We start from the raw sequence: 57,671 nt of genomic DNA on the forward strand, positions 1-57,671 counted from the left end.
TCACTATCCCTTTTTTAATCAATTAAAATTAATTCGTGAATTCGTGGCGGAAAAATTTAAATCATGTCGAAATTCACGAATTTATTTTTAAAATCTTTGAGCATAATTTCGAATGAATTTGTGTAATTCACTATCCTTTTTTTTTAATCAATTAAAATTAATTTGTGAATTCGTGGCGGAAAAATTTAAATCATGTCGAAATTCACGAATTAATTTTTAAAATCTGAACGTTCGATTTGCATTAATTCATGCAATTTACCTCCACCATTTTTTATTTTCATAAAATTGAATTGAAAAATTGTGAATTTACTCAAAAAATTAGGCTGTAGATTATAAAAGGCATTTTCTATGTTGTAAATTTGCAACCATAAAATTCCAAAAACATTTTCAATACAAAAATTGAAAGTTGTATTCTAAATAATAGCCACAAATTCACGAATTAACTTTTTAAAAAATTAATTAGAAAAATTCGTGAATTCGTGGCGGAAAAAATTTAGACTATGTCAAAAATATTGTATCAGCAGGAAAGCTATCAGATAATGGGAATTTTATTTGATGTTCATAGAAATTTAGGTGGAGGCTTTTCTGAAATTGTATATAAAGATGCTTTAGAATATGAATTCAAGAAAGCCAATATTCCATTTGAAAGAGAAAAAGAATATTTGGTAAATTATAAAGACATAATATTAGATCATAAATTTTATGCTGATTTTGTTTTGTTTGATCAAATTATACTTGAAATAAAATCAAGCGATTATTTACATCCAAAATACATTTCACAATGTCTTAATTATCTAAAAGTTTCCAAAAATAAATTAGCGATTTTAGCAAACTTTAATTCTACCTCACTTGAACATAAACGTATTATTTTATAAAAATTAATGAATTCGTGGCGATACAAACAAACTATAAAACTGCTTTACAAAACAAAATCTTCGATATTATTTCGAAAGCTTCTCAGGAATTAAAAATCGACTCTTATGTGATAGGGGGATTTGTTCGCGATTTGCTTTTAAATCGAGGTTCTAAAAAAGATATTGATGTAGTTGCTGTTGGAAGCGGCATCGAATTAGCGCTTAAAGTTTCCGATTTACTTCCGAATAAACCAAAAGTTCAGGTTTTTAAAACTTACGGAACTGCCATGCTTCGTTTTGAAGATACGGATATTGAATTTGTTGGTGCCCGAAAAGAATCATATAATCGTGATAGCCGAAATCCGATTGTGGAAAACGGAACTTTGCAGGACGATCAAAACCGTCGTGATTTTACAATCAATGCTTTTGCTTTATCTTTAAATAAAAACAATTTTGGAGATCTTTTAGACCCTTTTGATGGTTTAACCGATTTAGAAAATAAAACAATCAAAACGCCTTTGGATCCAGATATTACCTATTCTGATGATCCTTTGCGAATGCTTCGTGCGATTCGTTTTGCGACTCAATTGAATTTTGAAATCGAAGAAAATTCTTTGAATGCGATCACAAAAAATGCAGATCGCATTAAAATTATTTCTGGCGAAAGAATCGTTGATGAGTTAAACAAAATTCTTATGACGGATAAACCTTCAACAGGATTTTTACTTTTATACAAAACAGGACTTTTGGATATTATTTTACCTGAATTGACCGCTTTGAATCAGGTTGAAGAAATTGAAGGACATACGCACAAAAACAATTTTTACCATACGCTGGAAGTTGTCGACAATATTTGTCCAAACACAGATGATGTTTGGCTTCGTTGGTCAGCTTTATTGCATGATATTGGAAAAGCGCCCACTAAACGTTTCACCAAAAAACAAGGTTGGACTTTTCACGGACACGAATTCTTGGGCGGAAAAATGGCAAAGAAAATCTTTGAACGTTTGCACATGCCATTGAACCACAAAATGAAGTTTGTGCAGAAAATGGTTATTATGAGTTCGCGTCCGATTGTTTTGGCTCAGGATATTGTGACGGATAGCGCAGTTCGCCGTTTGGTTTTTGATGCTGGCGAAGATGTCGAAAATTTAATGACTTTGTGCGAGGCAGATATCACAACCAAAAATCCATCAAAATTCAAGAAATATCATAAAAATTTCGAACTCGTACGCAAGAAGATCGTTGAAGTAGAAGAACGAGATCACGTTCGTAATTTTCAGCCACCAATTACTGGAGAAGAAATTATGGAAATATTCGATTTGAAACCGTCACGCGAAATTGGAATTTTAAAAGAAGCAGTAAAAGAAGCTATTTTAGAAGGTGATATCCCGAATGAGTATCAGGCGGCTTATGATTTTGTAATTAAAAGAGCGGAGAAATTGGGCTTAAAAAAAGTTGAGAAATAAGTATTATTTAATAAAATGAAAAAAGAGAATAAATCAGTAATCATTTGGTTACTATCAGGCTGTGTTTTATTGTTTTTAATGGTTGTCGTGGGAGGAATTACCCGTTTAACCAATTCAGGTTTATCAATGACCGACTGGCATTTGGTAACCGATACCTTTCCGCCTTTAACAGACGCCAAATGGCAAGCCGCTTTTGACGAGTACAAAAAATTTCCAGAGTATCAGAAAATCAACATTCATAATGATTTTCAATTAGCCGATTATAAATTTATTTATTTCTGGGAATGGTTTCACCGTTTCATCGGTCGTATAATTGGATTGGTTTTCTTTGTACCATTTGTTTACTTTTTAGCCAAAAAGAAATTAGATACAGATACGATTAAAAAATGTATCGTTCTTTTGGCAATGGGAGCTTTTCAAGGATTTTTAGGCTGGTTTATGGTAAGAAGCGGATTAATTGACAATCCAGATGTAAGCCACTTCAGACTTTCATTACACTTAACTTTTGCATTCATTACTTTCGCATACACACTTTGGGTTGCCTTAGATTTAATTTATCCTGAAAGAAATATCAACAAAATTCTACCGCTTAGAAATATTGCGCGTTATGCTTTGGTTGCTCTTCTAATTCAAATCATTTACGGCGGATTTGTAGCAGGTCTAAATGCAGGACTAATTCATAATCACTGGCCTTTAATGAGTGACGGAGAATTTATTCACGAATCGGTTTTTATTGAGCAATCTTCTTTAGTTAAAAATTTAATTGAAGGAAAAAGTGGTGTTCAGTTTGTACACAGAACTTTTGCTTATGTAGTAGTTGCGATTATTCTTTTCCTTTTCTTCAAAAGCAAAAAATATACGCTTACTCACACTCAAGCAAACGGAATCAAAACTTTAGTCGTTTTTGTTTTCATTCAGTTTTTATTGGGCGTTTTCACTTTATTATACAGCGTGCCATTGGCTTTAGGATTAATTCACCAAATTATGGCATTTTTCCTTTTGAGTGCAATGACATATACATTGCATAGATTGAGTAAATAAGCTATCTTTTCATAAAAAAATATTTATGAAAAAAGTCTGTTTTATATTTACAATTCTTTTTACTTGCCTTGTTTCTGGGCAAACCAAAAATAATCCATTAGTCATTTTGGATTCTAAAAGTATTGGATATATGAATCAGGCAGAAAATACCTTAAAAAATATCAATCAGAATGATCTGTTGACATTTATTTATAAGGGAAATGCTGAAGAAGTTGAGCAAAAGTTCGGTTCTAAATCGGGAGTGCTAATCTTTGCTACAAAAAAATATATTCTTAATACGTTTTATCAAAACAATATTGAAAACTCACCATTGAAAAAAGACATTCCAACAACGGATTGTTTATCTAAAATTGGTATAATAGGAAGTATTGCTAGTAATATAAATCAACCTTATGATCAGCTTGTAAATTATATCAGTATTACTCCGAACAATGAAGCAGTAAAAAAAATTGCATCAATAATTTTTATAAAACCTATTGATGCTCAAATAATAAATCCTGATTGGAAATTTGGAGCCATAGAAATTATGTCAACTATTGACAACTAATTATCCCAACCAAGTCTTAAAATCTTGTACTTTTTCTCGGCTTACAATGACCTCATCTTCCTTATAAGTTGGAAGAATCACTTTAAGTCGAGAATTAGTATAAACCTGAATTTCTTTAATTGCTTTTAAAGGAACAATAAATTTTCTGCTTACGCGAAAGAAATCTTTCTTATCAAGTTCTTGTTCTAAAATTTCCAAAGTCGAATCGATCAAATAATCTCGATTGTCGTACGTACGAATGTAAGTTCCTTTATTTTCACTAAAAAAACATTCGATTTCTTCTGTAGTAATGACTTTTAGATGCTGACCAATTTTAACTGTAAACCTCTTTTTATATGTTTTTTCAAAAGGATTAGATAACATCTGTCGAATTTGCTCAAAGTCCAATTGCAAATTTGAAGTTTCTGCTGTTTTCGGAAGACGCGATTTGAATTTTGAAACTGCTGTTTCCAGATCATCTTCATCAATAGGTTTGAGAAGATAATCTATGCTGTTTAATTTAAAAGCTTTTAAAGCGTACTCATCATACGCCGTTGTAAAAATGATAGCGCTTTTGATATCTATTTTTTCAAAAATCTCAAATGATAAACCATCAGACAGTTGAATATCCAAAAAAATCAAATCTGGATGCGGATTATTTTCAAACCAAAGAACCGATTCTTCAACAGAGTGAAGCATGGTTTCTACAGTTACATCTAACTTTTCAAGTTTTCTTTGCAGCAATCTCGCAGCTGGTTTTTCGTCTTCTATAATTAATGTGATCATTTACTATAATGTGAAATTTGAAAAAATTATGAAGTCAAAGTTACTCCCATTTATTTTTATTTGCAGTATCTTTTTCCATGTATTTTTGGATTTTTCTTTTCTCCCAATCTGATCCAAAAAACCAATCAGTTCCAAATACAGATAATCCGTGAGCTAGTAAACCAATTCCCCAGAAAAGCGCAGTAGAGTACGTGTGCCATTGCGTCAAACCGCTAAAATCCATTCCGTCAGTAAAATTATCTCGGTTTAAACTGGATACAATAATGATAATATTTACAATGATGTACACTTTTACGTGCGAATAAAACCCTTTCAGTTTTTTTACTCTTCTATAAGCTGCATTATAATTTTCGTCATCTGTATATTCTCCAAAATGCTGTTTGGTGTAATCTTCGTACATGTTTCTTCTTAAACGTCCCATAACTATATTTTAATTATTTCCACTTGTTTTTATTCTGTTTTTCCTTCTCCATAAACTCTTTGATTTTTCTTTCTTCCCATTCCTTACCCATTCCTGGAAAAACCTCAAAAACTTTTAATCCGTGAAAAACTACTCCAACTCCCCACCACAATAATGGCCAAAAAAACCATAGATATTGAGGTGATGTATAAAGATTTATAAAAATCAAAATTGCATTTACCAATATATAAGCAACTAGATTTCCATAAAATCCTTTTAAATTTTCAACTTTTTTTCTTGCCTGAATATATCTTTCTTCCTCGCTTAAATTCGTTTCCATGATTATTCCCATTTTTGTTTTTTATATTTTTTTTCTAAAATGCTTCTCAATTTTCGTTCTTCCCATTCGTGTCCAAAAATCTTATAGGAAGCAAACAAATCGATTGCAGAACCCACTATAACAGCCGACCAAATAATTACAACTACCCAATTGAGATATTTTATCGGAAAAAATTGCAATGGCATATTGGTATATTCTTTTAAAAGAAAAACAATCAGTGCGATAGTGTAAATGAACAAATGCTTGTAAAAAGATTTCAGCTGAATTACTTTTTTACTGGCTAATTCCTGCAGTATTACTTCTTCTTGATCGTTACTCAAATTTGTTTCCATGCCTATTTTCTAATCGTTGTTTATTTTCTTTTTCTAGAATTTCCTGAATCTTTTTCTGTTCCCATTTCTTATTAAAGAAAGGCGGAAGACTAAAAACTTTCAGTCCGTGCAAGATTATGGCTATTCCCCACCCCATTACAGACCAAATCCACCAAAGGTATTCTGGAGAAGTCATATAATTTACAACAACCACAATTGGATTACATAAAGCGTATACAGTCAAATGCTCGTAAAATCCTCTTATCTCTTTTACTTTTTTCTGAGCATCATAATAGCGAACTGTTTCTGTGAAATTATTTTCCATTATTTCCACGTTTTTTGTTTGTTATCTTTCTCTAAAATCTCGCGAATTTTTCTTTCTTCCCAATCTGAGCTGTATCCAAAAACTTTAAAAGCATGCATTGCAACTCCAAATCCCCAGCCTAAAGCTGAAAACCAAAACCATTGAAATCCTGGTGAAAATTTTAGATTAATAAAAACCAAGAACGGAATCACACAACAATATGAAATTAAATTTCCATAAAAACCTTTCAGTTCCTCTACTCTTTTTTTGGCTCTATAGTAAGCTTTTGCTTCGTCGGTATATTCTGCACTCATTTCCATAACCGCAATTTGTTTGGTTAAAATTGGAATTCTAACAGTGAAATTCTTCTCATCCTGATCAACTTTCACTTTTCTATCTGTTATAATTCCGTATCTGTTTACAATATTTTGCAATCCGACACCTTGCCTGTCCTGCAAAACTTCTTTTTTCTGAAGATCATTCTGAATCGCCAGATAATCTTTATCAATAAAAATTCTAATATGAAGCGGCTTCTGCTCGCTTACTACATTGTGTTTTACAGTATTCTCCAGCAAGAGCTGTAAAGAAAGCGGCACCACTTTGGCTTCTGGATTAATGTTTTCTGTTGGCAATTCGTAAAACAAACTATTTTCAAAACGCATTTTCAGCAAATTCATATAGGTTTTTGCAAATGACAATTCGTCTTCAACCGAAACCAATTCTTTGTCCTTCTGTTCCAAAACATATCTATAAATTTTAGAAAGAGAAGTTGTAAAACGCTGCGCATTGTCTGGATTTTCTTCTATTAAAGAACTCAGAACATTTAAGCTATTAAAAAGAAAATGCGGATCGATCTGATTTTTTAAGCTTTCGAATTTGGCATTTGCCGTTCCCGCAATAATTTTCTGCTGCGTTACTTTATTTTCCTGATAGAGTTTATAAAAATTAAGTCCATGAAAAAACAAAAGCACAATAAAAGTCATTACCGCAGATTCGATATAATTTTCTGCTTTTTCATTCGCAAGAAAACCAATTATTGTTTTATTCTCGATTATTACACTTGTAAACAAACGCAATACTCCAATTACAATCATCGATATTAAAAACGAACTTGCAAAACCAATTAAAATTCTCTTTAGCGAATATGGATTTTCTCGGAAAACCCTATCTAAAAACTCAAAAAGAACAACGTTTACGATATATAAAACCACACTGTAAAGCATACAGTACAAGAAATAAATGTAAAGATTCTTGGTAAAAACTGCTGTTCCTAAAGAGGCGAACCGAATTAGAAAAGAAAATAAAAATACTATTCCTCCAACGAAGCATGCTTTTAACAAATTAGGTTTTAATATCATAATGTTTTATAAACTATTGAATTATTTACAAGTTTTTTGAATTTCTAATGCTCTATCCAATCCCCATTTTGGAGCATAAGGTGTAGCTGGTTTAAAAGTATTAAAAAGTTCAATAGATTTATCAACTTGCGCGCACAAAGGTTTTGTATCTACTCCTGTCCATTTTGCTCCTCCTAATTGGTAATCTGCCTCACCAAAAACAGCTCTCGGATTGTTTGGGTCTAGCGCTTTTGCTTTCGCGTAAGCTTCCATCACTTTACCAGAATATTTCATCCCGTTTGTCATTGGATCGGCTACAACGTATCCTGTGTAAATTAAAGCCTGCATTACGTATAGCTCTGAGTTTGCTTGATCCTTTATCAATTCGATATCTAATGCATCTTGCGCTTTTGTCAATAATAAATCGATTTTAGTTTTGTCTTTTTCTGTAAATACAGCTGTTGCATTGATCAAAGCTACATAGTAATTTGGCAAATAACTGTTTTTTTCAGCCGCCGCAATTCTTTCAAATAAAGCAGAAGCTTCTGTATTTTTTCCTTCTTTCCAAAGTCCGAACGCTTTATTCATTCCTTGTTCAAATTGTGTCTGAGCTGAACTTATTACTACTACAAATAGTGCGATTAAAGTGATGATTTTTTTCATTTTATAAATTATTAATGATTTTGTTTATATAGATTAGTTATTTGTCTTTTTAGAATACAATTTCAATTTTTGAATCTTTACTAACATTAAATTTAGCATCTTGATAGGAAGGAGGTCCCATAAATCCTTTTGCATTGTTTGAAGCTGTATATTCTTCTACTGGCATTCCCATTGCGTTTCTATCCAGCTTTCCGTTGCTGTTTTCATCATGATACGTAGAAATTGCATATTCTCCCGCAGGAAGATTATCAAAAGTTACAACTGCTTTATTGTCTTTAATTTCCGAAGCAAGACTTTTGTAAGTTGTTTTAAGAAATGTTCCGTCTGAATTATATAATCCTACTTTTACAACTCCAGTATCATTTTTTAAACCTGAAACAGCAACAGTTAATTTTACATTTTGTGCAGACATTAAGCTGCAGATAAATAAGATGGTTATTGTGATAATTTTGGTCATGATTTTTTTTTTTTTAAGGTTCTGAGGTTCTAAGTTTTTTTATGTTGATGATTAAAACTCGGTTTGTTAGTTTATAATTCAAAAGTATATCGGTTTTCACTCTTTTAAAATTAAATGATACTGAGTTGTTGATTTTGGTTACTGAATTGTTTTTTTTAAGTTTCTAAGGTTCTGAGATGCTAAGATTCTAAGTTTTTTTCCTCAGAACCTTAGCATCTTAGAGCCTTTTTAAAGATTCTTCAACTGATTCTCATTCTTATTCTGGCTGATTGTCCAGAAGAAACCTACGAAGAAGAATCTGTCTGCTGTTGGAACCACGGCTTGTCTTTGATACACTCCGCTTGGGTCTGGATTTTTAGCATAATCGTATCCGAAAACATTTTGTGTTCCTAAAACATTTGAAACCGAGAAATAAAGGATTTTTTGTGTCGTTAATAAATATGCCCAGTTGAAACTCAAACTATTGTATGATTTTGTTTTTCCGTTCATAAACTGCGTCTGATTTGGATCATTGTACGGACGACCTGTACTGAAACTGTTTGTAAAACCAACTTGCGATTTCCAATCTGTAATAAAATATTTTGTTACAACAGATAAATTATGATTCGCAATAAAACTTGGAGTTGCCATGTAAGGAAAGTTTTTATATTGTCTTTCTGAATCGATATAAGAATACGAAATCCAATATTCTAAGTTTTTGTACAAATTGCTATCTCTCCAGAAAATATCCAATCCTTTTGCATAACCCGATCCGTTGTTGTTGAAAACCGAATTGTATTGAATATCTCTTGTATCATACTGCACCAAATTGCTATAATCTTTGTAATAAGCCTCCGCTCTAAGGGTTTGCCCAGGTCTTGTAAACGTATAATTCAAAATATAATGACTTGCCTTCTCGCTTTCAAACTGATGATATTTAGAAAACTTAATATAATCTACAACTGGTGTTTGAGTAAAATCTCCGTAAGCAAAAGAAAACTGACTACTTTTTGAAGCTTTATATCCTAATGAGGCTCTAGGCGCAATATGGTTTTCGTTTAACAAACTGTTATTAGAATATCTCAAACCTACTTTTAAAGCTAGTTTTTTAGAAAACATAACATCACCTTCTGTATACGCTGCAAAAATGTTCGAATCGTAACCATTTGTAACATCAAGCGCAATATTATCGGCTACATTTTCATTGTATTTTGTAATGAAATAATCTGTTCCGAAAGACAATTTAAAATAGTTTGAAAATTTCTTGCTTAACTTCAATTTCAACTGAGCCGCATTTTCCTGACTATCAACTCCCGTAATATCATATTTAAGTTTGTTTTTGCTGTAACCGTAACTAACTCCAGAAGTAATCTGCCATCCTGTTCCAAAACTTCCTTTGTATGAAGAATTCAAATAAAAGTTATTATTGTTCATATCAGTTCGAATCGGGTTTTCGAAATTGACGTTTTTCTGATTTAAATCGAATTTTTCAGAATCGAATGAAGCATACAATTTAAAAATTCCATTTGTGAAATTATATCTGTAAACCGTTTCGCCTCCAAGTGATTGATACGGATTATTCCAATCTACATTCTGCGGAATCACAGCCTGATAAGGAGCCAAGTTGATATAAGCCATATTTACGCTTAAAGAACTTTTCTTGAATTTCTGTGTATTTCCTAAACTCAAACCAACCGTCATTAATCCTATATCTGTTTTTTCATGATCTTCCTCATCTTGAGTATTTAAAAGTAAAACACTCGATAAAGCTTCACCATATTCTGCAGAATAACCACCCGTAGAAAATGCGATTCCGCTAAACAAGAAAGGAGAAAAACGGCTTCTTGTTGGCAAATTGTTCGTTGTTGCACCGTAAGGCTGTGCTACACGAATTCCGTCAACAAAAGTCTGAGTTTCGCTCGCCTCACCTCCACGTACAAACAAACGTCCGTCTTCCCCAACTGACTGCGTGCCTGGCAAAGTCTGCAATGCCGCCACGATATTTCCAGCAGATCCAGCTGTTGTAACAATATCCAGAGGTTTTAAAACAGAAACTCTTGCCTTATCACCAGATTCTAAAGTTCCAGCTGTAATCACAACCGCATCTAGAGCATTAACATTTTCTCTTAATTTTACCGTTTGGCCTTTATAATTGGCAACATCAATTTCTTGTTTGAAAGTTTCAAAAAGCAAAAAGCTCACTACTAAAAATTTGTTTCCTGTTTCTGTCGTTTCAAAAGAGAAATCTCCAGTTTCAGAACTTGTTGCTCCATCATAAGTTCCGTCAATATATATGTTTGCACCTGCAACTGGTTTTCCTTTTTGATCTACTACTTTTCCTGAAATTGTATTTTGAGCAAAAATTAATGCAGTAAAAAATAAAAAACTAACGGTAAAAAATAATTTGGTTTTCATGTCATCTTTGGTTTTTGATGAAGCAAATGTATTTTAACATTAAACGTTAAAAAATATATAATAACCCAATTGTAGATTTTCGAGGATGAGTTGTAAAATACTAATTTGTATCTTAGCTAGGAAAACCAAAATCATCATTTTATGTCAGAAAGTAAACGAATTTCAAATCTATATCAGTCTATTTATAATGGAAATCCTTGGCTTGAAGTTAATTTAGACAATACTTTAAAAAATGTTACAGCTGAGCAAGCTTACAGAAAAATAAACCCAAACCTGAATACCATCTGGGAAATTGTAAATCATTTGATTCAATGGAGAAGAAATATTCTGGAACGTATGCAAGGCGAAGTGATCATAACTCCAGATCATAATTATTTTGTTCCTGTTTTAGATCCTTCTGAAGCTGCATGGGAACAATCGCTTCAAACCTTAGCAAAATCTCAAGATTCTTGGAATGCTTTTTTTGAAGGTTTTAATGACGAAGATTTAGCTAAAATTTATGTGAATAATGGTCATACATACTACGAACACATTCATGGAATTATTCAGCACGATGTCTATCATTTAGGACAGATTGTTATTTTGAAGAAATTGCTTTAATTTAATTCTAACACATAGAAACATAGGTTTTTGGAACTCAAAAAGAATATTTAAAAATCTAGATTTAACACATAGTTCTATGGGGAAATCTAAAAATGAAATGCCTTTACCACGTTTTAAAAGCTATGTTTCTATGTGTTAAAATAAAAAATCATTGATATTAAAAAGATACTTTTTGTCCTCGCATTTTTGGTTTTTAATGCAATCGGCTTTTCGCAAGAAACCGAAGTGAAATATGATGAAAACCTCGCAAAATCTCTCCATGCCGACGAATACGGAATGAAGAAATATGTTTTTTGTCTTTTAAAATCTGGAAGCAATACAACCGCTTCTAAGGAAGAAACCAAAAAACTTTTTGAAGGTCACATGGAAAACATTGGTAAATTAGCCCAAGAAGGAAAACTGGTTGTTGCAGGACCATTCATGAAAAATGACAGAAATTATCGTGGTATTTACATCTTTAATGTAGAAACTATAGAAGAAGCCAAAGCTCTTGTTGCCTCCGATCCGGCCATAAAAGCCAATTTACTTGAAGCCGAATTAACGCCTTGGTACTGCACCGCAGCTTTGCAGGAAACTGTAAAAATACACGACAAAATTGCCAAGACGAAAATGTAAAATATGAAAACAGAAAAAGAAAAAATGATCTCTGGCGAATATTATAATGCCTTTGATCCAGAATTAGTAAAAGGACGCCGAAATGCCAAAAATCTTTTACACACTTTAAACGTAAAAGAATACCGAGTTACCAAAAAAGCAAAAGAGATTTTAAAAGAATTAATTCCGAATGCTGGAGCTGGTCTTTATATTGAACCTCCTTTTCATTGTGATTACGGTTACAATATTTTTGCTGGCGAAAATGTTTATTTTAATGTGAATTGTGTCGTTTTAGACTGCGCACCGGTAAACATTGGTTCTAATGTATTTATTGCGCCAAATGTTCAAATTTATACCGCTTCACATCCGCTTGACGCTGAATTAAGAAAAACATTAGAAAGTGCTTACCCTGTTACAATTGGAGACGATTGCTGGATTGGCGGAAATTCTGTTATTTGCCCTGGAGTAAACATCGGAAAAGGCTGTGTTATTGGCGCTGGGTCTGTAGTTACAAAAGATATTCCAGACAATTCGCTAGCAGTTGGAAATCCTGCAAAAGTGATCCGAAAATTAAATCAAGAACCTGAATCAAAAAAATAATGCTTACCCTTAATAAAGTTCATCATATTGCCATTTTATGTTCCGATTACGAAAAATCGAAACACTTCTATACACAGATTTTAGGTTTAACTATAATTAGAGAAATCTATCGCGAAGAACGCCAATCGTATAAATTAGATTTAGCTTTGAATGGTTCTTATGTAGTTGAATTATTCTCCTTTCCAAATCCGCCGCAAAGACCTTCAAGACCAGAAGCTGTTGGTTTGCGCCATCTGGCATTTGAGGTTATTAATCTAGAAGAAACTATTGCTTTTTTAACTTCTAAAAACATAGAATCAGAACCCATTAGAATTGATGAAACAACTGAAAAACGTTTTACTTTTATTGCAGATCCTGATTTATTGCCAATTGAGTTTTATGAGAGATAAATGAGAGGGACAAACTAACAGAGTTACAAAGGGACAAAGGTTTATAGTAATATTCTTTTGAATTGAGTCCAGCTTTAGTTGCATGAATAAATTATAGTCCCAAAAGGGCTTTAGCCAAACAAAACGTATTTGGCTAAAGCCCTTCTCTCTTTTATTTTCAACCTCCTATTAAAGTTGGAGGCAATTCAAATTTCATCGTGCGAAATCAAATATTTAATGCCTCCGCATAAAACTTTGTCTCTTTGCTCCTCTGTAACTTTGTCTCTTTTTTACGAAAGAATTTTCCTGTTTATATCGATTTTAACACACTAAAATGAACATTTTCTAGAAAAAACCGAATTTGATGCTTAATTTTGTAATCCGCAGAAAAAAAAATGCGGAATTCTCAAACTTATAATGATGAACAAAACGGCGCAAATCAAAAAAAATCATCAATTCATTAAACTCCGAAAATTAGTTATTGTTTCTATCTTAATTGGCTTTCTTTCTGCCTTTCTCGGAATTTCACTAAAAAAAATAACAGAATACTACGAAGAAATCTTCTTTCACGAAGTTTCGGTTCATCCCATTTTTTATATCATATTTCCAGTTTTCGGATTGTCGGTAATTTATTTCTTGAGACAATATCTTTTTAAGAAAAAAGAAAACAAAGGAATAAAAGAAGTTTTTGAAAGCACCGCATCAAAATCTAAAAATCTTCCTTCTTATAAAATTCCATCACATTTCATAAACGGATTACTAACGGTTATTTTTGGAGGTTCTACAGGAATCGAAGTTTCTACCGTTGTCGCTACAGCAACTATTGGATCTGTTGCTCATGAAAAAGAAAATGTTTTCCGTCAATACAAAACAGAATTAATCTGTGCGGGAGTTGCAGCAGGAGTTACGGCACTTTTTAGCAGTCCAATTGCGGGAGTTTTATTTGCTTTCGAAGTTATTTCTAGAAAAGTAAGTCGTGCATTTATCATTTCAAATTTAATTGCAGTTTCTATTGCATTTGGTTTATTAACGATTTTAAAAGAAGAACCTTTATTTGCCGTTTCAATTGCAACTTGGAATTTAAAAGCGATTCCGTATTTCATTCTTTTAGGAATTTTAGCTGGAATGAATTCGGTTTACCTAACACGTTGTGTCTTATTCTTCAAATCACAATTTGGTAAAATCGACACACATTATTACAAAATCATTTTAGGTTCAGCAGTTTTAAGTATTTCCTTATTCTTTTTCCCTCAATTATATGGAGAAGGTTATCACGCCATTAAAGGAATTTTTGGAAATGCACCTCAAACCCAATTGACTATAACTTTGGCTCTAACATTTATCGGAATTTTAATTCTAAAACCAATTGTTACCTCGATAACATTGGCTTCTGGAGGTGACGGAGGTGTTTTTGCTCCAAGTTTATTCATCGGAGCATTTTTAGGATTATTATTGGCTTCAACTTTAAACAGTTTTTTCCATGTAAATGTAATTCCGGTTAACTTTATGATTATCGGAATGGCTGCAGTTCTTAGTGCAAGTATTCACGCACCTTTCACCGCGATATTCTTGGTTTGCGGATTAACAAACGATTATACTTTGTTTTTCCCAATTCTTGTAGTTTGTTTAATTTCAAAATACACTGCAAAAACAATTTATCCGTATACCGTTTATAGTTATTCTCCAAGTTTAGTTAAATAATTTCAGACTAATAATAATCTGGAGATTAAAAACATACAGCAAAGTATATTTAAAAACATAACGAATAAAATATAATACCACAATAATGCCAACTGAAAAAATAAAAAGAAGCTATCGCAAAACACGTTACATTCTTTACAAAGAAACTTTAATTGATTATAAAGAACACTTTTGGTCATTTTTAGGTTCTTTTGTCGGAATTGGGATTTTAGCTTATGTACAATCAATACATTTTTCTGGGCCTGATGCCGTTTATTTAATTGGTTCTTTTGGAGCATCGAGTGTTTTGGTTTACGGAATTATTCAGAGTCCGTTCTCTCAGCCACGAAATTTAGTTGGCGGGCATGTAATTTCGGCTCTTGTAGGCGTTACGGTCAATAAACTAGTTCCAGACATTATGTGGATTGCAGCGCCTTTAGCGGTTTCAATCGCCATTATTTTAATGCAGATTACTAAAACGCTTCACCCGCCTGGAGGAGCAACAGCTTTAATCGCAGTTATCGGAACAGAAAAAGTAAAAGCCTTAGGTTATATGTATGTGCTTTCTCCCGTTTTTACAGGAGTTATGATATTGCTTTTCACGGCTCTGATTTTTAATAATATGACTTCAAGCAGAACTTACCCAAGCCACAGCACCTATCACAAACATTATCATAAAATTAGAAAGAGACTGGCGAGAAAATAGTTTTTTTGAGTTCTGTTTGTCAGGCTGAGCGAAGTCGAAGCCACATTCCACTTTGAGAGCCTTCGACTTCGCTCAGGATGACAATCGTATTTCGAACTTCATTATTTCCTTCGAAAAATCTTTTCAACAAATCGTAATTCACAATTCGTATTTCGTTTTTTATATTTTACCTTTGACCTCTCAATAAAAACAAAGATTATGGTTTATAAATTTAGAGTTATTCTAGACGCCGAAGAAGATATTTTTAGAGACATTGCTATTCTTGAGGAAGACACTCTTGAGGATTTACACAATGCAATCTTCAACTCTTTTGGCTTTGACGGATCAGAAGTGGCTTCATTTTATACTTGTGATGATACTTGGAATCAAGAAGATGAAATTCCGCTTTTCGATACAGGAGATGTTCCTGGCGAAATAAGAACCATGAACGATTATCCGTTATCAAGTATTTTAGACGAAGACAATACTAAAATTATCTACGTTTATGACTTCATCAGTATGTGGACTTTCTTAGTTGAATTGGCTGCCGTTGAAGATGAACAAGTTGGAGTTACTTACCCAGAAACTTTGTTTTCTCATGGTGAAATGCCAGCAGACGCTATCGAAAAAAACTTTGAAGCTGATGACATGCATGATGATATCTACGGAGAATTTGAAGACGATCTAGACGAAGACGATCTTGACATGTTCGAAGGCGATGACAGCTTCGAAGATTATGGATTTGAGGAGAATTGGAATTAATCTTTTTTAAGGTTCTAAGGTCCTGAGATGCTAAGGTTCTAAGTTTTTGTTTTTGAAAGTTTTTTCTTATTTTTAATTCTTCGAATTAAAAATATTAAGCATGAGCAATTTTAGAACTTTATTGGTTTGGCAGAAATCTATGACCTTGATTACCAAAATTTATTCCTTAACAAACAAATTCCCCAAAGAAGAAGTCTTTGGATTAACTTCACAAATTAGACGTAGTTCGATTTCTATTCCCAGTAATATTGCCGAAGGATTTGGAAGAGAAAGTGATAAAGATCTTTTACGCTTCTTAAACATTTCTGTTGGCTCATTATTTGAAATGCAAACGCAGTTAGAAATAGCAAAAAACATATCTTATTTAAAAGAAGAAGATTTTAATAACTTATATGAGGACAGTCGCGAAGTAGAAAGAATGTTAGTTTCTTTTATAAAAAAAGTAAAAGACAGAACCAAACCTTAGTACCTTAGCATCTCAGAACCTCAGTACCTAAAAAAATATGATCAACTTATTCAATACCCACATCGACACCCTTTCCATACACCGCGTTGGAAACAAAAGTCGTAACGAAGCTATTTTTTTATCAGAGCAACCATTCAACTTAAATGATGAGATTGTTCCTTTGATTAAAGAATTCTTTTTTAAGCCTTTTAGAGAAAAAGAAGAAAACTATTATCAGTTTGCACACGAAGTGGACTTGGACTACAACGACATGTTTAAGTATGCAACTGAGATTTTTGCAAATCCGTCAAATGTTCATGAAGTTTCTAAAAACATCACAAAACATTTATACGAGCAGTCAAATCACCCGCACATTAAAAACGGAGAGGTTTATGTAACCTATTTGACAAACTTAAGTATTGACAACAATGTTGTTGATGCGATCGGAATTTTTAAAAGTGAGTTACAAGCAGACTTTTTACAGTTTGAAGAAAATAACAGTAACCTTGAGATGATTTTACAACAGGGAATCAACCTGAATAAATTAGATAAAGGATGTTTGATCTTCAACTACAAAAAAGAAGAAGGATACAAAATCCTGACTGTAGACAGCAACCGTTATGATGCACGTTACTGGTTAGAGCACTTTTTATCTGTTGATGCTTTTGAAGATGAAAATTTCATCACTAAAAAATATTTGAAATTCTGTCAAAACTTCGCAAAAGACGTGGTTTTGCCAGCAGAAGACAAGAAAGAGGAAGTAATGTTTATGAACCGATCTGTGAATTATTTCGCTAAAAATGATCAGTTTGAAGAACAGAATTTCTTGAATGAAGTAATTGATAATCCTGATTTGATCCCTGAATTTAAAAACTATAAAGTTGATAAAGGAGAAAAATACAGCATCGAAGATGTTACCTCATTCCCAATTGCCAACGCAGCAGTTTCTGACGCTAGAAAATCGATTAAAAATGTAATTAATTTGGATACTCATATTCAGATTAAAATGGATTTTATTAATCCTGAAAGCGCAGAAAAATTTGTGGAAAAAGGCTGGGATGAAGAAAAACAAATGTATTACTACTTAGTTTACTTCAACAAAGAAGAAAAAAGCTAAGAAGTTTTCATTTTCTATTACTTACTTATTAATACAGAAAACGGCAGTTACAAATGTAATTGCCGTTTTTTTATTGTCTTGAATTTTAATGTTATAAAACCGAAAATACGGCTTTTACAATATCATCGTAAACTTGTTTGTTTCTTTCTCCAGCACGAGCCCAAACTCGAATTCCCGAATAATTATTAAAGATAAATCGGGCCAAAACTTTTGCCTCCAGCTGTTTGGAAATATGTCCAGCCTCCTGCCCTTTTTTAACAGCGTTTGTAAAAACTTCTTCCATAGTTTGGCTGTTGCTTTTTACAATTTTAGCAATTTCTTCATCGTGCATAGCCAATTCTACAGACGAGTTAACCATAAAACAGCCTTTTGTAATTCGGTCTTCCAAACTTTCGATAACAGCTTGCTTAAAAATAGCCTGTAATGTTTCTTTGATATTTTCAGATTTTTCTAAAAGCTCCTTGACAGTATCTTGCGATTGTTGCTGATAACGCTGTAAAGACTTTGTAAACAATTGCTGCTTATCGCCAAAAGTATCATACAAACTAGAACGGCTCAAACCTAAGTGAGTTACCAAATCCTGAGCCGAAGTTCCGTTGTAACCTTTGTGCCAAAAAATTTCTATTGCTTTATCTAAAGCCTGATCTTCATTAAATTCTTTTGTTCTAGCCATGACATTCCAATTAAATTCATTTACAAAGATATAAAAATACGGAACAATCGTTCCTGAATTAGTCAAAAAAATTATAATACGGTATTTACGATAAGTCCACCATCTACCACAATTTCAGATCCAGTTATAAACGACGCATCCTCTGAAGCTAAGAAACTAACTGTTTTCGCAACTTCTGCAGCTTGTCCAAAACGTTTTAATAAAATTTTCTCACCTAAAGCAGATCCCAATCCTTCTACTTCTTCTTTTTCTAAACCCACTTTTCCGTACAATGGTGTTTCAATTGGACCAGGAGAAACCGCATTTACTCTAATTTTTCTTGAAGCCAATTCTACAGCAAAAACTTTATTTAAAGATAATACGGCTGCTTTACTTGCGGCATAAACACTAGAATTTGGCATTCCAACATGAGCGTTTACAGAAGTATTAAAGATAATTGAACCTCCATCGTTTAAAATTGGTAATACTTTTTGAACGGTAAAATAAACTCCTTTTACGTTCACATTCATGATACTGTCATAATGATCTTCTGAAGCTGAATCTAGAGGCGCAAAAGCTGCTATTCCAGCATTCAAGAATAAAATATCCACTTTTCCGAATTTTGCTTTTACTTCTTCAACCAAATTATCAATTGATTTTAAATCAGATTGATCGGCTACAATTCCTGTAACATTCAATTCTGTTTCCGCTTTCGCTAAAGCTTCTTTGTTTCTACCTGTTACAATTACTTTTGCTCCTTTTGATACTAAATCGGCTGCCGCTGCATATCCGATTCCACTATTACCACCTGTCACGATTGCTACTTTGTTTTCTAAACTTTTCATTTTTATCTGTTTTTAAGTTATTGATTATTCAATTATTACAGTACAAAGATATAATAACGGAACGATCGTTCCGTTATTAATAATGTTAATTTTTAGTTAAAATAAAAAAGCACTTCCCGAAACCCTTTAATTCTAAGGAAAACAACTATTTAACTATAGAGGAAAGAAATCGAAAAATGTCGAGTATTCTTAATTTATCCTTAATTTTGCATTAAAAAATAACTCAGATGGATATTCAATTTTTTAAAGAAAGTCCTTTTACCACTATAATTTCATTTCACAAGCTAATTGAATCTTTTGAAGAAATTGCGCAATCAAATGTTGATTACAGGTCAAACTATGCCAAAGCGATTTTAGAACAGATTGAATTAATTCCGGAACTTAGGACTGGAATCCAGGATTATTCGGTTATCAAAAACAATGAAGCTTTAATTAAAAATATATTAGCCGATTTATTTCCGACTGCATTGACGCACAACGAAATAAAAGCGGTAACAATTCCGTTTCAAAATATCTCCTTCAATTATACGGAGCGCTTCAAGAAAATCTTGAAAAATGCGGGAGACGAATTTTATATGGAAATTCGTGATTTTAGCGAACATCAATTTTACATCAATAACTGCTGTTTAATTTTAAGCAACTATTACAAACAGCATATTGACTTCAATCAGCCATTTTTCTACGATATTCCAGATGAAAATGGCGTTGAAAAACATTACCGCATTTTGTACAATGCCGATTTCATGGAAATTATTCCTACTGAAAACGCTATTCCTTTAACTCAAGAAGATATCGATCAATTAATAGATAATTACAACGATATTGATTTATGGAAATCTAAATTTCCTAAAGGAAGCTGGATTTTAAGAGGTTTTGGTATTGTTTCTTTGTTTGATGCAACGACCGAAAGTGCTATTTCTATATTGAAAAGTAATCTCTTGAAGCCTGGTCCAAAAACAGTGACAACTGGTGAGGAGGTTTCTAATATTTTCCAATCGATTTTTAATCTTCCAAACTTGAAAGTTGGATTCATTATTTACAATCCCGAGGAAGAGAAATTTATGCGACCTGCGAAATACGAAAACCAACTCAAAAGCTTCTTACTTTCTTCTGATCAGGAAGTAGATTGCAAAAATGCTTTTTTTGGATGTTCCTTTGAAAATTTACTGGACAATAGAGAACCTTTTGTTATTTCTAATGTCAGCAAATTCACTGAAGAACAAACTAATAAAAGATTAGGCGAACATTTACTACAACAAGCAATTCAGAGCTGTATTTTTGCTCCAGTCATCAAAAGCGGACATTTGTTAGGTGTTGTCGAATTGGTTTCTGAAAATCCGAGAGATTTAAATAGCGTAAATGCTACAAAACTAGATTTGGTTCTTCCCTATTTAACTGACACAATTGATCGTTACAATACTGATATGCAGCACCAGATCGAAGCGATTATTCAGCGAGAATATACTACAATTCACCCTAGCGTTTACTGGAAATTTAAAAGGGAATCACAAAATTACTTTCAGAATATGAATCATACTAAAGATTATATTTTTAAAGAAATTGTTTTTAAAAATGTATATCCGTTGTATGGCCAGATTGATATTAAAGGTTCGTCTGAACATCGAAATGAAACTGTAAAAATTGATTTAAAAAGTCAGCTTACAGCTCTTTTGGAGATCTTTGATAATCAAGAATCTAATTCGAATCTTGTTCTTTTGGAACAGAGAAAATTTGAACTTGAATCGCTTAGAAGCGAACTGGATCTTCCTTTAAAAGCAGATACAGAACAACATGTTCAGCGTTATATTGAAGAAGAAATTCATCCGATTTTAAAAAATACTAAAAGCAATGCGAAAAGCGAAAAGCTGGAAAAATTGTACTTTGAAAAACTGGACGAAAAAACTGGAATGTTTTACCACGAAAGAAAAAAGTTCGACAATGCAATGTCGATTATCAATAAAAGATTGGCAACTGTTTTAGACAGAAAACAAGTTGAAGCACAACAGATTTATCCGCATTATTACGAACGTTTTAAAACAGATGGTGTAGAGCATAATTTGTATATTGGAGCTTCAATTTCGCCAACTAAACCATTCGATATCATGTATCTGCATAATCTTCGTTTATGGCAATTGCAGACTTTATGCGAAATGGAATTGGAACATCATGACCTTAAAACTTCATTACCATACGAATTGGATGTTACTTCGTTGATTTTGGTTTTCAGTTCTGCCCTTTCAATCCGTTTTAGAATGGATGAAAAACGTTTTGATGTTGATGGAACTTATAATGCAAGATACGAAGTCGTTAAAAAACGAATTGACAAATCGCATATTAAAGGAACAAACGAAAGAATTACTGAGAAAGAGAAAATCACCATTGTATATTCTCAAAATAGCGAAGAAGCAGAATATTTAAAATATATTAAATATTTACAGCACAAGAAAATTCTTGAGCCTTCTATTGAACAATTTGAAGTTGAAGATCTTCAGGGAGTTTCAGGTTTGAGAGCTATTCGCGTTAAAGTAATTAATAATAATGCAGACCCAGGGGTTAAAAAAATAACCTATCAAGATTTATTAGATGAGCTCAACTAAATAGTTGAGCTTTTTTTGTTTTTTAAACACATAGAAACATAGATTTTAAAACTTAAAAAAGGCGTTTCACTTGCATCAATTCACATAGCTATGTGTGAGAAACTAGTTTCTTTCTTTATTCTTTGTAGATAAGAAAAAACTATGTTTCTATGTGTTTAAAAATATTTCTGTATAAAAAAACTTTGTCAAAGTTTGAAACTTTGACAAAGTTAATTAGCTTTAAATTGATTTAAAAGCAATCACAAATGCGATTACGGTTATGATGATTCCGAACATAAAAAAGTTATAGGCAATTCGGAGTAAATTATATTTTCGCTGTAAAACCAATCCTAGATAATACAAATCTTTGATCATGGTTGAGTACAAATAATCACGGTCTTTCATCATTTCATTCATTGCCCAATCGTAATCTTCAAGAGGCATTTTATAGAAATTTCCAAAAAACATTAAATTCACTTTTTTAGCCTCCACATCGTCTCTTGTAAAAAATCCAGAAGTTACTTTTGGACGCGTAGAAAGAATGGCAAAAATAATCGTAATTACACTAGACATCAGCATAATAAAAGTCGGAACAACTAAATGTGCATTTTTTGGACTGTCTAATTTTGGAATAATAGAAGACAAGGCAATCGAAATAATAATCGCATTTACCGACAATAATATATTGGCTTTACTATCTGCAATACCGCTTAGACGAGTATGATTTCCGAGAGTGACACGAAACAGAGTATCAATTCCGCGGTCTGGTTTTTCAGCTTTTTCAGCTTTTTCTTTCTTTTTATTTTCTTCCTCAAGTGCAGCAGCGGCTTTCAATTCCTGCTTATTGATTTTTTTCTGAATCATTAATAGATTTTTTTCCTTCAGAGGTTGCCATTTTCTTAAAGCATAATCGGTATAAAATCTATGTTTATTCAACAAGAAATTTAAATTTTCTCTTGTCCATTCGGCATTAGAAAAACTAACTATTCCTGCATTTTTCAATTCCAGACGCAATAATTCGCAAGTTGTAGCATATTCCGCTCCCATTAAATGCGCGTAATCTGCATCTCTTATAATTTTTTCAAGATGCGTTTTAGGTTCATATTCTTTAACTGTCGCTAAAATTAAACTTGAAACAAGCGCAATAAATTCTTCTGATTTTCCTTTTTTACGCAAAAAATCTGCTGCAATTTCAGTGCTTTTCTGCTCATGATTTTCATATCCTTCTATATATCCAGTGTCGTGAAACCATGCAGCAACCAAAAGTGCCTCTTTATCCTCGCCTTCTACATCTTCTTTTTTACAAAGTTCTTTTACCGCTGTAACCACCGTAAAAGTATGATTAAAATTATGGTAAGAATATAAATTAGAAAGTTTATCTTTGAGTAAATTACCGACAAAATCTTCGGATTGTTCTATTAGATTCATAAAGAATATTTTTATACCACTAAATTATGAAATTGTTTTTGGATAATCATTTTATTGCCAAGATTAAAAACTTTTCTTTGGCAATTATGGCCCTATTCATCGTTTACTCTTGTTCTACGCACAAACCGCAGTACGGGAAAAACGTTAGTGCCAACGAAACAGAAAACGCAACTGACACTATAAAAATTGCACATACATTTTTTCTTGTTGGAGATGCTGGAAATGCCGATGAAGAACAAGCGCAACAAACGCTCGAACTTTTGCATCAAAAACTGAAAAAAGCAAATAAAAAATCGACACTTCTTTTCTTGGGAGATAACATTTACCCCAAAGGTTTTCCGGGTAACAAAAACCCTGAAGACAAGGCTTTAGCAGAAACTAAACTGACGAATCAATTAAAATTAACGGAAGGTTTTAAAGGAAGAACAATCGTAATTCCTGGAAATCATGATTGGTACAGTGGAATTAAAGGTTTAGAACGTCAAGCCGATTTTGTCACGAAATATTTGAATGACAAAAAAGGATTTCTTCCAAGAAAATCATGCCCGATTGAAGATGTAAAAATTGATAGCGTTACTACTTTGATAGCTGTTGATAGTGAATGGTTTTTGGAAGATTGGAACGATCACCCAACCATAAATGATAATTGTGAAATAAAAACTAGAGAAGCATTTTTTGAAGAATTAGAAAGCCTTTTAAACAAAAATCAAGAAAAGACAGTTGTCTTAGCTATTCATCATCCATTATTAAGCAACGGAACCCATGGCGGACAATTTTCATTAGAAAAACAATTATTCCCTCTAGAACAAAAAATTCCGCTTCCGGTAATTGGCTCTTTTATTAATTTAGTTCGAAAAACATCTGGAGTTAGTCCGCAGGATATTCAAAATAAGCAATATACTATTTATGCTAAAAGAATAAAAACGCTTTTGCAAAAGCAGAAAAATGTCATTGTAGTTTCTGGACACGATCACAATCTGCAATATATCAGCAAAGAAAACATTCAGCAGATCATTAGTGGTGCAGGATCAAAATCGGAAGCAGCAAGAGCCATTAATCCTTACGATTTTTCATATGGAGGAAATGGTTATGCGGTCTTAACAATGTTTAAAAGTGGCGATGCTAAGGTCTCGTATTATGGAAATGAAAACAATAAAGAGAAGCTACTTTTTGAACGCGAAATTATAAAAGCCAAAGAAATTAACTGGGCTTCAGATATTCCGAATAAATTTCCTGCTACGGTGACCACTTCGATTTATTCTCCAAAAATGACTCAAAAAGGTGTGTTTCACAGATTTTTATTTGGACAACATTACAGAAAATATTACAGTATGCCAATTGAAGCCACAACAGCAACGGTTGATACTTTAAAAGGTGGTTTGAAACCAATTCGCGAAGGCGGAGGACATCAATCGGTTTCTTTAAGAATGTCTGATCCTAAAGGGCGTGAATATGTAATGCGTGCAATGAAAAAAAGTGCCACAGTATTTTTACAATCAGTAGCTTTTAAAGATCAATATGTGGTAAATGATTTTCAAAAAACATACGCAGAAGATTTCTTATTTGATTTTTACACGACTTCTCATCCTTATTCTTCTTTTGCAATTGGGAGCATGTCTGATCAAATTGGTTTGAGACATACGAATCCGATTTTATATTATATTCCGAAACAAAATGGTTTAGGAGAATTTAATGCCAGTTTTGGAGATCAATTATATATGGTAGAAGAAAGACCGGCTGACAATCATTTGGACGGAAAAAATTTCGGTAAACCAAGCAACATCATTGGAACTGATGATATGATGCTTAATCTCCATAAAGATGAAAAATATGGCGTTGATGAAAAAGAATATATAAAAGCACGTTTATTTGATATCCTTCTAGGAGATTGGGACAGACACAGCGATCAATGGCGTTGGGCTGAATATAAAGAAGATGGAAAAGTAATTTATAGACCAATTCCGAGAGATCGCGATCAGGCTTTTGTAAAATACGATGGCGCTTTGCTTTCGCTTATCATGAATATGCCTCCGCTTCGTCATATGCGTTCTTTTAAAGGCGACAGAATCAATGTAAAATGGCTAGGAAGAGAACCTTATCCGATGGATTTGGCATTTCTAAAAACTGCTCAAGAAAAAGATTGGGTTGAACAGGCTAAATACATTCAGGAAAGCTTGACAGACGCAGATATTGATGAGGCTTTCAAAAATATGCCTAAAGAAGTTCAGGACGAAACGGTCGATGAAATCAAAGCAAAACTAAAAAGCAGAAAAAGAGATCTTCAAAAGTATGCTCGCAGATATTCTGATGTTCTACGCAAAACCGTTATGATTGCTGGAACAGACAAAAAAGACAAATTTGTTTTAAACCATAATGTAAAAAAAGGAATTGAAATTCAGGTTTTCAGAATTAAAAAAGAAGGCGATGAATTGATTTACACTAAAAATGTAACAGATGATAAAACAAAAAATCTTTGGATTTACGGACTAGATGATAATGATGTTTTTGAAGTTAAGGGGGAAGAAAAATCAAGCATTAAAATTCGTTTGATTGGAGGTCAAAACAATGACACTTATAACATTGAAAATGGTAGAAAAGTGATTGTTTACGATTTCAAGTCAAAAGAAAACACTTATAACTTAGATTCAAAGGCACAAACGCAACTGACAGATGACTATGATGTTAATTTGTATAACTACGAAAAACCTAAGTACAATGTAATTGCAGGACTTCCGAACATTGGATATAATCCTGATGATGGTGTAAAAATGGGAGTAAACTTAAATTATACAGTCAATAATTTTAAACAAAATCCTTACACGCAAAGACATATTTTTAATGCTTTTTACTATTTCGCTACTGGTGGTTTAGAATTTAATTATGTAGCACATTTTCCAGGCTTATTAGGAAAATGGGTTATAGATGTGGAATCTTTATATACGACTCCAAACTTTGCCATGAACTATTTTGGTTATGGAAATGAGTCGCAGTATGATGACGATCTAGGAATGGATTACAATCGTGTTCGTATTAGAAAATTTAATGCCTCGGGTGCTGTGAGACACGTTGGAAGATATGGAAGCGAATTTAGCATACAGCCCATTTATCAGAGAATGACTGTTGAAGAAACCGAAAACCGATATATTAATATTCCTGGAATCGTAAATCCTGATGTATTTAATACCCAGAATTTTGGAAGTCTAAAGGTAAAATACCTCTTTAAAAATTCAGATTTCGCTGCAAAACCAACTTTAGGTATGGCTTTTATGGTTGCTGCCACTTGGACAACGAATTTGGATGATACTAAGAAAAATTTCCCTACTCTGGAGAGTTTCTTAGGTTTTACACACAAGATTGATCACAACGGAAAATTGATATTGGCTACTTACGTAAAAGGAAAGGCTATTTTCAACAATAATTACGAATTCTATCAAGGTGCTTCTCTAGGTGGCGATACCGATTTACGAGGTTTTAGAAATGAGCGTTTCTTAGGAAGTTCGTATTTCTCTCAAAGTTCAGATTTACGCTTAAGTATTGGAAAAATCCGTAAAACGATCGTTCCTTTTACTTATGGAATTTTAGGTGGTTTCGACTACGGAAGAGTTTGGCTTGATGGCGAAGATTCTAAAAAATGGCATCACGATTACGGCGGCGGACTTTGGCTGAATGCCATAAATGTTATCACAGCCAGAATTTCTTATTTTAAATCTCCTGACGAAATTGGAAGGGTGATTTTTGGAGCGGCATATAGCTTCTAAAAAAGATGCTGAGATTCTGAGATGCTAAGGTTCTAAGTTTTTTAGCTCTGAGTTAAAAAAAAGCCACGAATTCACGAATTTTAATTAAAGTATTCGTGAATTCGTGGCTTTTTTTTTTTGCTTTAAGACTTAGAACCTTAGCATCTTAGACCCTTATAATCTAAAATCATAAACATTCCCTCCTATTTTATTTGTTTTTTCGTCGGCGATTAATAAAGTATTGTTGTCTTTAAAAACGATGGCTTCTTTTTGCGAGAAGTGATTTAGATTGAGTTCTGTATGAGTCCCTTTATGGAATAAATCTCCTTTAAAATCTTTAAATAAAAGTACTTTATCATGACTTAATAAAGCCACTTTTTTCCCGTCTGGACTTATTGTTGCGCTTGTCAGCACGCAATGATTGTAATTGCTGCACGTTTTAAATTCGCCTATTTTTACGGCTTTCTGAGTTCCTGTAGCATTTTTTATTTTATAGATAAAAGCCGTTCCGTCAAAACCTTTACTTCTGTTTTTGGTAAATAGATAAAAATAACCTCCATGTTCAAAGAAACCTTCAACGTCGTAGAACATTTCTTTTTTCTTTGGCGGAAATTCTTTTTGTTCTGGATAGGAGAATGAAATTTTATATTCGGCTTTGGCCAAATCATTATTCAATTGATTTTTTGCGACTTTATAAATACACAAATCTCTTCTTTCATTATCATTGTTTCCGAAATCTCCGATATAAATATTCCCAGATTTGTCTTTTGTAATATCTTCCCAATCGACATTTGTAGCGTTAGAAATCGTGATTGTTTTAGCCAATTTTCCTTTAGAATCAAGGGCGTAAATAGCATTTTTATTTCCGCTATCTTCTAAAGTGTAAAGCAAATTACTTTCAGGAAAATAAGTAATTCCCGAAACTTCTTTTAATTTTTTCGGAAGTGTATAAAGTTCTTTTAATTTGCTATCTGACTGCTGTTGACACGCCAATAAAACTATAGAAACGGCTACTAAAAAAGATTTTTTCATAATATTATTTTTTATTTTTTTTGTCATCCTGAAGAACGAAGGGATCACACGAGTAATTCTAAACCAAGTTAGTGTTTTTAAAATTACGTGTAATAAATTCAAACGCGGCTTGCATAACGTGTCCCATCGATTTTGCATTTTTGAACTTCATATCGTTCGTGTAACGATACAATTCCATTTTTAACTGCGTCAGATGTTCATGCGTCGAAATGGTATCGTGACACATTATATTCAGTAATTTTTTTATTCTGGTTTCGGCAGAATGAATACGTTTTGCTAAAATAGCTCTTTCCTCATCTTTATACTGAATAATGGAACGTTCTTCTAATTTCTCTTTAATCAACTGGATCATTGGGAAATTTTCTTTAAAAAACTGTGGGCGATAAACTTTAAAATTCCCTTCGTAACATTGCTGATCAAAATCGATTGGACGAATTTTATAAACAACCTGATCAAAATCGTGAATTGGAACAATTACATAATTGTAAGCGCGCATATCTCCCAAAAGACGAATCATACAGCGTTCGTTAAATTTTACAAATTCTTTTGCAATCTGCGCTTTTTCCATTTCGCTACATTTATCCAAAAGTGTATCCATAAAAACATCGCCTGGAATTCCGATGATATGCTCTTCGATCAAGGTGTCTTTATATACCAAAAAATTGATTTTATCTGGGGAAAGAATATCTTCCAATTCTAATCCGTAAATACGTGAAGCATCTGCTTTTTTGATGTAAAAATGAACATAGTTGTCATTGAGAATATTTCGAACTTTGATTCTAAAAGGCTTCGAATTTCCGAAAGTACAATAATCAATTGCATCGACATTCAGAAATTGAATGATTTCGCTATTTCCATCAGAATGCAGAAGCGAATATATTTTTTTTAGATTTAAATCAATTTCATTGCGCTCAAATTCACCATAATACACCCGAATCCAGAGCGTATCATTATCGTATTTGTCATAAACATTTATAGAACCCGAAAAACGAAGCAAGTCATCATAAAACACAGAAACTTTAGAAATACGTTCGTATCGTTCTAAATAGCTTAAAAGTGGCAGTGTTAAAGGGTAAGACGGTTTTTTCAAAACCATTAAAGGCTCGCTCATTTTGAATATCTTTATTACAAATTTACATCAATACGATTTAAAGTTAGAATTTAAAGTAACAAAAATCAACTTGACTCGTCATACTAAAAACTAAAACCAGAAAAATTTGGAAACCATATTAACCATTGAGAATTTAAGTAAAAGATACGGCCGAATTCAGGCTTTGAAAAATGTATCTTTTCAAATACAAAAAGGTCGCGTTTATGGCATTCTAGGGCCAAACGGCAGCGGAAAATCGACTACATTAGGAATTGTTTTAAATGTTGTTAATAAGTCGTCTGGCAATTATCGCTGGTTTGATGGCAATGTAGAAACGCATGATGCTTTAAAAAAAGTGGGTGCAATTATAGAAAGGCCCAATTTTTATCCGTACATGACGGCCGAGCAAAACCTCCAATTGGTTTGCAAAATCAAAAATATAAACTATTCTAAAGTTAATGAAAAACTGGAATTAGTAGGTTTAATCGAAAGAAAAGACAGCAAATTCAGCACTTTTTCTTTAGGAATGAAACAGCGTCTGGCAATTGCATCGGCACTTTTAAACGATCCTGAAATTTTAATTTTAGATGAACCAACGAACGGACTAGATCCTCAGGGAATTCATCAGATTCGAGATATCATTAAAAAAATTGCATCGCAAGGAACTACTATTTTATTGGCCTCTCATTTATTGGACGAAGTAGAAAAAGTTTGCTCGCAAGTAATTGTTTTAAGAAAAGGCGAAGTTTTATATTCTGGCCCTGTTGACGGAATGTCTTCTAACGAAGGTTTCTTTGAATTGCAAGCCGAAGATAATTTAGTTTTAAAAACGGTTTTATCAGAACATCCTGCTATTGATAGAATTACTGAAGAAGAGGGGAAAATTTTAGTTTACTTAAATTCTAACTTATCTGCCTCAGAGTTAAACCAATTTTTATTTTCTAAAAACATTGTTTTAAGCCATTTAGTAAAACGTAAAAACAGTTTAGAAGCTCAATTTTTAGAATTAACCAAAAACGCCATCGCTCAAAAAAACTAAACCATGAAAAGACTTCTCTCTATAGAACTTCAAAAAATCTGGATGAACAAAGCCAGCCGTATATTAACCTTAACTTACTTTGTATTACTTTCTTTTATAGCCTTAATCGCTGCAATAAAATTTGATATAGGCCCTTTCAAATTTCATTTGGCAGAAATGGGAATCTTCAATTTTCCTTTTATCTGGCATTTCAATACGTATGTTGCTGCGTGGCTTAAATTCTTTTTAGCTATTGTAATTGTTTCTATGATGGCGAATGAATATAGCTACGGAACTTTAAAACAAAATCTAATTGATGGTTTAAGCAAAAAAGAATTTATTTTATCCAAGTTTTTAACTGTAGTTTTATTTGCTTTTGGATCTACGGTTTTCGTTTTTGTTATGAGCTTGCTTCTAGGATTCTCTTTTTCATCTTATACCGAATTTGGAATTATTTTTTCTGACTTAGATTATCTTTTAGCCTTTTTTGTAAAGTTGACCGGATTTTTTTCGTTCTGTTTGTTTTTAGGAATTTTAGTAAAACGTTCTGCTTTCGCCCTTGGTTTTCTATTAGTTTGGAGCATCATTGAAGCAATTATAAGAGGCACTTTAGCTTTTAAAATTTTCCCAAACAGCGATACTGATGAAAAAATCACGCAGTTTTTACCTTTAGAATCAATGTCAAATCTAATCGTTAATCCTGGACCAAGATTATCGGTAATTAAAAATATTGGCACTCAAATGGGAATCGAAACAGAAGGCAATTTCAATGTAGATTATACTGCTGTTTTAATCGTTTTAGCTTGGACTTTTGTATTTGTATATTTTTCTTACAAACTATTAAAAAATAGAGATTTGTAGTATATTTGCTACTATGAGTCAACTAAGAACATTTCTAATTCTAATTTTGTGCTGTTTTTTCCATAAAATCAGTGGGCAGAATATTTCTGTAACTGATCCAGCAACTCCAACAGATTTAATTCAAAATGTTTTAATAAATAGTTCTTGTATTGATGTAGAAAGTGTAACGGCATCAGGAAACCCGAATCTAAGTGGACAGAGTTACGGTTCCTTTACAGCTGGTGCCAATTTTCCTTTTTCAGGAGGAATTGTTTTGGCTACTTCGCCTAGCAAAAATGCAGAAGGACCGTTTTACAAACAAGATTCCAAAGGAGTAAGGATTTTAGGTTGGAATGGTGACGCAGATCTTAATGAAGCTTTAGGAATTACAAATAGCACGCAAGCAACACTTATAGAATTTGATTTTACAGCGCAGACCAATTCAATAAGCTTCAATTATATTTTTGCTTCGAATGAATATCAAACTAATTTTCCTTGCACTTATTCAGATGGATTTGCTTTCTTAATTAAAGAAGTCGGAAGTTCTGAAGAATATAAAAATCTTGCCGTTCTACCTAATTCAACTACGGCAGTGTCAGCTACAACGGTTCATCCTAAAATTGAAACCGTAAATGACAATTATGGACAGCCTTTAGAAGGATGTGAAGCTTTAAACGAAAACTACTTTAATGGTTATAATGCAAATGGAAGCCCCATCAATTATGCAGGGCAAACTATTGTAATGAATGCCTCTACAAGTGTAATTCCGAACAGAACATACCATCTAAAATTGGTCGTTGCCGATGATGCAACCAGACAATACAACTCTGCTGTTTTTATAGAAGCGGGCAGTTTTGTAACTAAAATAAATTTTGGAGAAAACAGAACTGTAGCCAATAACAATCCTGTTTGTTATGGCGAAACTTATGTTTTGAACACCAACTTGAGTGCTACAGGCTATACTTTTAAATGGTTTAAAAAAGATGCGTCTAACACTTATTCTGAACTTCCAGGTGTTACATCTCCTTCTTACAACGTAACATCATCGGGAACGTATAAAGTGGAGGCAACCTTGGGCAATACAACTTGTGTTTCTGTTGGAGAAATCACTGTTGAATTTGCTCCCGAAATCCCATCTACGGATACTTCTTTGCTTCAATGTGATGATGATACTGATGGTATTTCAATTTTTGATTTGACTAAAGCTGGCAATTTCATCAAAAACAATGATTCTCAAATTATTAATCAGGGATATTATGAAACTTTGGCAGATGCTCAAGCAAAAACAAATCCAATTTCAAATCCGGAACGATACACCAATAAAGGCGCAGATCAAATTATTTTTGCCCGAATTGAAAACACGTTTGGCTGTAGTAAAATAGCTGAAATTACACTAAACATCTCTAATTCTACTATTCCAGACCAATCTCCAGTAGAAACTTGCGATGGAGACAATATGCAAGACGGTTTGTATCAATTTGATTTAAATGCAGAAGTGACTCCTCAAATTTTAACAGGTTTACCTACAGGCTTGGCAATTAATTATTTTTTAACTGCTTCTGATGCCCTTACCGAAACCAATCTGCTGCCTAATATTTTCAAAAATACAACTCCAAACAGCCAGACGATTTATGCTCGTGTTGTAAATGGTCCAAGTTGTTACGATATTACTTCAATAGAATTAATTGTACACACATTTGATCCTCCTAATTTTGAAGATGAAACGCATTATTTATGTAAAGGAGATGAAATGACGCTAACCGTTGCAACTGGCTTTAGCAGTTATACATGGTCTAATGGAAGCAGTACAAATTCTACCTTAATTAATAGCGCTGGTGATTATTCGGTAACTGTAAAAGATGCGAATGGTTGCGAAAAAACTAAAAAATTTAAAATAATTTTATCTGAACCCGCTTTAATTACTGGAGCAGATGTAAAAGATTTTTCTGGAACTGACAATACAATTCAAGTTCAATACACAGGTGTTGGAAATTATGAATTTTCTCTCGACGGAACTGTTTTTCAAGATAGCCCTACTTTCACACAAGTAAACCCAGGTATATATAATGTAAAGGCTCGGGACAAAAATGGCTGTGGTTTATCTAATTCGTTTTTAGTATATGTTTTGGATTATCCGCGTTTCTTTACTCCAAACGGAGACGGATACAATGATCTGTGGGTTATTAAAAACATTGATCAAATGCCGGATTACACCATTTCTATTTTTGATCGTTACGGAAATCTGCTAAAACAAATGAATCAAAATGGAGCTGGCTGGAACGGAATTTTTAACGGGAGACAAATGCCTTCAGACGATTATTGGTTTACCCTCTTTTTTGCTAATGGAAAAAATGTCAAAGGGCACTTTAGTCTAAAAAGGTAATATCTTAAATTCTTTCTTTTTTAACATCAATACCGTATTTAGCTATTTAATTTAACATCCTTGAAAATAAATTCAACAAAAAACAAAAAATAGCCAACCAACAACAGTTCAGTATTTTAAGATTTCAATTACATTATTCTTACTTTTACATCTTACTTTATTAAGATGAATCGAGTTAAAATATTTCTGTTCCTTTTAATTATCTCCTTAAACCTTTACGGACAAAATGACTGTAAAGATGCTATTTTTGTTTGTGGCAATTCGGGTTTTCAAGGCATAAGTGCTACAGGTGCGGGTCAAATTGCAGAATATTCTCCTTCAGAAGGCAGCTGTTTTTCAGCTGAAAATAACAGCTTATGGCTAAAACTCTATATTAAAACATCTGGAACTTTAGGCTTTATACTAAGACCAGAGAATACTAGTTTAGATGTAGACTTTGATTTTCTCGTATTTGGGCCTACTGCAACATGTAATTCGTTAGGACAATCTATACGGTGCTCATCAACAAATCCCGCTTTGGCTAAACTCCAAAATAACACAACAGGAATGACGGGTCAAGATTATGACACTAGTGAAGGGCCTGGAGAAAAAGGAAATGGTTTTGTAAGTTGGCTTACAGTTACTGCAGGCCAAAGCTATTACATTGTTATTGACAGGTTTTCAGGAAACACTAATTTTTCAATACAATGGACAGGAACCGCAACTTTTGATGATCCTCCACGAATAAACGTTCAACCTTACTCAGATGTACTAGATTTAGAAAAAGTAGACTATAGTGGCGAAACTAATCCTTCTGTAAGTTTTGATCTAACAAAAAATACATCTATTATAGTAGATAATCAAACCGATATGGCTGTTACCTACCATACTACCTCTAATGATGCTATATTAAATTTAAATGCAATCCAAAATCCAGCAGATTTTAAAAATACTACAAGTCCGCAAACCCTTTATCCCCGAATAACCAACACTAAAACGGGCTGTTACAATTGGATCTCATTTAACATCAAAGTAAGCGATAAATTAAACTTCCCAAAAACAACTATAAATATATGCGACGATCAAGATTCTAATTCAACCGATGGAAAAGCTCAAATTAATTTAGACGACATAACCGCAAGTATTTTTGAGAATCAAAATCTACAGAATCTAACCCTAAAATATTATTTATCCAGAAATGATGCTGAAACAGAAACTAATCCGCTATCAGGTACATTTTCTAATAGCATACCTTTTCAGCAATCTATTTTTATAAAAGCTTCAAATAAAACCGCAAGTGTTGCAATACAAGAAATTAAAGTCTTTATAAATCCTCTTCCTGAGATAAAAAGTGCAATTTTAGTACAATGCGACACTGACCAAAACAGCAATGGTTTAGTTTTGTTTAATCTAAAAGAAGCAAATTCTGTTTTAACCAATAACAATCCAGATCTTGAAACTTTATTTTTTTTAAGCAACAACGATGCCTTAAACAATCTTAATGCACTTAATACGGAGTTTAAAAACACGAGTAATCCTCAACAACTATTCGCTCGTGTTACGAATGCAAAAACAAATTGCTTTAGCATAAGCAACTTAACTTTAAAAACAAATATAATTCCAGAATCAACCTTCGATATTGATCCAGTTTGTGACGATGATGGCATAGAAGATGGATTTCATTTATTGGACTTAACTAAATCCAACATCCCGATTACTGGTTCTCAAAACATAGCCTATTTCTCAACCGAAAATGATGCCTTGTTAGAACAGAATTCGATTTTAAATCCAACAGCTTATCAAAATGAAATACCTTATGATCAATTTATTTTTGCACGAATTGAAGAAGGAAATGACTGTTATGGAATCAGTAAAATAAAACTACATATTAATAAACTGCCAAACATTGAAACAAGTGCAGTTACGAATATTTGCGAAAACCTTCCGTTCTATAAAGCACATTTAGATGCTGGAATAATAGAACTTTCTACCATAAATAATTTTATTTATTCCTGGTTCAAAGATGGTGTAAAAGTACCTGATGCCACTTCTTATTCACTAGATGTTAATGAAAGCGGAACGTATACTGCCAATATAACAAACAGCAACAACTGTACAAAAACCAGAACAATAGAAGTTTCTGGATCTAATACCGCAAACATCGAGAGTATAGATGTCGTAGATCTAATAGATGGCTCTTCCAATAAAATAACAATAATTGTATCTGGAAAAGGCAATTACGAATATAGTTTAAACGCGCCATATGGACCTTTTCAAGACTCCAACACATTTGATAATCTCAGCGCTGGCATATATGAGGTATATGTAAACGACAAAAAAAATTGTGGCGTTGTGCATAAAACCGCGGCTGTTGTTGGGGCACCAAAATTTTTTACGCCAAACGATGACGGATACAATGATTACTGGAATATTGTAGGTTTAAATACTACCGAAAACAGAAATGCCACTATTTACATCTTTGATCGATATGGAAAACTTATAAAACAAATTCATCCTTTTGACTTAGGATGGGATGGAACTTTTGCCAACAATCCACTTCCATCTGATGATTATTGGTACACCTTAAAATTAGCAGATAATCGAGAAGCAAAAGGGCATTTTAGTTTAAAAAGATAATATTTAAAATTCCAACTTTTTTAAATTCCAACTTTTTTAAATTCCAAAATCCAAAAAAAATACAAATCCAAAAATTGCAAACAAAAAAAATCCCAAACTCCAGAATTGGAATTTGGGATTTTATATTGAAATTTAAAATATAATTAGATTTTAAATCTTTTTCTATCAGTTTCTGTCAAATAGATTTTTCTCAAACGAATAGATTTTGGTGTAACCTCTACATATTCATCTTTTTGAATGTACTCTAAAGCTTCTTCAAGAGAGAAAATAATCGGAGGAATAATTCTCGCTTTTTCATCAGCTCCAGACGAACGAACGTTAGATTGTTTTTTCTCTTTAGTTACGTTCACACACATATCATCGCTACGAGAGTTTTCACCAATTACTTGTCCTTCGTAAATTTCAGCATTTGGTTCAACGAAAAACTTACCACGATCTTGTAATTTATCGATAGAATAAGGAATCGCTTTTCCTTTTTCCATAGAAATTAATGACCCTTTGTTACGTCCAGAAATTTCTCCTTTGTAAGGCTCATATCCAATGAAACGGTGAGACATAATAGCTTCACCAGCTGTAGCAGTAAGTAATTGGTTACGTAATCCAATAATTCCACGTGATGGAATATTAAATTTGATGATCATACGTTCACCTTTAGTTTCCATACTTAACATTTCACCTTTACGAACTGTTACGAACTCAACCGCTCTACCTGAAAGATTTTCTGGCAAGTCGATTGTTAATTCTTCAATTGGCTCACATTTCACACCATCAACTTCTTTGATGATAACTTGTGGCTGACCAATTTGCAACTCATAACCTTCTCTTCTCATTGTTTCAATAAGAACAGATAAGTGAAGTACACCACGGCCAAAAACCATAAATTTATCAGCAGAATCAGTTTCACCTAACTTCATAGCTAAGTTTTTCTCTAATTCTTTTGTCAATCTTTCTCTAATATGACGAGAAGTTACAAATTTACCTTCTTTACCAAAGAAAGGTGAGTCATTGATCGTAAACAACATACTCATTGTAGGCTCATCAATAGCAATAGAAGCTAAACCTTCAGGATTTTCATGATCTGCAATAGTGTCACCAATTTCAAAACCTTCAACACCAACTACAGCACAAATATCACCTGCAATTACTTCTGCCACTTTTTTACGTCCAAGACCTTCAAAAGTGTGTAATTCTTTGATTCTCGATTTTGTTACAGAACCATCTCTTTTTACTAAAGATATTGGCATACCTTCTTTTAATACACCTCTTTCAAGACGACCGATAGCGATACGACCTGTAAATGCAGAGAAATCTAAAGATGTGATCAACATTTGTGGAGTTCCTTCAGAAACTTTAGGAGCTGGAACATTAGCAATTACCATATCTAGTAAAGGCTCGATGTTTTCTGTTTGGTTTTTCCAATCATCAGACATCCAGTTGTTTTTAGCAGAACCATAAACAGTTGGGAAATCCAATTGCTCTTCAGTAGCACCTAATTCAAACATCAAATCAAAAACTTTTTCGTGAACTTCTTCAGGAGTACAGTTTTCTTTGTCAACTTTATTAATAACAACACAAGGTTTCAAACCTAAGTCAATAGCTTTTTGTAATACAAAACGAGTTTGCGGCATAGGACCTTCAAAAGCATCCACTAGCAAACATACACCATCGGCCATGTTCAATACACGTTCTACTTCACCTCCAAAATCCGCGTGGCCAGGAGTGTCAATAATATTGATTTTTGTTCCTTTGTACTGAACAGAAACGTTTTTAGAAGTAATAGTAATACCTCTCTCACGCTCTAAATCGTTATTATCAAGAATTAAATCACCTGTATTTTCGTTGTCACGAAATAATTGACAGTGATACATAATTTTATCAACCAAAGTGGTTTTACCGTGATCGACGTGGGCAATAATTGCAATATTTCTAATAGATTCCATTTGTGATTTTTAATGGGCGCAAAGGTACACTTTATTTTTTAAAAAAAAATGTTTATACCATAGTTTGCGTATATACAATCAATTAGTTAATATAAATCCTAAAAATATCGGTTTCAAAATGACATTAACATACGTTTAGTTATAGTTAATTTAACTATATTTGAAGTGATGAAAAGTAAAACTCTCCAAATTACTCTTATTTATACCATCATCTCGATAATTATGGCGGTCCTATGTCATAAATTACTCATAACCTACTTTTCCTCATCAGAATATCTATATCTATCCTTAGTAAAAGACGTTATATTTATTCTAATTACAGTATTGGTTTTTAGCTTTATCCTTTCAAAAAACGAAAAAAGAAACATAACCATTTTTGAAAAGTTAAACAAAACCAACGAAGAAATAAAAGAATCTAATGAGAAATATGACATTGTAGCAAAAGCGACAAGCGATACTATTTGGGATTGGAAAATTCAAGAGGACAGTATTAATTGGAATAAAGGAATTGAAGGTGTTTTTGGTTATGACCCAAAAGAAGTAGGAAAAACTTCTAAATGGTGGTTTGACAAAATTCACCCAGAAGACAGTATCCGAATGTCAATAAAACTATATTCTTTTATAGAGCAAAAAACTGAAAAATGGCAAGATCAATACCGTTTTAGATGCGCAGACGGATCCTACAAATATGTTTTGGATCGAGGTTTTTTATTAAAAGATGAAAACGGAAGAGCCATCAGAATGATTGGAGCCATTCAAGATATTACAAAACAAAAGGAAGAAGAACAGCGATTAAAACTTTTAGAAACCGTAATTACACAATCTAAAGATTCTATTTTAATTACCGAAGCCAATTCTTCTGAAAGAAAAATACCAAAAATAGTATATGTAAATCCAGCATTTTCTCAAATGTCGGGTTATCAGTCAAACGAAATCATCGGAAAATCGCCGAACATTTTTAAAGGACCAAAATCGGATTCTGATGAATTAAAAAAACTTCTGAGAGCCATAAAAAATGAAGAGGAATGTTTAATCGAAACCATTACATACACTAAAAGCAAAGAAGAATATTGGGTACGCTTTTCTATGATTCCTATTTTTAATAACGAAGGCGTTATCTCGCACTGGATTTCGATACAAAGAGATATTACAGATGAGAAAAAACTAGAAACAGAAAAAGAACATCTTATTCGAGAATTAACACAAAACAATAAAGACTTAAAACAGTTTTCTTACATCACATCGCACAACCTTAGAGCTCCACTTTCTAACTTAATCGGACTATTAAATTTAATAGAAGATATTCCGATCGAAAATGAAGAGCTAGAAGAAATATTAGCCGGATTTACAAAATCGACTCATTTACTAAACGAAACCATCAATGATTTAGTAAAGGTTATTATTATAAAAGACAATCCTTCGATGCAAAAAGAGGAAGTGTCTCTAAAAGAAGTTTTTGAAAATGTATTCAGCCAGCTTTCATTTCAGATTGAATTACACAAACCTATAATTAAGCTTAAATTTGATAAAGTCCCTGAACTCATTACCAATAAAGCCTATATAGAAAGCATTCTATTAAATCTGCTTACTAATTCTATAAAATACAAATCGGAAAATAGAAAATTAAAAATATCAATAACAGCAGAACAAATAGAACAAAAAACAATCTTAACCTTTAAAGACAACGGAATCGGAATTGACTTAGAAAGAAATCGCGACAAAGTATTTGGACTCTATCAAAGATTCCACAATTATCCCGACAGCAAAGGATTAGGATTATACCTTGTAAAATCGCAGGTGGAAACCATGGGAGGAACAATCTCTATCGAAAGCGAAGTCAATAAAGGAACCACATTTACAATAACATTTAAAAATTAATTATTATGCTTGAGCAGATTTTATGCATCGATGATGACCCTATCACACTGATGCTATGCAAAAAGGTAATTTCAAAATCCTCATTTTCACACGAAATTATTACAGCTCAAAATGGCGAAGAAGCTCTTCATCACTTCAATACCTTAAAATACACCAACGATCAAGCTAAGAAAAGACCAGAATTAATTTTTTTAGATTTAAACATGCCAATTATGGGAGGATGGGAATTTCTGGATCATTTCACTTCTTCAGATTACAAAGAATTTAATACCGTTCCAGTAATCGTATTGTCTTCCACTATTGACCCCGAAGATCTTGCTAAAGCAAAAAAATATCCCATTATAATAGATTTCCTTTCCAAACCTATTACACAGCCAATGCTGGAATATCTTAAAAAGAAGATCGATTTAGAGTGAAAATTAAAATCCCAATATCTTAAATTCCAAATACCAAAGCCTTCGGTACAAAATCAAATTAAGGTTTATAAAACTCCAATATTTTAAATTTTAAATTCCAATTATTCATAAAGATTGGAATTTGGAATTTATTTTTTATTGGAATTTCATTTACACGCAATTTAAAACAAAAAAAAGTCCTCTGAGAAGAGGACTTTTATATATCTTACAAATTGTATTTAATTACAATTTAGCAACGTGTTTCGTTAATTTAGACTTCAAGTTAGAAGCTTTATTATCGTGAATGATGTTCTTTTTAGCTAATTTATCAATCATAGAGATTACAGTTGATAATTTTGCAGTAGCATCAGCTTTATCAGTAGCTAATCTTAACGCTTTAATAGCATTACGAGTAGTTTTATGCTGGTATCTGTTAAGAACTCTTCTTTTTTCGTTACTTCTGATTCTTTTTAATGCTGACTTATGATTTGCCATTTTCTTTTAATTTTAGATGTAATAATTATTATAAATACTAGTTAAAAAAGAAAAACCTCCCACAACTGTAAAACAATCACTTTGGTTTTAACTAATAAAACAAAAACCGAGACACCAATTTTTGTTTTACAAAACTTATTTACAACTAATTTGTAGTCCGTAGGGGAATCGAACCCCTGTTACCAGGATGAAAACCTGGCGTCCTAACCCCTAGACGAACGGACCAATATTCTCCTAAGTTGGAAACTTTTCAATATGTAATATAACTTGTAGTCCGTGGGGGAATCGAACCCCCCTTACCAGGATGAAAACCTGGCGTCCTAACCGATAGACGAACGGACCGCGCTTCTGTATTGCGGATGCAAAGATACATCTATTTTTTATTTGCGCAATACCTAATGCAAAAAAAACTATATTTTTTTAATATGCCTTAGCAAAAAGCACTCTTTTAGCCGAAGGTTTCCCAGTAAACACACAGCTTCCCGCCTCTTCTACAGCATCCAAAGGAATGCAACGAATCGTCGCTTTTGTCAATTCTTTTATCTTCTCTTCTGTCTCAGCAGTTCCATCCCAATGAGCGGATAAAAAGCCTCCTTTTCCTTCTAAAACTTCCTTAAATTCCTCAAAATTATTTACTTCCGTAATATGAGTATTACGGTAATCTAATGCTTTTGTAAATAAGTCCGTTTGAATCTGTTCTAAAAGATCATTTACGTGTTCCACGATTTTTTCGTTAGAAACAACTTCTTTTGTCAAATTATCACGTCTTGCCACCTCAAAAGTTCCGTTCTCTAAATCTTTTGGACCAACCGCAATTCTAACAGGCACTCCTTTAAGTTCCCATTCTGCAAATTTAAATCCTGGCTTTTGCGTTGTTCTATCGTCAAATTTGACAGTGATTTTCAATTTTCTCAATTTAGCTGTTAAATCCTTAACTGCCTCTGTAATTTGAGCCAATTGTTCATCTGTCTTATATATAGGAACAATTACTACTTGAATTGGAGCCAAATTAGGAGGCAATACCAATCCTTGATCGTCAGAATGCGTCATAATTAACGCCCCCATTAAACGAGTAGACACTCCCCAAGAAGTTCCCCAAACATGCTCTTGCTTTCCTTCAGCATTAGCAAACTTAACATCAAATGCTTTTGCAAAGTTCTGCCCTAAGAAGTGAGATGTTCCTGCTTGTAATGCTTTCCCGTCTTGCATTAATGCTTCAATACAGTACGTTTCATCTGCTCCAGCAAAACGCTCTGTTTCAGTTTTAAAACCTTTTACAACCGGAATTGCCATGAAGCTTTCTGCAAAATCAGCATAAACATTCATCATTTTCTCCGATTCCTCAATTGCTTCATCTTTTGTAGCGTGAGCTGTATGCCCTTCCTGCCATAAAAACTCAGCAGTTCTTAGAAATAAACGCGTACGCATTTCCCATCGAACCACATTAGCCCATTGATTAATTAACAAAGGTAAATCTCTATAAGATTGCACCCATCCTTTATATGTAGACCAAATAATAGCTTCACTTGTAGGTCGAACAATAAGCTCTTCCTCTAATTTTGCATTTGGATCAACCATTAGTTTTCCAGGTCTATCCTCATCATTTTTCAACCTATAATGCGTTACAACAGCGCATTCTTTCGCAAATCCCTCAGCATTTTTCTCCTCTGCCTCAAACATGCTTTTCGGTACAAACAAAGGAAAATATGCATTTTGATGTCCAGTTTCCTTGAACATACGATCCAACTCAGCTTGCATTTTTTCCCAAATAGCATATCCGTATGGTTTTATTACCATACATCCTCTAACTCCTGAATTTTCAGCTAGATCTGCTTTTACAACCAGTTCGTTATACCATTTCGAATAATCTTCTGATCTTGTAGTAAGGTTCTTACTCATATTATATTTTTTGGCACAAATTTTGTTTTATACAATTTTAACTAAATAGTTTGACAAAACTAACTAATTTTGTAATGTGCAACAATAAAAAACACCACAGATATGAAAACTTACCTTTCACTCCGCCAAAACTCTAATCATTTTTACTTAATCGGATTACTGAGTTTACTGCTTGCATCATGTGGTTCTTACCAAAATTCATCTTATTACGATAATGATGGAGTATATGGTGGTACATCAGTTAAATACGTACAAACAGGTACAAACAACCAATACAAAGAATATTTCAGATCGTTACAAGATGACAATCAGCCGACTGAGATATTTACAGACGTTGACAATTACACTAATTATTCAGACAGCACCCAAACTGCCTCTGTAGGTTATCCTGCATGGGGAAGCAGCAGTTCTGAAGTTTCTGTAAATGTCTACTCTAATCCATCATGGTCATTCGGATTTGGATGGGGCTACCCTTACTACGGCTACGGTTATGGATATGGATGGGGTTACCCTTATTACGGATGGGGCTACCCTGGCTGGGGATATCCAGGATGGGGCTACCCAAGTTGGGGATATCCATACTACGGCTACAACTACTCTTATAACTATGGAAGAAGAGGCTCTGCAGGCTATTATGGCGATAGAAACTATGCTTATAACAGAAATTACAGCACCAATAGAGGCTATATCACTAACAGAAACTACACTACAAATAGAGGAAACTACACAACAAATAGAAATTATACCACAAACAGATCAAACGGATACACTGACTTTAGACGTTCTAATATGAACGGAAGAACAAGCAGTCCTACGTTTACAAACAGAAGATCTTACGACAACAGCTCAAACTACAACAATAGCAATTACAGCAACAGAAGATCTTATAACAATAGCGGAAATACCACAACAAATAGAACTTACGCACCTAGCAACAACAGTGGCTCATCAAGAACCTATGCTCCTAGCAATAGTGGATCATCAAGAAGCTACGCTCCTAGCAATAGCGGTGGAGGATCTAGATCATACAGCGGCGGTGGCGGCGGTGGCGGAATGAGATCTGGCGGCGGCGGTGGAGGCAGAAGATAATTCTTCCTCAACCCTCTCAATTTCTAACTTAAACTTATCAAAATGAAAAAAATATTTTTCCTATTTATAACAGGACTAACTGTCAGCGCGTCATATTCACAAGAAGTTTCAGATGCTTTACGTTATTCTCAAGAGAACCTTACCGGAACTGCACGCTATAGAGCCATGAGCGGTGCCTTTGGAGCAGTTGGAGGAGACATTTCTTCTTTAAGTGTTAACCCAGCTGGATCTGCAATTTTTAATAGCAATCAAGTTGGAGTAACATTTAGCAATCAGAATATTAAAAACAATTCTAATTACAATGGAACTCAAACATCAGATAAAGAGAATTCTTTTGTCTTAAATCAAGCGGGAGGTGTTTTTGTATTTAAAAACAACAATCCAAATGTTGGATGGAATAAGATTGCGATTGGCGCAACTTATGAAAATACTAATAATTTCAACAATCAAGTTTTTTCTGCAGGAACGAATCCAACTAATTCAATAGATGGCTATTTTTTAAACTATGCAAACGGACTTGAATTGGGCAATGTCACTAAAATCCCATTCAGAAACCTTACATATTCTGAACAACAAGCTTTTTTTGGTCTTGAAGGATATGTAATCAACCCTGTTACAGGCAATGACAACAATACACAATACTACACAAATGTGCCTGCTGGAGGAAATTATCACCAAGAAAATGATGTTTACACTAGAGGATATAATAGCAAAATAGGCTTTAATATTGCAACTTCATACAAAGACAGACTCTATTTTGGAGCCAATTTAAATGCTCACATAACCGACTACAGAAGATCTTCAAGCTTTTACGAATACAATAACAACCCTTTAGAAACATACGAAACAATATCTAATGTGCGTTTCAACAACGAACTTTACACATATGGAAATGGTTTTTCTTTCCAGCTTGGAGCAATTGGAAAAGTAACAGACAATTTCAGACTGGGGATAGCTTACGAATCAAATACATGGTACGAACTTTATGATGAACTTTCACAAAGTTTATATTCTACTACTGAAACTAGCTCAGGCGAAACTTTCAGCAACCCAGTAAACCCAAACATAGTTAACGTATACGAATCGTATACTTTACAAACACCAGACAAATGGACTTTTAGCGCTGCTTATGTTTTCGGAAAATCTGGTTTATTAAGCGTTGATTACGGCATAAGAAATTATGGCAACAGCAAATTTAAACCTACAAATGATCCGGGATTTAGAGGAATCAATAATGATATCAGCAATACTTTAACGAGCACAGGCGAACTTCGAATTGGTGCTGAGTACAAAATAAAACAATTGAGCTTAAGAGGTGGATACCGTTATGAAGGAAGCCCTTATAAAAACGGAATTACAGTTGGTGAATTAAACAGCTATTCTGCTGGTTTAGGTTATAATTTTGGATCTACAAAGCTTGATTTAGCTTATTCTTATTTAGAAAGAGATTCAAATCAAGGTTTCTTTACAAGAGGATTCACAGATGGAGCTAACATTACATCAAAATTGAACAATGTTACCATGACTTTATTATTTGAATTGTAATTAAAAATCAAAATAGATGATTGAAAATTTCCATCAGGTTTTTACTTGGTGGATTTTTTTTTGCCGTTTGAAAGACCTTTCTTTTTAGTTTAATTTAAAATGAACAGTCAAGAAGTCAGGACTACTTCATAAAAAACAGCTAAAACAAACTGGAAACTAGTGTTGTTTGAATAAAAAAAGTGTAATTTTGCACTCCAATTTATAAAAGTATGAGAACCAAGTCTTTAAAAAAGAACAAAATTAACGTAATCACTCTTGGGTGTTCAAAAAATGTTTATGACAGTGAAGTCCTTATGGGACAGCTGCGTGCAAATGGAAAAGAAGTTGAACATGAAGCTCCTGCAGAAAAAGAAGGAAACATTATTGTAATCAATACTTGCGGATTTATTGATAATGCAAAAGCAGAATCGGTAAATATGATTTTGGAATATGCAGACAAAAAAGATAGAGGACTTGTAGACAAAGTTTTCGTAACAGGATGTTTATCTGAGCGTTATAGACCAGATTTAGAAAAAGAAATTCCGAACGTTGACCAGTATTTTGGAACAACAGAATTACCTCAATTGCTAAAAGCTTTAGGTGCAGATTATAAACATGAATTACTTGGAGAGCGTTTAACTACAACTCCGAAAAATTATGCTTATTTAAAAATTGCTGAAGGATGCGATAGACCTTGTAGTTTTTGCGCAATTCCTTTAATGAGAGGTTCTCATGTTTCTCAACCAATTGAAAAATTAGTCAAAGAAGCTCAAGGTCTTGCTAAAAATGGAGTTAAAGAATTAATATTAATTGCTCAAGATTTAACTTACTACGGACTTGATCTTTATAAAAAAAGAAATTTAGCAGAACTATTAGAAGCTCTAGCAGCTGTTGAAGGAATCGAATGGATTCGTTTACATTATGCTTACCCTACTGGTTTCCCTATGGACGTTTTAGAATTAATGAAACGTGAGCCAAAAATCTGTAACTATATAGATATCCCATTGCAACACATTTCAGATTCTATTCTAAAATCGATGCGCCGTGGTACAACTCAAGCTAAAACTACTCAGTTATTAAAAGATTTTCGTGCAGCAGTTCCTGGAATGGCAATTAGAACTACATTAATTGTCGGTTACCCTGGTGAGACTCAAGAAGATTTTGAAATTTTGAAAGATTTCGTTCAGGAAATGAAATTTGACAGAATGGGATGTTTTGCTTATTCTCACGAAGAAAATACTCATGCTTATTTATTGGAAGACAATGTTCCAGATGATGTAAAACAAGCTAGAGCAAATGAAATTATGGAACTTCAATCTCAAATTTCTTGGGATTTGAATCAGGAGAAAGTTGGTCAAGTTTTCAGATGTATTATTGACAGAAAAGAAGGCGCTCATTTTGTGGGACGTACAGAGTTTGATAGTCCAGATGTTGACAACGAAGTTCTAATTGATGCCTCTAAACATTATGTAAAAACTGGAGAATTTGTTAATATAAAAATAATTGAAGCGACAGAATTTGATTTATACGGAGAACCTGCTTAAATTTACACATAACTATTGCTAACATTAGACAAAATACTTTTATGAAACCTACTCTCAACTTAATTATTTTCGTTTTCACTTTATTCTGTTTCAGTACTGTTTCTGCTCAATACGGAAACGGATACTACAATAATGGCTATGGCAACGGTTATGGTCGAGGTGGCGGAATGGGCATGGATAGAAGTATGATGGCTGGTCCGCAAAGTACACCAAGCAAACCTAAGGAGACTCCTCCAGAGCAAACGGCAGCATTGATTGTCGATCAGATGAAACAGCAAATTAATCTAGATGAGTTGCAGTCAATTGCAATTTCAAATGTTTTGGCTGATAGTATACGTGAGCAAGGTATTTTATTAAAAAACGAAAGCAGTAATCAAGATCAAAAAATTGAGCAGATAAAAGCTTTACGCGAAAGTACCGATAAGAAAATTAGTGCTTTTTTAAATCCAGACCAAGTTGAAAAGTATAAAACTTTTATGGATTCTTTAAAAGAAATAAAAAAGACCAAATCAAAAAAGAAAAAAGATAAAGATTCTAAAGAAGATTCAAAAGAAGTAAAAGACGCCCCAGATACGAAAATTTCAGAATAATCGTTATTAACTATAAAACAACGAATTATGACAAAAAAGCATTTTTGTTATCTGATACTAGCTATTGTAATTAGTTCTTGCTCTACAAATCCGTACAAGACTACTGAAAAAGCTTACGATCAGCAACTGAAAACTTTAGAAAACCAGATTACAAGCAAAGAATCCAAAACAATTCCTGCGGTTCCACCATTAGCAATTGACACTTCTTATGCACAACAACTGGGAATCGTAAAAGACACTTTATCTAAAACCGGCTCTACTTATTTGGTAAACGGAATAAATACAGAATGGGTTGGTACTGTAAATTTTAATTTAAGAAAACCAAGTTTTGTTATTATTCATCATACTGCACAAGATTCGCTGCAGCAGACGATTAATACTTTTACCAAAACCAAAACTCAAGTAAGTGCCCATTATATCATTTCTGAAAACGGAAAGGTGGTTCAAATGCTTAATGATTATCTAAGAGCTTGGCATGCCGGAAATTCTACTTGGGGGAAAACAACAGATTTAAACTCTTGTTCGATTGGTATTGAATTAGACAATAATGGTTTTAAACCCTTTACTGAGGCACAAATTAGCAGTTTAGTAGCTTTATTAACTAAACTAAAAAAGGATTACAACATTCCGACGCAAAACTTTTTAGGCCATGCCGATATTGCACCAGGAAGAAAACAAGATCCGAGCGCATTGTTTCCGTGGAAAATTTTAGCAGAAAAAGGATTCGGAATTTGGCCAGACGAAGTTTTAGAACCTGCTCCTTTTGATTTTAAAATTGAACCCGCACTTAGAATAATAGGTTATAATACTAAAAATTTAAGTGCCGCAATTCAAGCTTTTAAACTGCATTACATTCAAACTGATGCAACCTCAGTCTTAGACAGAAAAACAATAGACGCTATTTATTCGATTTACAAAAAACAAATCCAATAAATAAAAATTATTTTTTAAAAATATACAACGCATTTCTAGATTTTAGAAATGCGTTTTTTTATTCCATAATAATATACTCATAATACATTTAACGATTCATATTATCAAAAAAAATGTGTTGCGGCGCGTCTCTATAATCATATTAATCAATTCACTATATACTATTTGTAAAAAAGACCTTCTGTAGTGCGTTTCCATAATATAAATCATATTAATCAATTCATTGTTACGATTCAAAAAAAAGACTCACTACATTACGTCTCTACAATCATATAAATAAAACACAGCAATTTTAAACAATCATTAAGCAGCATTCATAATTTAAAACTCATCACAATGTAAAAAAGCTGCCAAAACATTAGAATGTTTCGACAGCTCCAAAAAAAAAAAAAAATATCAATCTTTATCTCTAGAAAGAGTATGTTGTTGCAATTAAACCATAGAAGCTTCCACCTGTTGGCAATGCATTTTTGTCTAAAAATATATCCTCAGAAGCCGCATCGTATCTTAACTCAGGAATTATGGTAAGTTTTCCAACTTTGTAATTTAAAGAAACTGTGTTGGCAAATACACTTGATCCTGCTAAAGTTCCTAAACTTGGAGCGGCATCTTTAGCATCAAAATATTCTATTCTGTAAGCTAAAAGCAATGCTGGATTAAAAGTATAATTAGCATATCCTACTACAGAAAACCAATCTCCATCTAAATTGCTATCAAAATCATTTGTTGTTTTTGCATAAGTTGCATTTAATCCAAGAGCGAAACTATCACTAATTGTTTTAGATGCTGTTAAATCAAACTGCGTTTTATTTTCGTCTGAAACTGGAATTGTACTTCCTGGAATTAGATTACTACTTCCTGTTGTAAAATTTAAATAAGCACTTCCTGTATCCCCAATATATCCTACTTGCCCGATGAATGTTTTTTGGTAAGAACCTGCATCCATAGCCGATTTAAAATCTGTCGGGTTGGTTAATCCTAACATCGCAGTAAATTGACCTGAAGTATATTGTGCTTTAACCCCAGTATTGAAAAATGGCCCATAAGAAAACGCATACGACATACTGTAATTTTTATTATCTACTGCATCTAACACTTCATATCCGATGTGGGTTCCGAAACTACCCGCCACTACCTTAAACTCTTCAGTTAAATTGTATGTAAAAAATAATTGTTTAATCATAAATTTTGCGCTTGCATCTTTATCTGGCGTTTCATTATATGAAAATTCTGCTGCTCTTTTTCCGAAACCTAAGTCTACAAAAACAGAAGCTTTTCCAAAAGTATGACCTGCTTCAATCGACGCCATTCCTAATTCGAATGAATTCTGTGAGTTGGTAAAGCTCGTTAATCCATTCATTTGTTTTGAAAAATCATATTTATAGTACGCATCTGCAGAACCTCCCCATGTGGTTGCTGGAGCGGTAGCGGCTGCTTCCTCTTCTTGGGCAAAGGCAAAAGAACTTGTTAACATCGCGGCTAAAATGTGAAATGCTTTTTTCATGTTTTAATTTGGTTTTTAGTTATTAATTGATTCTGGTTAGTTAATCTTTTTATATATCTATTTTAATAGTATAAGTCATTTCTAAAACCTTTCATGCGCCCTTCAAATCATCATCATTTTCATTAGCGAATTTATTAACTTTTGTATGAGTAGAATAATTCGAAACGGCTTTTTTGACGTTTTAGGCGAAGAATTACGGATTACAAAAATTAAATCTACAATAATCGTGATTTGACATTTATCGATAATTGTTTTTGAAAATTCAACAACAGATTTTAGACATAATTTTAATTTTTAAAGGGGTATTTTAAAAATAAAACAGATAAAAACTACAAAATACCACCGACAAAAACAACAAAAAACAATAGAACCCCTAAAATTTTAGGGGTTAAGTCTAAAAACAAAACAAATAAGATTTCAAAAAGACAAATAACCAAACTCAAAAACACAATTGCAATCAAGAAAATTATTCCTACAAAAACAACATCAATTAAATTACCTTCTAAATACTAATTACAACTGTATTTTTAGTAAAAAACAGAAGACCTAAAAACAAAAAAGTCTGCTCTAACACGAGCAGACTTTCTTTATTTAAACTATAAAAACAGATTATTCTTCTTTATTGTATTTCTTTAAATATTCTCGGACTTTGATTCCTGAATCCTTCAAATCTTCATCTTTCCACTTTCCTTCCGATTTTGCCGATTTTTGCAAAATAGAACACGTTTCATCTTTATCTGAAACAGACCACGTAATCCAGCTTAATTTTCGAGCTTCCATCCAATCAATATAATCTTGCCAAGCAGTATAGTTTAGAGGTCCGTCGCCAGAAGCTTCCATTCCTGCCGATTCCGAAATAAAAACTGGTAAACCACTTTTTATCGCCTTATCTGTTCTATCTCTTAATTCCTTACCGTGCGTTGCCGCGTAGAAGTGCATAGTATACATTAAATTAGTGTAACCTCCTATCGGATCTTCTGCAGGAAGATCAATATCTTGATCCCAATGCGGGCAGCCTACTAATATTATATTATTAGGATCGTTCTCCCTAATAACTTTAATAACTTCTTCTGCATAGTTTTTTACTTCCCACCAAGTCTCATAATCTGGTTCGTTGAATACTTCATAGATTATATTTGGATACTTAGCATACTTTTTTGATATCTCCGCAAAAAATTCTTTTGCTTCTTTCAAGTTTACATTATGGCTGTGCCAGTCTATAATGACATATATATCTGATTTTATAGCGCCGTTTATAACAGCCTCGATTTTCTCTTTAGAAAACTGCGGATCTTTTATATAAGAGTAATCTCCTAACTCGATTCCCATTGCGGCGCGAACTACATTACAATTAAAATCCTTTTTTAACCAACTTACTGCTTTTTCATTATAAAATCTCGGCCACATACTATGCCATCCAAAACTTAAGCCGCGTAGCACAATTGGATTATTTTCTTTATCTACAAGCTGAGTACCGAGAACACTCAATTGCCCGTGTTTTTTCACAAATTGTGCTTTTGAAAAATTTACAAATAATAAAAGAAAAAAAGCAGCATACCAAACCTTCGATTTCATATTATATAGTTTTAAGGAGTTAATTTTAAGGTAACAACATCATGAGAAGCTATTTCTGCCGTAAAAGCCTTTTTCGTATTTCCGCTTTCTTTGTTTTTCCAAAGGTCTTTTATTTTGAAGATTGTCTTGCTAAAATCGGCTTCATAACCAAAATCAGCATCTTTGATATTGTTTTTCTTCCAATCGAAATTTACTTTTTTTGAAGTTGCGGTTCTATTGACATAGCTTATCGCCCAAGCTCCATCAGCAAGCGGTTTTACCCATACTTCCACTCCATCTAAAATTGCATATTTGAAACCTTGAATTCCCAATTTATCTTGATTTACAGAAAGCAATTCTTTGTTGGTTAAAATTGCCAAAGTTTCTTTAGACATTTTACGATAATCGTTTCCTGTAAATAAAGGAGAAGAAAGCATGCACCACATTGCAAAATGCGTTTTATCTTCGGTATCGTTCATTTCATTTCCAACCTCCATCATATCAAAATCGTTCCAATGATCAGGACCTGAATATTCACGAATATCTTTTCGCATATCGGCAATTTTCATGAATCCCCAAGAAGACCAATTTTCTGGATGTTTGAATTCGCAATCAAAACAAGGATAAATATCCCCAGATATTCTCCAAAGATTTCCAATTGGTTTTCCCCACTCCCACGGCTGATTATCTCCCCATTCGCAAAGGCTAAAAACAATTGGTCTTCCAGCTGTTTTTAAGGCATTACTCATTGTGGTGTAAGCTTCTTTTGCCGTGATCCCTTCTGTATTACACCAGTCGTATTTTAAGAAATCAATTCCGAGTTTTGCATAAAACCTCGCATCTTGATATTCATAACCTCTTGTTCCAGGATAACCTGCACAAGTTTTTGTTCCTGCACAATTATACAAACCGAATTTCAGCCCTTTATTATGCACATAATCTATAAGCGCTTTCATTCCGCTTGGAAATTTTTCTGGATCGGGAACCAAATCACCGTTTGCATCACGCTCGTGCGTCATCCATCCGTCGTCTAAAACAATATAATTATAACCTGCCGCTGCCAAACCGGAAGAAACCATGATATCGGCCGTTTCTTTTACTAACTTTTCGTCAATATTAGTTGCAAACGTATTCCATGAATTCCACCCCATTGGCGGTGTCATTGCAAGACCATCAAATTTTCCGCCTTGCTGTTTATGAGTATTTCCTTGGCTGAAAGCAAAACTCGAAATACTGAGAAGAAACCCTAAAATTATTTTTTTCATTCTTTATCTTTTTTAAAAAAGATATTCCCTAATTTTTCAATTAGGGAACACCTCAAACTAACTCATAACATATTATTTTTTTATAAAAATCCGATATCGTCTATATAAAATACGCTAGACGGAGTAATTGTTCCTCCAGAAAATTCTTGAATAAACACACTGTCAAAATTTCCATCTGTTAAAAGCTCAGGATGTAAAGCCGAAATAGGAATTGAAATATTGTTCCATTGTCCTGGCACTAAAACAACAGTCGTACCTTTAGCAGAATCGCCCGTGTCGCTATTTATGGTCACCATAATTTTAGTGCTTTCTGTTGGGAATATTGACATTTTAACAAATTGATAATCTGTCGCTTTTAAAAGAAGATCTGAGTGCATGAAAAGTCCGCTCCAAGCTTCTGCAACTTTTTTGATTGCATTTGTACCTCTGCTTACTTTTTCTGTGCTTTCCCAGGTAATGTCTCCTCCCCAGCCCCAGCCCCATCCTTTCAATGAGTCTTCGTATAATAAATATTTAAGTCCGATTCCGCTTGGAGCAGACACTCCAAACTCCGTTTCTACAACAATAAGCGCATACGAATCAAAATCGGCGGGAACAGTTGCTTTTATCTCTGTTTTAGAAACCGCAGTAAATGTCGCTTCAGTAGATCCGAATTTTACACTTTTAACTTTTACAAAATTTTGTCCTGTAATTGTTATAACGTCTCCCGGAGAAGCCAAAACTTGCGATAATCCTGAAATTGCTGGAGCTGGCGGAGTTAATTCGATAACATTGCTTAAAATATTTACGAAACCATTTGTACCGTAATAATCTAATCCTGGCGCTTCTTTATCAGATCCGTTTACTTTTAAAACACCATTGGTTACGTTAATGCTTAACAAATATAAATCTGCATTTACTGCATTTGCCATTGTAGCATAATCTCCCGTTTCTAAATAATCGGCTTCAACACCTGCAAGTTTGCCCACTCTTTTTTTAACGCCTTTAACAACATGGCTTAAAACAAGCTGTTTCAAATCTTCTACAGGAACTAGAGTAATATCTGGATATCCCAATTCATTTACATAACCATTGGCTACCAAATAAGCATCGAAAGTGGCATCGTTAGGAACAAAATACGTGTAATTATCTGGTGTATTTAATGTCGATTCTAAACCCGCTAATTTTATTGCTTTTGTAAACGTAGTTAAATTAGTATTTGCCTGAATTAAACCATACGCTGTATTATAATTTTGCTGTGCTCCACCAATATCTTCAATTTCGTTATCGCAGGAAGAAGCTGCAACAACCAAAAAGACACTTAGAGCAATATGTTTTATCTTATTATATATATTTTTCATAAATTCTCTTTTAGTTTTTTAATTATGGATTCTGATTAATAGACCGAACTTTTGTCGAAATCTTTATTTGAATCCTAACAATTATTTTAACACCAAACCGATATCATCTAGATAGATCACATTTCCTCCGAAACCGCCAAATTCTTGATATCCAATTTGAGATAATTCAGTTGGGTTTCCTAGCGAACTATATGGCACCTCAACATAAGTCCAAGAAGTTCTAACATCAACGATCACGATATTTTTCTCAGCATCTCCATTAGCAAAAAACTTCACTTTTCCAGCTTTTTCACCTTTAACCCAAAATCTTACCGCTTTGAATTTATCTGTATCATGATAAGACCAGTTGTTGATACCAATAACATATCCGTCCCATTCACCCGCTTTCCATTGAACACATTTCGTTCCTTGATAAACATCTTTTGCGTAAGCCGCATCAAACTCATTAGTTCCATCCCAAAGCGATTGCCAGCCCCAAATATTAGTGAAAGCGTCATCATAAATTTCTGAACCTATTACTTGTGGAGCTACTGTTGTTCCGGAAACATTTGTTACAGATAAGTTTTTCAAGTAACTTCCTTCAGGAACTTTAACTACAATTTCTGTTAATGTAGAAGAAACTGGCTCAACTTGGATATCGCCAAAATTAACAACAGGACGCAAGAAATATTCACCTGTAATGGTAATGACATCTCCTGGGTTTGCATTAACAGGAAATCCTGTAATATTAGGACTTGGAGGTCTGATAGCCACTTTATAATTCAGAGTACCCAAATTGGTTACGATCTTCATTTCATCCATTTCATTGTAGTATGGCGTTTTTGAATCTACCATAACCACAATTGCATTATCTGTTACGAATGTTGGATTAAAATAAGATTCTAATCCGTTAAACGAAATTGATCTTAATGTCGCAAAACCAGATCCTCTAATGATATAGTAATTTCCTGCATTAATAACATCTGTAGGAACATCAACTTTTCTATCTCCTTCAACCAAAGGGTCGTCAACAACAGATCTGCTAATTCCAGTTACTTCCAATTTTCCAGATGAACCTACTGAATCATCATTGGAACAAGAAGCGAATAGGAAAATTGAAATCGAAGCTAAAAAATACAACTTCAATAACATTCTATTTTTTATATTTTTCATAGTGATTTACTTTTAAAAAATTATTTGAAAGTGTAAGGAACTGGTGCCTCTTTCAATTTTGGATTTTTTCTAACTTCGACATCTGGTTTTGGATAAATAAAATCAGTTGGCGTTGGCGTATAATGTATTACCCCTTGCGAATCGAAACCTCTATCTTGCTGAGAAATAATATTGATTGCTTCTTGACGTGGCAATCTTCCTAAATCGAACCAAAATTCACCTTCAAAAGCAAATTCAACTCTACGCTCATGAAACAAAGCTGCTTTTGTTAAAGGCACATTATTTCCTAAAGTTCCAAGACCCGCTCTAAGTCTCACTTTGTTATATGATTCTTTTGCTGCTGCATTAGTAGTTTCATCAGCTCCAGCCATAGTTGCCTCAGCATGTATTAATAAAAGATCGGCATAACGCATAATGTAATTGCAGTTACTCATTCCGCCCCATCCATCAGCTGGACCTGTCTCGCTAGTAACTTGCCCTACAACATATTTCTTAACCGCTGCTCCTGTATTGGCTAATACATCTGGATATTTGGTTTTATCCATAACAAAACCTACCACACCATCTCCTTTAATGTTAGGATAAGAATCTCCATAAATCATAAAAGATTCTTTTCTTCTTAAATCTCCAATTTCAAAAGCATCTTGAACGTCATTACTTGGCACATAAGTAGCACCGTATGAAGCATTATCATTCAAAATATCTAAACCATATTGGATATTAGAGAAATTTCCTCCTCCATAAGTATTGATAGCACCAGACCATTGCCAAGAATAAATAGATTCTTCGTTGTTATTTTTACTTGTCAAGAACAAATCTGCAAAATTTGGCAGTAATCCAAACTCACCTGAGTTAATTACTTTTTCGGCCATTGTTTTAGAATCAGCAAATTTCTTCTCATATAAATATACTTTAGCTAAAAATGCTTCAGCAGAACCTTGCGACACAAAAATATTTTCTCCGCTAGCAGATCTAGATCTAATTTTTGATTTTAGATTTGCTGCCGCAAATTTTAAGTCGTTTTCGATGAATGTATAAACATCTTCAACTCTATTGGTATTCACCATCGGATCTTTTGCCAGAGCCAAATTATCTTCAATAATAGGCACTGGTCCGTACAAACGAACCAAATAAAAATAGGCTATCGCTCTAAAAAAATGCGCTTCTGCAATAGTGTTTTTAATAACTGCCTTATTTACCTCTGCAGTAGCATTTTTTTCAATGTTATTAATCAAGTTATTGGCTTGCGCTACAATTGCAAAACAAGCTCTCCATGGATCTAACAATATTGGACTATCAGAAGTCAATTTAAACTGAATCAGCTCTGGTCCATCGGCATAAGCCAAACAATTCCCTGATGACAGTTCTGATAATGCGTAAAAGTTTTTAGTATAATAAGGAGCCCACATTGCACCATACATTCCGTAAGTGGTTCTTGCTACCTGCTCATCAGTATTATAAAACTGGTCACTGCTGTAACTATCTTCAGATGGGCGATCCAAGAAATCTTCGCTGCAAGAAGTAGTTGCCAAACCTAGCGTTAAGAATAAAACTAAGGTCTTTATATTGATATATTTTTTCATAAGAGTAGTAATTAAAATTCTAAATTCATTCCAAAAGTGAAACTACGATTGGTTGGGTAACGCCCTGAATCGATTCCTGATAATAATGGATCTTGGTTATATGACCCAATTTCAGGATCATAGCCCGTATATTTGGTAAATGTGTAAAGATTTTGAATACCAAAATAAAATCTTAATTTACTAATGTTCGCTTTTGAGATCACATCTGAAGGCATGTTATACCCTAAAGTAACTTGCTGAATTCTTAAATACGACCCATCTTCTACATAACGATCAGAGATTGCAATATTTGGATGTCCGTCTCCGCCATCAGGTCTTGGATATTTTGCATCGGTATTTTCTGGTGTCCAAAAATCTGCCGCTTCTGCCAATTGATTTTCATACAGACGTTGATTTTTAGTACCTGCACGTCTTGTTAAGTTCATTACTTTGTTACCATACGATCCTTGCAAAAAGACCCCTAAATCGATATTTTTATACTTAAAAGTATTATTGAAACCGTAAGTAAATTTTGGCGCTGGATTACCAATATAGGTTAAGTCCTTATCATCAATCAAACCGTCTTTGTTTTGATCTACATACTCAACATCTCCCAACTGGCTTTTTACTGCTTTATTTCCTGTAAAAGGAATTGGTGCATTTGCCAACTGTTCGTTGGTTCTGATAATACCAACTGCTTGATATCCGTAAAACTGACCTACTGGCTGACCTACTATAGTTTTAGTTACCGCTTTTGTCGTATAATCATTAAGCAATACATCTTTTGTCAAATCGAAATTATCTTGTAAGCTCAACAATTTATTTTTGTTTGTAGAGAAAATTACTTTTGAATTCCATGAAAAATCTTTTCCAAACTTCTCATTATAATCTAAAGTCATCTCAAAACCTTGATTTCTTAAGCTTCCTAGATTTACACTTGGCGCTCCTAAACCTCCTTGATACGCATCTGTACCAGTAACGTAGTAAGGCAATGGCAACACAAATAAAAATCCTTCAGATTCTTTTCTGTATACATCAAATGTCGCTTGAAGTT

The 57,671-nt window shown here is 33.3% G+C and carries 50 protein-coding genes and 2 tRNA genes (1 of these 52 running past the window's edge); 26 read left to right on the forward strand and 26 right to left on the reverse strand.

What is annotated here, in order from left to right; all coding sequences use genetic code 11:
• Nucleotides 1–500: 500 nt before the first annotated feature.
• The 4 genes from BSF41_RS18475 to BSF41_RS18490 are packed head-to-tail and all read left to right on the forward strand — an operon-like array spanning nucleotide 501 to nucleotide 3,911.
• A complete protein-coding gene (locus BSF41_RS18475; protein ID WP_095930985.1) occupies nucleotides 501–875 on the forward strand; it encodes a GxxExxY protein in 375 nt (124 codons plus the stop codon).
• A 14-nt stretch (nucleotides 876–889) separates the two neighbouring features.
• Nucleotides 890–2,323 carry a CCA tRNA nucleotidyltransferase gene (locus tag BSF41_RS18480; RefSeq protein ID WP_172426936.1) on the forward strand — a complete coding sequence of 478 codons (1,434 nt, stop codon included), beginning with the start codon at nucleotides 890–892 and terminating at the stop codon, nucleotides 2,321–2,323.
• A gap of 15 nt (nucleotides 2,324–2,338) precedes the next feature.
• Entirely contained in the window at nucleotides 2,339–3,364 is a 1,026-nt protein-coding gene (locus BSF41_RS18485) for a COX15/CtaA family protein (RefSeq protein ID WP_095930986.1), read from the forward strand.
• Nucleotides 3,365–3,389: 25 nt separating this feature from the next.
• Complete coding sequence (locus BSF41_RS18490; RefSeq protein WP_095930987.1) at nucleotides 3,390–3,911, forward strand: hypothetical protein; 522 nt, start codon at nucleotides 3,390–3,392, stop codon at nucleotides 3,909–3,911.
• Here the strand turns inward: BSF41_RS18490 and BSF41_RS18495 are convergent, their stop codons facing one another.
• From BSF41_RS18495 to BSF41_RS18535, 9 genes are all read right to left on the reverse strand, one after another.
• Complete coding sequence (locus BSF41_RS18495) at nucleotides 3,912–4,676, reverse strand: LytTR family DNA-binding domain-containing protein (RefSeq protein WP_095930988.1); 765 nt, start codon at nucleotides 4,674–4,676, stop codon at nucleotides 3,912–3,914.
• Nucleotides 4,677–4,716: 40 nt separating this feature from the next.
• The gene (locus BSF41_RS18500) at nucleotides 4,717–5,097 is read right to left on the reverse strand and encodes a 2TM domain-containing protein (protein ID WP_095930989.1); all 381 of its coding nucleotides are present in this window, start codon (nucleotides 5,095–5,097) and stop codon (nucleotides 4,717–4,719) included.
• A gap of 13 nt (nucleotides 5,098–5,110) precedes the next feature.
• Nucleotides 5,111–5,416: a 2TM domain-containing protein gene (locus tag BSF41_RS18505; protein WP_248727832.1), complete on the reverse strand. Its 306-nt coding sequence runs from the start codon at nucleotides 5,414–5,416 to the stop codon at nucleotides 5,111–5,113.
• A gap of 2 nt (nucleotides 5,417–5,418) precedes the next feature.
• Nucleotides 5,419–5,748, reverse strand: a complete 330-nt coding sequence (locus BSF41_RS18510) for a 2TM domain-containing protein (RefSeq protein WP_095930991.1) — start codon at nucleotides 5,746–5,748, stop codon at nucleotides 5,419–5,421.
• The gene (locus tag BSF41_RS18515) at nucleotides 5,729–6,052 is read right to left on the reverse strand and encodes a 2TM domain-containing protein (protein WP_095930992.1); all 324 of its coding nucleotides are present in this window, start codon (nucleotides 6,050–6,052) and stop codon (nucleotides 5,729–5,731) included. The genes BSF41_RS18510 and BSF41_RS18515 overlap by 20 nt, the downstream gene beginning before the upstream one ends.
• Complete coding sequence (locus BSF41_RS18520) at nucleotides 6,052–7,389, reverse strand: 2TM domain-containing protein (protein ID WP_095930993.1); 1,338 nt, start codon at nucleotides 7,387–7,389, stop codon at nucleotides 6,052–6,054. The genes BSF41_RS18515 and BSF41_RS18520 overlap by 1 nt, the downstream gene beginning before the upstream one ends.
• Nucleotides 7,390–7,410: 21 nt before the next feature.
• The gene (locus tag BSF41_RS18525) at nucleotides 7,411–8,031 is read right to left on the reverse strand and encodes a hypothetical protein (protein ID WP_095930994.1); all 621 of its coding nucleotides are present in this window, start codon (nucleotides 8,029–8,031) and stop codon (nucleotides 7,411–7,413) included.
• 49 nt (nucleotides 8,032–8,080) lie between these two features.
• Nucleotides 8,081–8,488, reverse strand: coding sequence for a DUF2141 domain-containing protein (locus tag BSF41_RS18530; protein WP_172426937.1), 408 nt, complete (start codon nucleotides 8,486–8,488; stop codon nucleotides 8,081–8,083).
• A gap of 228 nt (nucleotides 8,489–8,716) precedes the next feature.
• Nucleotides 8,717–10,882 (reverse strand): TonB-dependent receptor, encoded by a 2,166-nt coding sequence (locus tag BSF41_RS18535; RefSeq protein ID WP_095930996.1) that lies wholly within the window; start codon nucleotides 10,880–10,882, stop codon nucleotides 8,717–8,719.
• A gap of 141 nt (nucleotides 10,883–11,023) precedes the next feature.
• Between BSF41_RS18535 and BSF41_RS18540 the strand changes: the two genes are divergently transcribed.
• The 9 genes from BSF41_RS18540 (at nucleotide 11,024) to BSF41_RS18580 (ending at nucleotide 17,736) form a co-directional block, all read left to right on the forward strand.
• Nucleotides 11,024–11,482, forward strand: coding sequence for a DinB family protein (locus tag BSF41_RS18540; protein WP_095930997.1), 459 nt, complete (start codon nucleotides 11,024–11,026; stop codon nucleotides 11,480–11,482).
• A 228-nt stretch (nucleotides 11,483–11,710) separates the two neighbouring features.
• Nucleotides 11,711–12,100 carry a YciI family protein gene (locus BSF41_RS18545; protein WP_253251855.1) on the forward strand — a complete coding sequence of 130 codons (390 nt, stop codon included), beginning with the start codon at nucleotides 11,711–11,713 and terminating at the stop codon, nucleotides 12,098–12,100.
• A 3-nt stretch (nucleotides 12,101–12,103) separates the two neighbouring features.
• Nucleotides 12,104–12,679, forward strand: a complete 576-nt coding sequence (locus BSF41_RS18550; protein WP_095930999.1) for a sugar O-acetyltransferase — start codon at nucleotides 12,104–12,106, stop codon at nucleotides 12,677–12,679.
• Nucleotides 12,679–13,068 (forward strand): VOC family protein, encoded by a 390-nt coding sequence (locus BSF41_RS18555; protein WP_095931000.1) that lies wholly within the window; start codon nucleotides 12,679–12,681, stop codon nucleotides 13,066–13,068. The genes BSF41_RS18550 and BSF41_RS18555 overlap by 1 nt, the downstream gene beginning before the upstream one ends.
• Nucleotides 13,069–13,467: 399 nt before the next feature.
• Entirely contained in the window at nucleotides 13,468–14,748 is a 1,281-nt protein-coding gene (locus tag BSF41_RS18560; RefSeq protein WP_095931001.1) for a chloride channel protein, read from the forward strand.
• Between the two features lie 85 nt (nucleotides 14,749–14,833).
• On the forward strand, nucleotides 14,834–15,433 hold the full coding sequence (locus tag BSF41_RS18565) for an HPP family protein (RefSeq protein ID WP_095931002.1): 600 nt from the start codon (nucleotides 14,834–14,836) through the stop codon (nucleotides 15,431–15,433).
• A gap of 198 nt (nucleotides 15,434–15,631) precedes the next feature.
• Entirely contained in the window at nucleotides 15,632–16,174 is a 543-nt protein-coding gene (locus BSF41_RS18570; RefSeq protein WP_095931003.1) for a hypothetical protein, read from the forward strand.
• 100 nt (nucleotides 16,175–16,274) lie between these two features.
• Nucleotides 16,275–16,640, forward strand: coding sequence for a four helix bundle protein (locus tag BSF41_RS18575; RefSeq protein WP_095931004.1), 366 nt, complete (start codon nucleotides 16,275–16,277; stop codon nucleotides 16,638–16,640).
• Between the two features lie 37 nt (nucleotides 16,641–16,677).
• Entirely contained in the window at nucleotides 16,678–17,736 is a 1,059-nt protein-coding gene (locus tag BSF41_RS18580; protein WP_095931005.1) for a nucleoid-associated protein, read from the forward strand.
• 91 nt (nucleotides 17,737–17,827) lie between these two features.
• Here BSF41_RS18580 and BSF41_RS18585 read toward each other — a convergent pair whose 3' ends face one another.
• Together BSF41_RS18585 and BSF41_RS18590 are read right to left on the reverse strand one after the other, a co-directional pair.
• The gene (locus tag BSF41_RS18585; RefSeq protein ID WP_095931006.1) at nucleotides 17,828–18,409 is read right to left on the reverse strand and encodes a TetR/AcrR family transcriptional regulator; all 582 of its coding nucleotides are present in this window, start codon (nucleotides 18,407–18,409) and stop codon (nucleotides 17,828–17,830) included.
• A gap of 71 nt (nucleotides 18,410–18,480) precedes the next feature.
• Nucleotides 18,481–19,233 carry a glucose 1-dehydrogenase gene (locus tag BSF41_RS18590; RefSeq protein ID WP_095931007.1) on the reverse strand — a complete coding sequence of 251 codons (753 nt, stop codon included), beginning with the start codon at nucleotides 19,231–19,233 and terminating at the stop codon, nucleotides 18,481–18,483.
• Between the two features lie 227 nt (nucleotides 19,234–19,460).
• Between BSF41_RS18590 and BSF41_RS18595 the strand changes: the two genes are divergently transcribed.
• Complete coding sequence (locus BSF41_RS18595) at nucleotides 19,461–21,830, forward strand: GAF domain-containing protein (RefSeq protein WP_095931008.1); 2,370 nt, start codon at nucleotides 19,461–19,463, stop codon at nucleotides 21,828–21,830.
• 219 nt (nucleotides 21,831–22,049) lie between these two features.
• Here BSF41_RS18595 and BSF41_RS18600 read toward each other — a convergent pair whose 3' ends face one another.
• Nucleotides 22,050–23,237 (reverse strand): Pycsar system effector family protein, encoded by a 1,188-nt coding sequence (locus BSF41_RS18600; RefSeq protein ID WP_095931009.1) that lies wholly within the window; start codon nucleotides 23,235–23,237, stop codon nucleotides 22,050–22,052.
• Nucleotides 23,238–23,263: 26 nt separating this feature from the next.
• On the opposite strand from BSF41_RS18600, the gene BSF41_RS18605 reads away from it, so the two are divergent.
• Nucleotides 23,264–26,995, forward strand: coding sequence for a metallophosphoesterase (locus BSF41_RS18605; protein ID WP_095931010.1), 3,732 nt, complete (start codon nucleotides 23,264–23,266; stop codon nucleotides 26,993–26,995).
• Nucleotides 26,996–27,148: 153 nt separating this feature from the next.
• Here BSF41_RS18605 and BSF41_RS18610 read toward each other — a convergent pair whose 3' ends face one another.
• Nucleotides 27,149–28,006, reverse strand: a complete 858-nt coding sequence (locus BSF41_RS18610; RefSeq protein WP_095931106.1) for an SdiA-regulated domain-containing protein — start codon at nucleotides 28,004–28,006, stop codon at nucleotides 27,149–27,151.
• 58 nt (nucleotides 28,007–28,064) lie between these two features.
• Entirely contained in the window at nucleotides 28,065–29,117 is a 1,053-nt protein-coding gene (locus tag BSF41_RS18615) for a hypothetical protein (protein WP_095931011.1), read from the reverse strand.
• A gap of 106 nt (nucleotides 29,118–29,223) precedes the next feature.
• Here BSF41_RS18615 and BSF41_RS18620 point away from each other — a divergent pair, with 106 nt between their 5' ends.
• The 4 genes from BSF41_RS18620 to BSF41_RS18635 all read left to right on the forward strand — a co-directional run bounded on the left by BSF41_RS18620 (nucleotide 29,224) and on the right by BSF41_RS18635 (nucleotide 35,953).
• The gene (locus BSF41_RS18620; protein WP_095931012.1) at nucleotides 29,224–30,135 is read left to right on the forward strand and encodes an ABC transporter ATP-binding protein; all 912 of its coding nucleotides are present in this window, start codon (nucleotides 29,224–29,226) and stop codon (nucleotides 30,133–30,135) included.
• A gap of 3 nt (nucleotides 30,136–30,138) precedes the next feature.
• A complete protein-coding gene (locus BSF41_RS18625; RefSeq protein WP_095931013.1) occupies nucleotides 30,139–30,975 on the forward strand; it encodes an ABC transporter permease in 837 nt (278 codons plus the stop codon).
• Nucleotides 30,976–30,988: 13 nt separating this feature from the next.
• Entirely contained in the window at nucleotides 30,989–33,337 is a 2,349-nt protein-coding gene (locus BSF41_RS18630; protein WP_172426938.1) for a choice-of-anchor L domain-containing protein, read from the forward strand.
• 165 nt (nucleotides 33,338–33,502) lie between these two features.
• Nucleotides 33,503–35,953, forward strand: coding sequence for a T9SS type B sorting domain-containing protein (locus BSF41_RS18635; RefSeq protein ID WP_095931014.1), 2,451 nt, complete (start codon nucleotides 33,503–33,505; stop codon nucleotides 35,951–35,953).
• A gap of 143 nt (nucleotides 35,954–36,096) precedes the next feature.
• Here the strand turns inward: BSF41_RS18635 and typA are convergent, their stop codons facing one another.
• On the reverse strand, nucleotides 36,097–37,893 hold the full coding sequence (typA, locus tag BSF41_RS18640) for a translational GTPase TypA (RefSeq protein WP_095931015.1): 1,797 nt from the start codon (nucleotides 37,891–37,893) through the stop codon (nucleotides 36,097–36,099).
• A 168-nt stretch (nucleotides 37,894–38,061) separates the two neighbouring features.
• Here typA and BSF41_RS18645 point away from each other — a divergent pair, with 168 nt between their 5' ends.
• Nucleotides 38,062–39,771: a PAS domain-containing sensor histidine kinase gene (locus BSF41_RS18645; RefSeq protein WP_095931016.1), complete on the forward strand. Its 1,710-nt coding sequence runs from the start codon at nucleotides 38,062–38,064 to the stop codon at nucleotides 39,769–39,771.
• 5 nt (nucleotides 39,772–39,776) lie between these two features.
• Nucleotides 39,777–40,187 (forward strand): response regulator, encoded by a 411-nt coding sequence (locus tag BSF41_RS18650; RefSeq protein WP_095931017.1) that lies wholly within the window; start codon nucleotides 39,777–39,779, stop codon nucleotides 40,185–40,187.
• Nucleotides 40,188–40,409: 222 nt separating this feature from the next.
• On the opposite strand, the gene rpsT is transcribed toward BSF41_RS18650, so the two are convergent.
• From rpsT to proS, 4 genes are all read right to left on the reverse strand, one after another.
• Nucleotides 40,410–40,661, reverse strand: a complete 252-nt coding sequence (rpsT, locus tag BSF41_RS18655; RefSeq protein ID WP_073417115.1) for a 30S ribosomal protein S20 — start codon at nucleotides 40,659–40,661, stop codon at nucleotides 40,410–40,412.
• A 153-nt stretch (nucleotides 40,662–40,814) separates the two neighbouring features.
• Nucleotides 40,815–40,886 (reverse strand) — tRNA-Glu (locus tag BSF41_RS18660).
• Nucleotides 40,887–40,931: 45 nt separating this feature from the next.
• Nucleotides 40,932–41,003 (reverse strand) — tRNA-Glu (locus BSF41_RS18665).
• A 78-nt stretch (nucleotides 41,004–41,081) separates the two neighbouring features.
• Nucleotides 41,082–42,560 (reverse strand): proline--tRNA ligase, encoded by a 1,479-nt coding sequence (gene proS, locus BSF41_RS18670; protein WP_095931018.1) that lies wholly within the window; start codon nucleotides 42,558–42,560, stop codon nucleotides 41,082–41,084.
• Between the two features lie 102 nt (nucleotides 42,561–42,662).
• Between proS and BSF41_RS18675 the strand changes: the two genes are divergently transcribed.
• The 5 genes from BSF41_RS18675 to BSF41_RS18695 all read left to right on the forward strand — a co-directional run bounded on the left by BSF41_RS18675 (nucleotide 42,663) and on the right by BSF41_RS18695 (nucleotide 48,240).
• The gene (locus BSF41_RS18675; protein WP_095931019.1) at nucleotides 42,663–43,649 is read left to right on the forward strand and encodes a hypothetical protein; all 987 of its coding nucleotides are present in this window, start codon (nucleotides 42,663–42,665) and stop codon (nucleotides 43,647–43,649) included.
• 42 nt (nucleotides 43,650–43,691) lie between these two features.
• Nucleotides 43,692–45,194: an OmpP1/FadL family transporter gene (locus BSF41_RS18680; RefSeq protein WP_095931020.1), complete on the forward strand. Its 1,503-nt coding sequence runs from the start codon at nucleotides 43,692–43,694 to the stop codon at nucleotides 45,192–45,194.
• 209 nt (nucleotides 45,195–45,403) lie between these two features.
• Entirely contained in the window at nucleotides 45,404–46,717 is a 1,314-nt protein-coding gene (gene rimO, locus BSF41_RS18685) for a 30S ribosomal protein S12 methylthiotransferase RimO (protein ID WP_095931021.1), read from the forward strand.
• 41 nt (nucleotides 46,718–46,758) lie between these two features.
• On the forward strand, nucleotides 46,759–47,307 hold the full coding sequence (locus BSF41_RS18690) for a hypothetical protein (RefSeq protein ID WP_095931022.1): 549 nt from the start codon (nucleotides 46,759–46,761) through the stop codon (nucleotides 47,305–47,307).
• Between the two features lie 27 nt (nucleotides 47,308–47,334).
• Entirely contained in the window at nucleotides 47,335–48,240 is a 906-nt protein-coding gene (locus BSF41_RS18695) for an N-acetylmuramoyl-L-alanine amidase (RefSeq protein ID WP_095931023.1), read from the forward strand.
• 409 nt (nucleotides 48,241–48,649) lie between these two features.
• Here BSF41_RS18695 and BSF41_RS18700 read toward each other — a convergent pair whose 3' ends face one another.
• The 7 genes from BSF41_RS18700 to BSF41_RS18730 form a co-directional block, all read right to left on the reverse strand.
• Complete coding sequence (locus tag BSF41_RS18700) at nucleotides 48,650–49,744, reverse strand: outer membrane beta-barrel protein (protein WP_095931024.1); 1,095 nt, start codon at nucleotides 49,742–49,744, stop codon at nucleotides 48,650–48,652.
• A 609-nt stretch (nucleotides 49,745–50,353) separates the two neighbouring features.
• Entirely contained in the window at nucleotides 50,354–51,319 is a 966-nt protein-coding gene (locus tag BSF41_RS18705; RefSeq protein ID WP_095931025.1) for a glycoside hydrolase family 5 protein, read from the reverse strand.
• Nucleotides 51,320–51,330: 11 nt separating this feature from the next.
• Entirely contained in the window at nucleotides 51,331–52,563 is a 1,233-nt protein-coding gene (locus BSF41_RS18710) for a glycoside hydrolase family 27 protein (protein WP_095931026.1), read from the reverse strand.
• Nucleotides 52,564–52,643: 80 nt separating this feature from the next.
• Nucleotides 52,644–53,903 (reverse strand): fasciclin domain-containing protein, encoded by a 1,260-nt coding sequence (locus BSF41_RS18715; RefSeq protein ID WP_095931027.1) that lies wholly within the window; start codon nucleotides 53,901–53,903, stop codon nucleotides 52,644–52,646.
• Between the two features lie 81 nt (nucleotides 53,904–53,984).
• Nucleotides 53,985–55,055 carry an IPT/TIG domain-containing protein gene (locus tag BSF41_RS18720; protein WP_095931028.1) on the reverse strand — a complete coding sequence of 357 codons (1,071 nt, stop codon included), beginning with the start codon at nucleotides 55,053–55,055 and terminating at the stop codon, nucleotides 53,985–53,987.
• 20 nt (nucleotides 55,056–55,075) lie between these two features.
• Nucleotides 55,076–56,638, reverse strand: coding sequence for a RagB/SusD family nutrient uptake outer membrane protein (locus BSF41_RS18725; RefSeq protein ID WP_095931029.1), 1,563 nt, complete (start codon nucleotides 56,636–56,638; stop codon nucleotides 55,076–55,078).
• 11 nt (nucleotides 56,639–56,649) lie between these two features.
• Nucleotides 56,650–57,671, reverse strand: the end of a protein-coding gene (locus BSF41_RS18730) for a TonB-dependent receptor (protein WP_095931030.1). It continues 2,146 nt past the right edge of the window; 1,022 of the gene's 3,168 nt are visible here — the last part of the coding sequence; the start codon falls outside the window, past its right edge; its stop codon occupies nucleotides 56,650–56,652.

The sequence above is a fragment of the Flavobacterium sp. ACN2 genome, from assembly GCF_002303885.1.
Lineage (GTDB): Bacteria > Bacteroidota > Bacteroidia > Flavobacteriales > Flavobacteriaceae > Flavobacterium.

What these genes read in the sequence shown, in the direction of transcription:
- BSF41_RS18550 (WP_095930999.1), top strand. Translation starts at nt 12,104, where the DNA reads ATGAAAACAGAAAAAGAAAAAATGATCTCTGGCGAATATTATAATGCC.
- BSF41_RS18700 (WP_095931024.1), bottom strand. Translation starts at nt 49,744, where the DNA reads ATGAAAAAAGCATTTCACATTTTAGCCGCGATGTTAACAAGTTCTTTT.
- BSF41_RS18530 (WP_172426937.1), bottom strand. Translation starts at nt 8,488, where the DNA reads ATGACCAAAATTATCACAATAACCATCTTATTTATCTGCAGCTTAATG.
- BSF41_RS18525 (WP_095930994.1), bottom strand. Translation starts at nt 8,031, where the DNA reads ATGAAAAAAATCATCACTTTAATCGCACTATTTGTAGTAGTAATAAGT.
- BSF41_RS18595 (WP_095931008.1), top strand. Translation starts at nt 19,461, where the DNA reads ATGGATATTCAATTTTTTAAAGAAAGTCCTTTTACCACTATAATTTCA.
- BSF41_RS18625 (WP_095931013.1), top strand. Translation starts at nt 30,139, where the DNA reads ATGAAAAGACTTCTCTCTATAGAACTTCAAAAAATCTGGATGAACAAA.
- BSF41_RS18505 (WP_248727832.1), bottom strand. Translation starts at nt 5,416, where the DNA reads ATGGAAACGAATTTAAGCGAGGAAGAAAGATATATTCAGGCAAGAAAA.
- BSF41_RS18680 (WP_095931020.1), top strand. Translation starts at nt 43,692, where the DNA reads ATGAAAAAAATATTTTTCCTATTTATAACAGGACTAACTGTCAGCGCG.
- rimO (WP_095931021.1), top strand. Translation starts at nt 45,404, where the DNA reads ATGAGAACCAAGTCTTTAAAAAAGAACAAAATTAACGTAATCACTCTT.
- BSF41_RS18580 (WP_095931005.1), top strand. Translation starts at nt 16,678, where the DNA reads ATGATCAACTTATTCAATACCCACATCGACACCCTTTCCATACACCGC.
- BSF41_RS18510 (WP_095930991.1), bottom strand. Translation starts at nt 5,748, where the DNA reads ATGGAAACAAATTTGAGTAACGATCAAGAAGAAGTAATACTGCAGGAA.
- BSF41_RS18475 (WP_095930985.1), top strand. Translation starts at nt 501, where the DNA reads ATGTCAAAAATATTGTATCAGCAGGAAAGCTATCAGATAATGGGAATT.
- BSF41_RS18715 (WP_095931027.1), bottom strand. Translation starts at nt 53,903, where the DNA reads ATGAAAAATATATATAATAAGATAAAACATATTGCTCTAAGTGTCTTT.
- BSF41_RS18635 (WP_095931014.1), top strand. Translation starts at nt 33,503, where the DNA reads ATGAATCGAGTTAAAATATTTCTGTTCCTTTTAATTATCTCCTTAAAC.
- BSF41_RS18675 (WP_095931019.1), top strand. Translation starts at nt 42,663, where the DNA reads ATGAAAACTTACCTTTCACTCCGCCAAAACTCTAATCATTTTTACTTA.
- BSF41_RS18570 (WP_095931003.1), top strand. Translation starts at nt 15,632, where the DNA reads ATGGTTTATAAATTTAGAGTTATTCTAGACGCCGAAGAAGATATTTTT.
- BSF41_RS18520 (WP_095930993.1), bottom strand. Translation starts at nt 7,389, where the DNA reads ATGATATTAAAACCTAATTTGTTAAAAGCATGCTTCGTTGGAGGAATA.
- BSF41_RS18540 (WP_095930997.1), top strand. Translation starts at nt 11,024, where the DNA reads ATGTCAGAAAGTAAACGAATTTCAAATCTATATCAGTCTATTTATAAT.
- BSF41_RS18610 (WP_095931106.1), bottom strand. Translation starts at nt 28,006, where the DNA reads ATGAAAAAATCTTTTTTAGTAGCCGTTTCTATAGTTTTATTGGCGTGT.
- BSF41_RS18590 (WP_095931007.1), bottom strand. Translation starts at nt 19,233, where the DNA reads ATGAAAAGTTTAGAAAACAAAGTAGCAATCGTGACAGGTGGTAATAGT.
- BSF41_RS18605 (WP_095931010.1), top strand. Translation starts at nt 23,264, where the DNA reads ATGAAATTGTTTTTGGATAATCATTTTATTGCCAAGATTAAAAACTTT.
- BSF41_RS18560 (WP_095931001.1), top strand. Translation starts at nt 13,468, where the DNA reads ATGAACAAAACGGCGCAAATCAAAAAAAATCATCAATTCATTAAACTC.
- typA (WP_095931015.1), bottom strand. Translation starts at nt 37,893, where the DNA reads ATGGAATCTATTAGAAATATTGCAATTATTGCCCACGTCGATCACGGT.
- BSF41_RS18615 (WP_095931011.1), bottom strand. Translation starts at nt 29,117, where the DNA reads ATGAGCGAGCCTTTAATGGTTTTGAAAAAACCGTCTTACCCTTTAACA.
- BSF41_RS18695 (WP_095931023.1), top strand. Translation starts at nt 47,335, where the DNA reads ATGACAAAAAAGCATTTTTGTTATCTGATACTAGCTATTGTAATTAGT.
- BSF41_RS18555 (WP_095931000.1), top strand. Translation starts at nt 12,679, where the DNA reads ATGCTTACCCTTAATAAAGTTCATCATATTGCCATTTTATGTTCCGAT.
- rpsT (WP_073417115.1), bottom strand. Translation starts at nt 40,661, where the DNA reads ATGGCAAATCATAAGTCAGCATTAAAAAGAATCAGAAGTAACGAAAAA.
- BSF41_RS18565 (WP_095931002.1), top strand. Translation starts at nt 14,834, where the DNA reads ATGCCAACTGAAAAAATAAAAAGAAGCTATCGCAAAACACGTTACATT.
- BSF41_RS18500 (WP_095930989.1), bottom strand. Translation starts at nt 5,097, where the DNA reads ATGGGACGTTTAAGAAGAAACATGTACGAAGATTACACCAAACAGCAT.
- BSF41_RS18630 (WP_172426938.1), top strand. Translation starts at nt 30,989, where the DNA reads ATGAGTCAACTAAGAACATTTCTAATTCTAATTTTGTGCTGTTTTTTC.
- BSF41_RS18720 (WP_095931028.1), bottom strand. Translation starts at nt 55,055, where the DNA reads ATGAAAAATATAAAAAATAGAATGTTATTGAAGTTGTATTTTTTAGCT.
- BSF41_RS18705 (WP_095931025.1), bottom strand. Translation starts at nt 51,319, where the DNA reads ATGAAATCGAAGGTTTGGTATGCTGCTTTTTTTCTTTTATTATTTGTA.
- BSF41_RS18515 (WP_095930992.1), bottom strand. Translation starts at nt 6,052, where the DNA reads ATGGAAAATAATTTCACAGAAACAGTTCGCTATTATGATGCTCAGAAA.
- BSF41_RS18650 (WP_095931017.1), top strand. Translation starts at nt 39,777, where the DNA reads ATGCTTGAGCAGATTTTATGCATCGATGATGACCCTATCACACTGATG.
- BSF41_RS18645 (WP_095931016.1), top strand. Translation starts at nt 38,062, where the DNA reads ATGAAAAGTAAAACTCTCCAAATTACTCTTATTTATACCATCATCTCG.
- BSF41_RS18585 (WP_095931006.1), bottom strand. Translation starts at nt 18,409, where the DNA reads ATGGCTAGAACAAAAGAATTTAATGAAGATCAGGCTTTAGATAAAGCA.
- BSF41_RS18710 (WP_095931026.1), bottom strand. Translation starts at nt 52,563, where the DNA reads ATGAAAAAAATAATTTTAGGGTTTCTTCTCAGTATTTCGAGTTTTGCT.
- BSF41_RS18495 (WP_095930988.1), bottom strand. Translation starts at nt 4,676, where the DNA reads ATGATCACATTAATTATAGAAGACGAAAAACCAGCTGCGAGATTGCTG.
- proS (WP_095931018.1), bottom strand. Translation starts at nt 42,560, where the DNA reads ATGAGTAAGAACCTTACTACAAGATCAGAAGATTATTCGAAATGGTAT.
- BSF41_RS18575 (WP_095931004.1), top strand. Translation starts at nt 16,275, where the DNA reads ATGAGCAATTTTAGAACTTTATTGGTTTGGCAGAAATCTATGACCTTG.
- BSF41_RS18725 (WP_095931029.1), bottom strand. Translation starts at nt 56,638, where the DNA reads ATGAAAAAATATATCAATATAAAGACCTTAGTTTTATTCTTAACGCTA.
- BSF41_RS18535 (WP_095930996.1), bottom strand. Translation starts at nt 10,882, where the DNA reads ATGAAAACCAAATTATTTTTTACCGTTAGTTTTTTATTTTTTACTGCA.
- BSF41_RS18600 (WP_095931009.1), bottom strand. Translation starts at nt 23,237, where the DNA reads ATGAATCTAATAGAACAATCCGAAGATTTTGTCGGTAATTTACTCAAA.
- BSF41_RS18485 (WP_095930986.1), top strand. Translation starts at nt 2,339, where the DNA reads ATGAAAAAAGAGAATAAATCAGTAATCATTTGGTTACTATCAGGCTGT.
- BSF41_RS18690 (WP_095931022.1), top strand. Translation starts at nt 46,759, where the DNA reads ATGAAACCTACTCTCAACTTAATTATTTTCGTTTTCACTTTATTCTGT.
- BSF41_RS18490 (WP_095930987.1), top strand. Translation starts at nt 3,390, where the DNA reads ATGAAAAAAGTCTGTTTTATATTTACAATTCTTTTTACTTGCCTTGTT.